Source organism: Brevibacillus antibioticus (assembly GCF_005217615.1).
GTDB lineage: Bacteria > Bacillota > Bacilli > Brevibacillales > Brevibacillaceae > Brevibacillus > Brevibacillus antibioticus.
Map to the genome: position 1 here is coordinate 5,008,015 of NZ_SZNK01000001.1, position 57,671 is coordinate 5,065,685.

Consider the following 57,671-nt stretch of genomic DNA (forward strand, 5'->3'; position numbering starts at 1 on the left):
GCACAATTGGCAAAGAGAGACGGAAGCTGACAAGAGCCGCTATTTACGAAAATATATGAATCGTGGCGGCATCATCACGATGGATACAGAGGAGAACAAGTCAGTAGTAGAAAACATCAGGCTCCTGGCAGAGGCTGCTACTCATGTCGGGTATACGTACGTTCCTTTACACGAGCTGATTGCACAAGGTGGGGAGCGAAAGCCGTTGCAGGAGATCCAAGGGTTTGATGCAGCCAAGATGAACCCGGCTTACCAGGAGTCCAAGCCCAATCTCATCTATCGAAAAGAAACAGACAAGAAGATGGTCGCCTTGTCCTTCGATGATTGGGGTACGGATCAAACAGTTACGAAGATTCTCGATATTTTGGACAAAAAAGGAGTAAAGGCTTCGTTTTTCCTTCGCGCAGATGGGGTCGAGCGAAATCCAAACTTGGCGAGAGCGATTGCGGAAGCGGGACACGACGTAGCCAATCACACCTATTCTCATCCGGTGAATACCCAAATCGCGCCGGAAGATTTGCAAAAAGAGATTGTCAAAGCCCATCAGATCATTACCGAAGCGATTCAGCAGAAGCCGACGATGTACTTCAGACCGCCAACCGGGGCCTTCGACGAACAGACACTCAAGGCGATTGCAGCAACGGGCTACGAGGATATTACGATTTATGATGTGACGCCGTCCGATTACGACAAGAAACGAAGTGCGGAAGAGATCGTCAAAGCTATTATGGAGCAGACGCGGAGCGGAAGCGTGATTCTGCTGCACATGCTCGATGACATTCACACAATAGAGGCGCTACCGATTGTAATTGACCAGCTTAGAAGCAAAGGATACACGCTTGTACCCATGACAGAGATGTTTGGACAATAAAGCCAAAATAGAACAGGGAGAGGGAGCCAGCTTATGAATTTGTACGAAGGGATTGTGGAGAGGCAGGAAAAAATTGCTGTCGTCGGTCTTGGGTACGTAGGCTTGCCGATTGCGATGGCACTGTCCAAACGTGCTTCTGTGATTGGATTCGATGTAAACAAAGAGAAAATAGCAGCCTATCAAAAGGGAAACTTTCATGATGCGGACGTGGATCAGGAGCTGACGGGTGACGCTGCTATTGCATTCACTTCAGATGAAAATAGATTGCAGGAAGCGCGATTTTTTATCGTGGCAGTGCCTACTCCGGTCAAAAGTGGCAATGTTCCCGACCTGAAATATGTAGAAAGCGCGTCCCGCATGGTGGGCAGACAGTTGAGAAAAGGGGCAATCGTCGTATTTGAATCGACTGTTTATCCTGGGGCAACCGAAGATGTTTGCTTGCCGATTCTGGAGGCGGAATCAGGCTTGCGTTGTGGGGAAGACTTCAAGATTGGCTATTCTCCTGAACGCATCAACCCGGGAGACAAGGTAAATCGTTTGGAAAACATCGTCAAGATCGTATCGGGGATGGATGAAGAAACACTGGGAATCGTAGCAAGCGTCTACGAGCTCGTGATCAAGGCAGGCGTTTATCGAGCAGAAAGCATCAAGGTAGCAGAAGCGGCAAAAGTCATTGAAAATGCACAGCGGGATGTCAATATTGCGTTTATGAATGAGCTGGCGATGCTGTTCAATCAGATGGATATTCCGACAAAGGCCGTATTGCAAGCAGCAGGAACCAAGTGGAACTTCCTCCCTTTTTCACCTGGCTTGGTCGGTGGGCATTGCATCGGGATCGACCCGTACTATTTAACGTACAAAGCAGAAGACAGTGGCTATCGCTCCCGCATTATTTTGGCGGCCAGACACATTAACGATGGCATGGGGAAGTATGTCGCCCAACAAATCATTAAAATGGCAGTTCGCGCGAAGCTCGATCTTCAAAATGTACGGATCGGCATATTAGGTCTGTCATACAAAGAGGACTGCACAGATATCAGAAATACCAAGGTGACGGATATTATTGAGGAATTGAAAGAATACGGCATGAATCCGTTGGTCGTAGACCCGATGGTGAATCCTCGGGAGGCATACGAGGAATACGGCATTGAGCTGTCAGAGATGAAGGCTCTCCACGACTTGGACATAGTGGTTGTAGCGGTACCACATGCTGCCTTTGCCCAGATGGAAGTCTCTGATTTTGCCGCGATGTACAGCAAGAATGAAGCAAAAATCATGATCGATATAAAAGAGATTTATTCCAAAGCTGCCTTTGAAAACAGTGGATTTCATTACTGGAGCTTGTAGGCAGTGGAGGGGAGAGAGCGACAGTGATGAAACAGTTGATAGAGAAAATCAAGCCCAAAAAGAAAGAGAAAATCGAAGAAGTACTGACGGTTTCCAAAACGGAGAGGCGCGTGCTATCGAATGTGCCAGACCCGGAGAAAATTCGTGTCCAAGTGGACCGCCGTGGAGCTAGAGATACGAATGAGTCAGGAATGCTAGAGGACCCGGAATACCTGGATCGCATTCGGATGCTGAGTCTGCGCTACATGGCGGATTTTCCAGTGACGCTGTTGACCAAGAAACAGCGGGTCAAGGATGGAATCAAGGCCAGAGCCGTGGACATTTCTTCGACTGGACTATTAGTTGAACTAGATTCAGAGATGGAAGACATCCAGATGGGACAAGTGTTTATGATCCATTGCACAATCCCGCCCGGCACAATGCCAGAAGGCTATGAGTCAACGGTGAAGCTGGATGCAACCGTCGTTCGCCGGTTTGCGCAGGAAGAGGATGGGCGTCAGAAGTGCATGCTCGCCTTCGAGTTTTCCAAACCGCTGACTGAGTATTTTCGCAAAAAACGCTGGGGATACGCCATTTATATTGCAAGTGCTTCCCTGTTTTTCGCTGCGACGTTTATCGTGCTCATGCGCGCGGAGAGCGTGATTTATTTCAAATACAACGTGTACTTATATTTGTACAGCTTGATTGCTGCTGCCTTTTTGCTGACACGGTATTTATTCGGTGCTCTTTATCGGGAGGTTCCCGTCAATCCGGACTATACACCAGGCGTTAGCATCATTATTCCTTGCTTCAACGAAGAGCAGTGGATTCACCGGACGATTTTGAGTTGTGTGAATCAGAACTACCCGATTGATAAGCTGGAGGTCATCGTGGTAGACGACCGCTCGACGGACCGATCAGTAGAAGAGATTCAAAAGGTCATCGATATGGTTCATAACGAAGCGGAGCGCTATATGACCCGTGAGCGTGTGAAGATGCACATTCTTCCGGAAAACGGCGGGAAACGGGTCGCTTTGGTAAAAGGTGTGGAAATGGCCAAGCACGATTTGGTTGTCTTCGTTGATTCAGACAGCTTTTTGGAACCGACTGCGATTCGCAACCTCGTACAGCCTTTCCAAGACCCCAAAATGGGTGGTGTCGCAGGGCGTACGGATGTGGAAAACAAGTTCACCAACGCGATCACCAAGCTGCAAACCGTTCGTTACTACATTGCTTTTCGCATCATGAAAGCGGCTGAGTCGTGGTTTGACAGTGTCACTTGCTTGTCTGGACCGTTGTCTTGCTATCGCAAGGAATTGATTCTGCAGCATTCCGAAGCATGGCTGAATCAGAAGTTTCTCGGGCAGCCCGCCACTTTTGGCGATGACCGAAGCATGACCAACTTTATTTTGCGAACACATCGGACAGGCTATCAGGATTCTGCGATTTGCTCGACGATTGTGCCGTCAGACATGAACGTATTTTTGAAGCAGCAGATGCGCTGGAAGCGTTCGTGGTTGAGGGAATCTTTGCGTGCCAGTGGCTTTATTTGGCGCAAGGAGCCTTTTATGGCGATCTTCTTTTACATTGGTCTGATTGTTCCTATCGCTGCTCCCATCATCGTATTGTACAACCTCGGATACGTCCCACTCGTTCATCACATTTTCCCGGGTACGTTTTTAATGGGCTTGCTGTTGATGGCGCTCTTAATGAGCTTGGCCCATCTGTTTTTCCGCAGAAGCAAGCTGTGGGTTTTCGGGATTGTCTTTTGTGTGTTTTATGAGCTGGTGCTGTTGTGGCAGATGCCTGTGGCTTGGGTGACATTCTGGAAATCTACTTGGGGTACGCGAGAAACACCGCAGGACGTCGAAGCGAGATTGAAAAAAGAAGCCCGAAAGAAGAACAAAAAAGGCTTTGGACTGCCGTTTTAAGAGGGAAAGACAAAGGGAGTGAGGGTGTCAGGAGTTATGGGGAAAACGACGAGCGATGTCTTGGACTATCGGAAAAAAGATCGCAATAAATTCATCAAGACGCTGATCCAGTTTGCTATCCTAGTCGTCTTGGGCGTCATGTTATTCAATGCCGTATTTGATTGGAAGAAGTACGAGGAACCGAATAAAGCGAGCTGGACGAATGAAAAAGGCTTTATCACTATCTCCTATTTTGGCGTGGGTCGTTCGGGTACACCGAAGCTGGTAGCCAAGAAGCAATTGGACGAGCAGCTTCAGGCGCTTTACGATCAAGGCTATCAAACGATTTCGCAACAAGATATCTTGGACTTTTACAAAAAAAAGAAGCCACTTCCTGACAAGGCCCTGTTCCTAGCCTTTGAAGATGGCCGCAACGATTCGAGCTTGTTTGCCCAGCCGCTTTTGGAGAAGTACAACTTCAAAGCAACAGCATTGTCTTACGGCAACAAGATGGGGAACAGCGAGAACAAATTTCTGCAACCGGAAGACATGAAAAAAATGATGGAAACTGGCTTCTGGGAGCTAGGTTCCAACGGCTATCGGTTGACGTATATCAATGTGTTTGATGATCAGGGCAATTTCATCGGGGTAAAGGATGAGAGTGAATTAACGAACAAAACAAAGGTAGGCTACTACAACCACTACTTGATGGACTTTGTCCGGGACAGTAATATGATCCCGATGGAAGACAGAAGCAAGATGGAAGCGAGAATCAACGAAGACTACAAGCTGATGAATGATACGTATATGGATCAATTGGGCTTTGTCCCGGGTGCCTATATGATCATGCATGCGAACACCTTGTATAGCGGCATGAATCGCCTGGTAGCGGATGCGAACGACGTGAATATCAAAAAGTATTTTACGATGCACTTTAACCGGGAAGGAACCGCCTACAACGACAGCGAGGGCGATCTGTACAACCTGACCCGCGTGCAGCCAGAGCCGTACTGGTACACCAATCATTTGTTGATGCGCATCCAAAAAGACACCGACGAGAAGATTCGCTTCGTTCGCGGCGATGAAGAGCAAGCCAAAGAGTGGGACCGTCTCGGTGGCACCGCGCAATTTATGGAGGATCAGATCGTCTTGACCTCTCCAGCTGCTGGCTCTGGCATGTTATATTTAAAAAACAGCGACAGTCAGAAGGATATCAAGCTTTCTGCCAAGCTGGAAGGGAATGTAATCGGCAAACAGTCCATTTATTTGCGCGATGATCGGGAAAAAGGCAGCTTTGTTCGGGTTGTCCTGCATGATAATGAGCTGCGCGTCGAGCAGAAGAAGGAAAAAGGAGAAGTTCAGGAGCTATACAAGTCGGAATTGAGCCAAGTGATTTGGAATCCTGAGGATTTGACCTTCGACCGTGCCTCTGTTTATACGAGAGAGCAGGGCGAGTCAGGTGCTCCCGAGCTGGAAAAATACCCGATCAACATTAAAAATACGCGCCCAATGGAAATTACTGTTCAAGGCGACCGTCTCAGTGTTTCCGTGGACGAGACACTGCTCTTGGACAAGCAACAGATCGACCCAAGCATTAGCAGCGGTGGTGTTGCATTGGGAGCGGCCTACAGTGAAGTGAACAAAAAGGACGACATTTATGACGGGGTGTTTGCGGACGTAAAGATAGAGTCCTTGGCGCAACCGAATGGTGAGCAGCAGATGCTGTTCAGCAATGTGCAGACAGGGCTTGCAGGAGTCGTCAGTTCGATCAAGAAAGCTATTTCTGCCGCAATGGATTGGGTCATCGACACCTTTTAAATCCGAAACAAGGGGGATCAGTGTAAGGTGTCAAACATCAAGAAACGATCGATCATTTTGACAGCGCTTCTGATAGTAGTGTGTGTCATTCTCGTATGGTACATGATGAAATGGAATGATACCGATAGCTTGGAGAGTGTAGATGCGGCTAACAACACGACGGAATTGTCTGCCTGGGTGGTAGACTGGCAGTGGGAATCCGGTTTGGAGGATTTCCGCAGGATGACGGATGGCTTGTCCAGTGTGCAGGTCTTCGCGGCGTATTTTGATGAAAATGACAAGCTGCACTTTACTGATCGCATGACCAAGGCGATGCCTGCGATCAAGGAGGCATCGAAGCAGGGCAGCTATGTCGACCTCGATTTAACTATTGTGAATGATCGTCTTAACAGTGATGGTACGCAGGTTCAAAAGGACCCGTCGATTGTCAGCCGGCTTATGGCGACAGATGCAAGCCGTACCAAGCACATTATGGAGATCAAGAATGCCGTGATCCAGAATGGCTTTCATGGTTTAGAGATCGATTATGAGAGAATTGACGAGAAAGACTGGGACAACTTCCTTACCTTTATCCATACCTTGTATCAGCATATGGAGCAGGAGGGAAAGTCGCTTCGCATCGTATTGGAGCCGCGCGCGCCGATTGAAGACTTGGCATTGCCAAAGGGCCCTACTTACGTCATGATGGCTTATAATTTGTACGGTACGAGTACAGAGCCGGGCCCTAAAGCCGATCATCCATTTATTGAAGAGCTTGCCCATCGAATGAAAAAGGTGCCGGGTGACAAGGTCATGGCCCTGTCTGTAGGCGGATTTGACTGGGCTAGTGATGGAAAAGTGACGGCCTTAACGGAAAAGCAGGCAGCAGACCTTGCTGTGTCCAGTATCGAGCCGCCAAAAAGGGATAATGCGAGCGGCAGTCTGTACTTTGACTATATGGGTGAAGACGGCAAAAAGCATACAGTCTGGTATGCGGATGAAGAAACGCTGTCTCAATGGGTTGCGGTTGCAAAGAAAGCGGGTATTGAGAAAATCGCGCTTTGGCGACTTGGTGACATGGGGGAAGGGACATTGCAATATGTGAATCGGTAGGGGGTGTAGTGGAAGGAAGAAGCGAATTTCCAGTCTACGCTTCGGCCTACGCCCCGCAAGGGGGGATTGACTGTCCGCTTCGGAATAAATGGCGGGAGCGCTTCAAACGTAGAAGTTTCGAGGATGTCATTCATAAGTGAAGCTGAAATTCCCCGCCATTTATTCCGAAGCTAGGCTGGGCTCCAGAGGCGCTTGGACTGAAAATTCGCTTCTTCCTACGCAGCTCTTGATTCACATCTTTCAATGATAGAATGAATATGGAAAAGCAAGATGGCTACCACTATGGGGACAATCTAACCGGAATTTACTAGAATGTTTTTCTATCATGATGTACTTTGTACCGGAGATGCACGTTATAATGCTAGAAGCGGTAGTCTGCTCTTTTATAGAGAGGCTGCTACATATGATTTTGGACATCATTCATAGGAGCGTGGAGTTTTTGGGTCTCTGGGAAGCTTTTGTTGCGATTGTGCTGGGGCTAGTGGAAGGTTTAACTGAGTTTGCCCCTGTTTCCTCTACGGGTCACATGATTATCGTGGATGATTTTTTGTTCCAAACGAAGGATTTGTTTTCACCTGAAGTGGCCAACACCTTCAAAATTGTCATTCAGCTCGGCTCGATTTTGGCTGTTGTGGTTGTGATGTGGGCTCGGTTCATGAGCTTGCTCGGCCTCAACAGACTGGCTGGTAAGCGTGAGATTCCGGCAGGACCTCGGCTGAATTTGGTTACGGTTATTGTCGGTTTGATTCCTGCGGGGATTCTGGGTGTTCTGTTTGACGACTACATCGATGAGTATTTGTTCTCGACGAAGACTGTGGTAATCGGTCTGGTGCTGGGCGCTTTGCTCATGTTGGCTGCTGATTGGTTCCGACCAAGACGTGCCAAGATCGAGTCGGTTGACCAAATTACGTACAAGCAAGCGTTTCTGGTCGGACTTATTCAATGCTTCTCTCTGTGGCCTGGCTTTTCCCGTTCGGGTTCCACGATCTCGGGGGGCGTACTGTTGGGCATGAGCCATCGGGCGGCGGCAGACTTCACGTTTATTATGGCCGTGCCGATCATGGCGGGCGCGAGCTTTTTGTCGCTGTTGAAGCGTTGGGATGCGATTACGATGGACAGCATTCCGTTTTTCGTCGTCGGTTTTATTAGCGCGTTTGTGTTTGCGCTTCTGTCGATCCGTTTCTTCTTGAAGCTGATTAACCGAATTAAGCTGACACCGTTTGCGATTTACCGCTTGGTGCTGGCAGCAGTTATTTACTTTGTGTTTATGTAAAAATCAAAAGTACGACAAAGGCTCCCAGTTGGGAGCCTTATTTTAATCATTCGCCTTTATCTCGCTCGGTTTTTCAATAACAATACCGTTTAATTTAAGAGTGACAGGATTCCCAATCGTATCTCCAACCGGGCATGTCTGTTCCAAGAACTCCACAAAAGACTCCACTTGCTCTCTAGGGGCATCCGTTTTGATATGAAAGGTGTATCGGATTTCAGAATACCCGCGTCGGACATCAGATTTGTTCATGAAGCCATCCGTATCGAGATCGCCTTCGACTTCCACCCAAAAATCGTCCAGTTGAATCTGAAACTTCTTGGCATAGACTCTAGCAACGATAGATTGGCAGGCGCCTAATGCGGAGAGTACCAGTTCAACCGGGTTCATCCCAGTATCCGTTCCCCCCAAGCTTTTCGGTTCATCGATCGTTATCTCGAAATTTCTGGAACTGGCCTTCACAACCATTCCCTTCTGTAGATGTGCAGTTGCTTTGAATGTTTCAACAGGCATGATGCACACTCCCTTCTAGATAATCAATACAAGTAAACTCTACCATAGTTTCCCAATGATCGTTATGAAAATTTTTACATTCGCGCAAGCTGGTGTCTCGTCCGCTACACACCCTAGAAATAAAAAGGGGCTGTCCCAAAAGTCGATTTTCCGACTTAGAGACGCCCCCTATATGTTTTATTTCAAAAGGTAAACCGTACGCGTCCAGCACATTTTTCATTCGTTCGGAATGAAACCGATTGATCGTACGAAAACAGGTTGTTGCCGAGCAGCAAGCCAGATGTTGTCGGATAGGGCCTTAGCGATTTGACAAGACGGATATATTTTTTGCGAGTAGGCGTAGATGGGTACTTTTGTCATCATCTTCGGATGATAGCTGTCCCTGTCTCCTGGATAAGCATACGCAACATTGAATAAGATGGCATCGTCCAAACGTTCTACGACATCATTGATAATCCTTAGGGTATGATGAGGTGGAATCCACGCTTCAAGGTTCATCGGCAACCAAAGCTGATCCATGTTATATTGAATATACAGAGCAATCGACCTTTTCGAAAATGGTGGGTGGTATTCCATTTTATTAAAAAGAGGCTATTACTTTATTGTTTTTCTTGAAAAAAGAGGACTATCCCACAGTCATTTTAATGACGTTTGGGACAGCCCCGTTTCCCTAGGGGACGGAAGCGCGAATAATACTTTAAAGGCGTTAGCTCTTCGCGGCAAGACGACCGTCAATGCCCCAGTAATATAGTGAAACGGGAAATTAGCACGTCAACGTTATTCTTGAGCTAAATAATTGAAAAGTTACCCACCTAACTGGTGAATTCATTTTGTCCTGGTGGTCAATTTTTTGATGAGCACGCAGTCAACATTTCGATTGACATTTACATATCTTCTCAAAGAGACATCTGATTATCTATAAAAACAACGTCGATATGAGATAAGTCACCAATGAAATAAAAAAGCAAATCAGGCTAAAAAAGAAAAACACGATAGACATATTTTTTACTTTATCATTTTCATTTCTCAATGCTTCTTTATTAATATGATTTTCTCCAAAAACTTTTGGAGAATCAGCATTAGACATGCGCTTACGGTCGAGCCCTAAATACGAACTAAAAATAACCCCGGACAACACGAATCCTATCACACCAACAAGAAACTCATAAAATACGAACGTTTTTAATATGCTATTTTGATAGAATGCATACAATAGGATCAAAGCCGACGTAACCAGACTTGAAATTAAGCCGGTTTTCATTATAGAAATCCCCCTCTGAAAGAAAAGAAGGCGATTTTTCGCCTTCTTTTCTTTGTTAAAATTTATCTATACTATTTTCTTGTAACGGCCACTCTTGATTAAGGTTAAGATGGAATTTTCCAGAAATATTTTTTGCCCCCATATATTCCTGCACACTCGTGTTATGCTTTAATATTAATTCTGATCCCTTATCTTTTAGTTCACTTTCTAATTCTTCGGGTATTTTTAATACTACATTACCGGCATCATCTTTAATATCAATTATCTTCGTTGATTCTTGAAGACCACCGAACTTATTTATTTCTTCCAGAATCTCATAAACTTCATCAGATAGTGGAACAGTAAGTCCTGTCAAACCAACATAAACCCCTTGTCTGTTTTTATCGACTACCGTTACAGGAATACCTACAATAATTTCTGGTTCTTGAATAGCCAAAGTTTGTGATTCATTTTCGGCTTTTGTATTACTGCCCCCAGAAATTAGTCCCCCTATTAAGACAACAACTGCTAATCCTAAAAAAACATTTTTCTTCACTGCGTACTCCTCCTTAAAAGTTTATATATGCAAAACGAGAAAATTACATTCTAGCTAGATTGGAAATGGAGTAAAAAATAGGCTCGATATCAAGAGTGAGAAAAATCGCTTCGAAACGTTGGGGAGGTTCCAACTCAAATAAATTTTGTATATCAACTTGTTATATAATGGGCATTGTAGTCAGCCAATCTTTTAAGTTTTAGATTTGGGGAAGTACTCCTTTTCTCGTATCTTGAAACTTTGGTGTTTGGAACTGATGAAAATTAACTCATGCATTATCTATTAGGAAAAATCAGCACTCAAGGATTAAGCGTTACTGTGCCCCTTGACCAAAAAATACTTCTTAGCGATCTTTCTTCATTACCACCAGCAATAACTTTTGTATGAGTTTTACCTGGGAACTCATTCCAATTATAACTGGATCTTGGTTTTAAGTATTCATAATGCATACCGCCTCCGTAATCATTGTACCTAATTGACTCTGAGGAATTGAATGCCCCAAACCAATGTTCAACTACATCATATTGATTCCCCGGTGATATAACAACATTTGTTGGTTGTATATAATCAGGTTGACATGAATTACTATTACCATAATAGCAAGTAAAGCCATGGTATCGAAGGTAATTTCTATCGAACATATGTAAAACCCTAGCATGTACATCGGCTCCACCGTTTCCTCTGTACAACACATTTACTAACTCACGAGAGTTGAGATTGCTGGTGTTTCTAACTTCATATTCATATATCTCGTGGTCCACACTAAGATCGGAGATAAAAGGAGTATTGTTAGCATAGTATTTTTTCATTGAGCCCTCTGAACCACTGGTTAAGTTAAAGTCAGTTTCCGCATATGCAACATTAGAGAGCATAGATAACATAAATAGCGTAGCCAATAAACTGAATAATTTTTTATTCATTTTGTATTGTCCCCTTATTTTAAAATTTTTCAAAGCAAACCCGAAATCTGCTTCCATGCTTCTTTATCCTGATAGTAATGTCATGATACCCCTTTATCACTAATGATGATTTCAAACTGTTATTGGTAAGGTTCCTGCGTGAAAACCTCATGGAGTTGTTACGGGAATTTTGGGAAATTATAAAAAGAATTTATTGCTAACTTCTACCCATTCATCGACTCTCCCTATCCTGAATAGTATCATCCTCTCTGTTTTTAATATATCAAACAATTAGGAAAAATTTAACTTTATATATCTTGCAAATTTCTACATAACTTTACAAACAAGATCGAAACTTGTTTGTTATTGTTGAACAGTGTTGAATCATTTGTTATATTCCTACTCGATTAAATTCAAAATTTGGGTTTTATGTAATCGGAAGGATAAACGTACAGAAAAAATCAATTGGAGATATGCTGTGTGTGAATGCCGAAGAAATAGCAACCTCTCTTTCGCTAAGTTGGAGGCCAGAACTGGTGTCAGTAGGGGTGTACTCCAAAAATTAGAGAGTGGGAACACAGAACACGCTGCATTTAAAACAGTGAAAGCATTAGAATCGGTTTTGGGGTATACGTTTGAAGTAATTATCCAAATATATAGACCGTGAACATAGAAGCCACACTTTATTTGAGATTCTTCAAGAGATCATTCAGCGTAAGTATTATTCATTACTGTACAAAGTATCCTTGAAAATTCTTCAATTTCGAAATTGCTGAATTGATAGAGTGTTGTAATAACTCTATCAATTCAGTAATTACACTGCTATGACTGTAACAAAAAACGAAATATTGCTACCACTCTACAAGGTCATCGCAAAAAACTACGCTCGACAGGGTGGAGAGCCCAAATACATTGCCAAAGCTTTATTAGAATCGAACGAAATGATCTCAAAAGGCTAGAAGAAACATTTCGAACGGGCGAAGAGATTTTTCACTATACTGACTTTTTGGACCTCAGGAAAAAAACTACCTATTTTTTCAGAATACGCTCCATGCTTATAACACCCAGAAGTATAATCAGTGCATTGAATTATGTGAGTCTGGACTTGCACTCGAAACAGTTGACACAGAGTTAAAGGTTAGTGCTTATCTTGCCATGATCAACTCTTTTTTCTTCTTAAATAAATTCGTTGCTGTTGAACAACACTTGGAGGAATTCGGGGAATTTTACTACGAATTTGTTCTTGAATCTATAAAAATTACTCGCCTAGTTACTAAATCACGTGATGAATTGTCAACCCAAGTACGATAATTTTTCAGCCCAAACCATTTTCTTGGTTGGGTGTTAATTAGATGCAAAGCATGAACCAATTTTTCCGAACTGCTTCAAAACACTGTCGCTTAGCAATTCGACTTCTGTGAGCAACAGTTGGCGCGATTCACACAAATGCTGCAAAACCCCGATCCATCTGCAGCGATGCAACTCCAAATGCTCCAGCAACAAATAAATAACACCCAAACTCAAGTCATTCAGGCTCTGCAACAAGTAAATCAGCCGTTGTCCCACATCGACGACCTGACTGACAAGATCCAAAACTAATCCACCTATAAAAAACGAGCGCAACTCACAGGAGTTCGCTCGTTTTTTATGATTACTTCATCAGGTAAACAGCTCTTGCACCAACAAAGCCTTTGACCTTTTCGCCTTTATCCAGCTTTTGCTCGACGAAAGGAATGCCCGCTTCTTGCAGACGTACTTTCACCGCATTGAAATGGTGGAAGTCTACGACCAGCGTTTTGTTGCTTGCCTTAATCTCTTCAAGCTGCTTTTCCACTAATGCATTGGCGCCAGACTGTCCAATGATATGAGAAGCATTTACCATCACCATATTGGCGAGTAAAATGACGATCAGAACCTTGCCCGCATGGCGGAAAAAGCCCTTCTGGATATCCCAGACTACTAGCGCAATCAGGAGCGGAATCAACCAGAGCTGCGGAACATAGCGCGCCCACCAGCTTTCCGGATTAATAAGCACGGTCACGAAGAGCGCCAGACTGATCCACAAGAAAGGTGCCGCTTTTTTTCGATGAGTCCCCAAAAGCAAGGCGACGAGAATCAGGCATGTGACAATCACAGCTCCTCCAAAAAGCGGTCCGAATCCGGCTACACGCACGTCGGGAGAGAAGAACACAGCGAGCTCTTTCCATGTGACCGTAAATGGCACCTTCCATGTAGGGCTATGGGGTGTTGCGATGTTCTCCGTTTTGGAAAATAAGGAGATAGCCAGGTTTTCTATGCTGGAATTGTCTTTGAAGCCATGCGGGCTGTTTGAGGTCATGATATCAACGGCACCTTTGCCCGCCAACGGATAAAACGGATGTCCCTTCGTTAGCGTGTTAGTGACATACGGATTGTACCCAACAACCCCTACGGTGATAACCAGACTAATCGAAAGCCACACGAGCAAGCTTTTGATGTGCTGGCGGCGATCATAGAAAAAGAAGAGCACAAGAATAGTCAAGCCGAGCAATCCGGCATACCCCAATGCCGTGAATTTGATCTGGGCCAGCAGCATGAGCGTCGCGCATAGCGCTAGTAGCGTCCAGGCATGGTAGCGCTTGTACAGCAGATAACCGAGAGCGCAGATGATGAGCACGAGTGAGCCGAGCTGTCCGTCAATATAGAAGGAAGTCGATTGCGTAATCACCGTGGGATTGAACGCCGCAAGCAACGCGAAGGCAATTGCCGCCCCGTTTCTCTCTGGGAAAGCGGTTCGGATGGCTGCGAGTGTCAGGAAAAAGGACGAGGCAATCAACAACAGGTTGAATATTTTGCTAACCTCAATCTGACCAGTCAGTTTATACATGACCGAATCGAGCATCCAAGGACCTTTGGCGTAATGATTGATCCACAGGTGAAAGGCCGAGAGAACCTCTCTATTGTCCATCTCCTCCACTTCTTTTGAATCAGAAGGCTTGAGGATGGGCTGGTCATGAACCGGGTTCCAGCCGTTCGTTATTTTCACGATTGCTTCTTGATGATACGTTTGTCCGTCAAAAGAGAGATCAAACGTATTGGCGCTGATGGAGTAGCAAATGCCTGAAACAATCGCCAATCCAGCCAGCAGGGAGAAAAACCAGGCCCGACGACGTGAACGTACGAAGGTCGACACCATACCGCCCATCGTAGCCAAAGTCGCAACGAGGCCAATCCAAAAGCTGGCGGCCGTCACGGGTACCCCGCACAAAAATAAAACCGATGTGCTAATCACAATCGTAGCCATAAACAATAGCAAAGCCGTCCCGAGCAGGAACGAGTACGTAGCTGTACGGTTATTCATGAACATAATCTCCTGTCTACGAATCTACTAGCCAATGAGGTTAGGGAGGTTCGCTGCCAGCAGATGCAATACGGTCGCAAGCAGTACCCCGAGCACTAGACCCCCGGCAATTTCCCATCTGGTATGTCCCATGCTTTCGCGCAAAGGCTTGGTAGGAAACACGTCCGGATGTTCCTTTGCGAGCTTGTTGAGTGCCTCTGCATGTTTTCCTACCGCTCTGCGCAATCCGGTCGCGTCGATGATCACTATAAATGTCACAGCCACACCCAGCCCGAATGCAGGATGAGTAAAGCCCTCCTGCAAGCCAATCAAAAACACAGTCGTGACCATAACGGTTGTGTGCGTGCTGGGAAACCCACCGTTTCCGACCATTTCTTTGGCCCGGGACCCAAAACGAAGGTAATTAATCAAAAATTTGGTTATTCCGGACACAAGCCAGCCGATAAACGGCGCTACCGCATAAAACATGATAAAACTCCTCTACGTGATGATTATGACTGAGAAATGACGACGACGCCCACGACGATAATCGCCAGACCGACAATACGTGTAAGGGACAACGGTTCGTTGAAGATCAAGAAGGACATTACAGCTACCAACACGTATCCGAGTGCTGCCATGGGATAAGCATAGGAGAGCTGCACCTTTTCCAGCGCAGCAATCCAGATAAACGCAGAAAGCCCGTAAAGCGCAAGTCCCACCATAATCGGCAGGTTCGTGAAATAGTGCAGGAACTTCAGTAGCAGCATGTCATTGTTGCTGGTGAGCGAGGATGCGCCCATCTTCATCGCGACTTGTCCACACGCACTGAGGATCACGGAAATGATGATTAGAACAATGGATGGCATAGCTTAATCCACAACCTATCTATGCAAGTAACTTCATGTACAAAACAGGTTCAAAAAGTTGGCTTTCTAGACTGCTTCGTGATCAAAAGACAACTTTTTGAACTTCCTTATAACCTTATTTTAATTCAAATACGTAAATAATCCCGGCTACCATGACAACATACAGGAACACCGTAATGAGAATCGGCTTGTCCTGCAACAAAACTTTTTCCGGACTGCCACCCTGGCCTGCAACGGTGATCAAATACAGGTAACGGAAAATACCAAAGATCACGAGCGGAATGGTCCACATCAAGTGAATCGTGCGTCCTGAAGTAAAAGTGAACAAGGAATAGCTGATGATTGTCATGGTCGTCACGATCGTATTCAACTGATTCAACAGTTCGGATGAATAACTGTCGAGCACTTTGCGATGCGTTCCTTTATCCTGCTGCAACAAAATCAGCTCGTGGCGACGTTTGCTGATGGCCAAAAACAGCGCGAGCAGCATCGTACAGAGCAAAAACCACGGCGTGAACGGCGTTTGGATCATCAGACTTCCACCGATGGCACGCAAAACAAAACCGGCTGAGATAATCATGACATCCAGAATGACCACATGCTTCAGCTTCAGCGAGTAAGTGACGTTGAGCACAAAGTAAACGAACAGGACGAGCGCGAATAATCGGTCAAAGTAATAAGCACTAAAAAGGGAACCCAGAAGCAAAAACGCACCGAATGCTAATGCTAACGCTGGCGGTAATGCACCAGACGCCATGGGCCGGAACTGTTTTTCCGGGTGATTTCGGTCATTTTTGATATCGACAAAATCATTGAGGATGTAGACACAACCGGATACAAAACAAAACAGCAGGAAAGCCAGTACTGATTTTCCAATGACATCCGGACTTACTTTGTGCAAGGAAAATAGCAAGGCAGCAAAGACAAGCAAGTTTTTCGTCCATTGATGTGGACGAAGCTGCTTCACTAATAGGTAGACCATATTTTGTCGAACGCGTGGCGTTGTTTTGACGTCAACTTTAACAGAATTTGATGTTGCCCCCATATCTAACTCCTATCCTAATATCGAATCTTACCTTCTAATGACGGAAAATGTAAAAAGAAGGTTACACCTGTAATATGGTAACACAACTTCCTCCATAAAAATTTAAGGATAACAGAAAAAATGTGAACTTGCGATAAAGAATGATTGCCAAAAATAATAGCGGGGTTTATAAGAAAACGCAGCCCTCATGAAGGAGCTGCGTTTCTTCAGGTGTTCTCTCTTTAGTTCACACGAGGAATCGGAGTAACGGCTTTTTTTCGCGAATACAGGAACAAATTGAAAAGAACGATCACGAGAATGATCAATTGCGGGATCGTCGTTTCCCAGCTCGCGTAAATGCCGAGAGTCGGTGCGTACAACAAGTAATCGCTGCTGTGTGCAGATAAGCTTCCCGTCACCTGCAAAGCGTGGATGCTGACGCCGACGAATTTAAATGCCATGTAGTAGAGCAATAGGCTGGCAACAAAAAAGAACGGACGCACCGGAATGCGTGCACTGAGCTTGATGATGACAAAGCCAATCACGGCCAAGACGACAAGCGCGCTCAAAATGCCAATCACTAGGTCTGTCATGGAGATCGTAGCAGCCATTCCCATATAAAAGATAATCGTTTCTGCCCCTTCGCGGGCGACAGCGAGAAAGGCGGTGAATGAAAGTGACCACAGGGCTCCTTTTGCCAAAGAAGAGCCGATAGATTTCTCAACAAACTGATTCCATGCCTGCAAATTGGACTTCTTATGCAACCAGGCACCGATCGTCACCATAAAGAAGACGGCAATCAGTCCAGTTACTCCCTCAATCGTTTCTCGTGAGTTGCCTGTGGACAGGTTGGAGAAAACTACACTGAGGATGACGGCAAGAATGGCGGAAACTACGATCCCGGCAATTGACCCAGACCAGATCCATTTGCGCTTGTCGGCATTGCCTGACTTGTTCAGGACAGTAAGGAGAGAGACGATGATCAAGATAGCCTCCAGTCCTTCCCGGAACAAGATGAGTCCCGCATCCCAAGCGGTGTATGAGGACGCTGACGCAAATGGCGCAAGCTCTGTCTTCATTTCCGCAAGATTAGCGGACGCCTTTTCCCATTGCGGGGGATTGGACAGGATGAGTGTCGGGACGGCGACCATCTTGGCTTCGATACTGCTGTAGGTAGCAGGCGATTTGGTCATGACTACGCCTTCTACAGAGGGCCAAGAGGTAATAAAGGTCTCCATTTTGTCCGAAGCAGCAGTTGCGTCCTGATTGGCGATATCTGTTTCTACCGATGCAAGGAGTGCCAGTAGAGACGAGATGGTGGGCTGCTCGGAAGAAGGACTCGCAGCGCCCTGTTTGACTGCCTTTCCTGACAAATAATTGTCCACGGTAGTAATGAGTGCCTGTACTTTCTCTGTGCTCTTTTTAGGATCGGGTGGTTCAGTGTTCAGGGCAATGCGCGCACCGCTAATTTTGATTTCCATATCCCCGTAGACGGCGGCATTTTCCGTTCGAACAAGACCCTCTGCCTTGTACCAGCCGGCGACGAAGCTGTTGTATGATTGCTTGGCTTTTGTCAGATCGCCTTCCGTGATGGCTGTCATGCTGTTTTGCAAGAGCGGTAGCAATGCCGCAATTTGCTTGTGTGCGCGTTCTTTTGGCTGACCGCCTTCTTCTTTGGACGAAACGTAACGATCTGTTGCTTTTGCCAAAGTGGAGATGGCTGCTTTTGCAGTGTCGGGATTCGCCTTTGCTTGAGCAAGGGCTTTTTCTGCTTCCGCGATTGCTTGCGTCAAAGCTTGTGCATCTGCCGAGGTTTCTTCCGAATTGCCCTCCCAGACGCTCTTCATACCGCTGATCGCTTTCGCTGCTTCTTCCCAGTTGTTATCTCCACTGCTAATCAAGGCATCACTGGAGAGGGCGATCATTTGCTTGAGCTGCTCTGGCACCAGCGGCGCAGCTACAGCGGCAGACAGGGCAGATGTCCATAGCAGCATGCATGTACAAAGGATAAACAGATAGCGTTTCAAGGTGTTCACTCCATCCCAGGTAGTTGGTTAAAATAGCGTGTCCCCGATGTATCCGCCCTCACTTGCACCAGGTAGACAGGCGTATAAACCACTGCCGACATGGGTGATATATTCATTGAGCCGGTCGACAGATGCGAGCTTTTGTTGCATCGGAATGAATTGCTTGCGCGGATCACGATTGTAGCAAATGAACAACAGCCCAGCATCGAGCTGACCAGTCTTGAGATCCATTCCGCTCGAATAAGAGTATCCACGCCGCAAAATTTTCACTTTGCCCTCCATATGGGCCAGGGCGGCATGGGAATTCACAGGAACAACGGGCTTGCCCTTGGCATCCTTGCGATCCAGCTCCAGCTCATCGAACTCATTTGCTTTGCCAAGAGGAGCTCCGGTTAAACGGTGACGACCGAATGTATTCTCCTGATCGGTGAGGGTAGAGCGATCCCACACCTCGATCCGCATGCGGATTCGACGCATGACCATGTAGCTTCCGCCTGCCATCCACGCAGGACTTTCTGCAGTGTTAGCCCAGACGACTTCATTTGCGGTAGCGGGATCGCTCACCTGCGGATTGTTCGTGCCATCTTTGAAGCCCAGCAGATTTCGTGGTGTGGAGCCAGTCGGGTCGGATGCACTGGTACGCTGGAAGCCTTCCTGCAGCCAGTGGAGGACAGCTTTGCCTCGAGCGATCCGGGCCAAATTCCGCAGAGCATGGAAGGCGACCTGTGGATCGTTGGCACAGACCTGCACGACAATGTCGCCACCCGACCATTCTTTTCGCATTTCATCGCTGTTGAAGCGAGGTAAATCAACCAAAGGAGCTGGGCGTTTGGATGCCAGACCAAAGCGTTCGTCAAAGAAAGAAGCGCCAAGCCCAAATGTGATCGTCAATTTCATTGGGCGCAGGCCCATGGCTTCTCCCGTGTCGACAGGAGGAAGAAGGGCGTGATCGCTCTCTTCATCGACGTTTTTGCCGGCAGTCATGCGTGCTGCTGCCTGCGTCCAGCTTTGAAACAAGCTGCGGACATCCCCTAGCGAGGTCGTCGTCAAATCAAAAGCACCCATGCAGATAAAATCCTGCATAGGTGTAATGATTCCGGACTGATGCTTGCCATAAAAGGGAATGACCTCATCTGCACCGGTCGGAGTGGCACTTGTCTGCTCATTTTTAGGAGAGGAGGGCAAAAGGGTATTGACCCCAGTCGCTCCTAACAGCAGTCCAATCCCCCCGACACCAGCCAACTTCAGAGCTTCTCGACGTGTGAATTTGTTCGCTGTGGTGTTTTCGAGATGCTTGTCATTCATCTTGTTAGCCTCCTACGATCTTACCCATTTTGGATAAAGGCTCAGCCAATGCATCGAGGGACTGACTCAGCTTTTTCACTTGGTCTTGCTTCAATTCCGTGTATAGCACATAGCCGTCGCCTTTGCGGTATGGTGCGAGTGCTTTGTCCAAATCAGCAAAGCGAGCTTCAATTTCAGTTGCAAGAGCAGCGTCTTTTTCCGTAACAGCAGGCTTCAATACTTTGTAAATTTCGTGAGCGCCTTCCACGTTCGCAGCGAAATCGTACAAATCTGTGTGGGAATAGCGTTCTTCCTCACCAGTTACCTTGCTCGATGATACCTCGTTTAAGAGCTCAACCGCACCCGTTACCAGCATAGGCACATCGATTTCGACGCTCTCTACCTTCACGCGGAGCTGCTTCACATCTTGCAGCAGTTGATCCGCCACTTTTCCTTGGTCAGCGACCGATTTAGATTCCCAAAGTGCTTTCTCTAATTTGTGATAGCCGCGCCATTCGTTATCAGGCACATCGCCTTCACGGGCATCGATCCACGGGTCAAAATCGCCGAGAGATTCAGCGATAGGCTCGATTTTCTCAAAGTAAGCACGGGCTGGAGCATACTCCTTTTTCGCTTTCTCCATATCGCCTGCTTTGACGGCGTTGGTGAAGCTCTCTGTTGCTTTTACGAATTGGTCGGTTTGGTCAACGACCCATTTTCGGTATTGATCAATAGAGGCTTGCAGCTCAGGAGAAGGAGTAGTGCTCGCTGTCGCAGACTGATCAGTAGCGGCAGGCTTGTCAGGCTGCGCAGCTTCTGGTTTTTTCTCTTCGGTTTGTGTTTGTGCGTTTCCGCAAGCAGCGAGCAAGGAAGAGCCGAGAACAACTGCCGCGAGTGGATAACTCCATTTTTGTATCATGAAAAGACATCCCTTCATATGATATAAGTGTATAATTATAAGATTATATTCCGATAATGAATATCATTATCATCCACAAAGAATTTTACTCTTTCTTAGACAGTTTGCAATCTTTTTTTGGCTAACTACCAATGGTTAGTTTTGGTGTTGTTCACATAAAACCAAAAATAGCTCAACAATCCCTTAACAATGCCCTGCTATGATCGAGCTATCAACCAAATGAATAACGTCTGTAAGTGGGTCGAGACGTGGAGAAAGCCCTCATACAGCAATAGATTCGAAAAAGACCGTTCGTTCGGTTTGTTTCTTTGTGCTATTGCCGTGTATGAGGGCTTTTTGTGTTTTCGAATGAAAGGAGCGAGTAAGGGATTTGTTAGATACAGATAGGTACGATGCGTATTTTTTTGATTTGGATGGAACGATTTTTCTCGGGAATGAACTGCTTCCTGGGGTGGAAAAGACACTTGCAGCACTGCGGGAGAAGCAGAAGAAAATCATGTTTTTGACCAATACGACGGTACAGACAAGAACAGCTTGTCAGACTCGCCTCCAGAAGCTCGGATTGGCTGCCCGGCGGGAAGAAATCATGACAGCTGCCTATGCAGCGGGATTGTATCTTCAAGAAAATGCGGAGCAAGCGCGTGTCCTGATCGTTGGGGAGCCTGCCCTGGAGGAAGAGATTGCGAGCTTTCATATAAAACAGGTGCAAGATGCGGAGGAAGCTACGCATGTATTGGTTGGAATGGACCGTGGATTTACGTATGAAAAGCTGCAACAGGCTGCTGACGCTGTGCGAAAGGGAGCCCACCTGATCGTAGCGAACCCCGATCCGGTATGTCCGGTACCAGGGGGTGCCATTCCTGATACATGGGCGTTGGCGAGAGCGATTGAAACGGCCGGTGGAGCCTCTGTCTGGGCGATGACTGGCAAGCCGTCCCGGTACTACGCTGAGCAGGTTTTTCAACAGTTTCACGTGCAGCCAGAAAGATGTGTAATGGTTGGTGACCGTTTGGAAACAGACATTTTACTCGGGAAAAACAGCGGCATGAAAACGGCGTTGGTCATGACAGGTGTGACGACCAGCCGCGAACTAGAAGCCACAGAGATCCAGCCAGATTACATCCTTCCGACGATGGAAGCCATGGTGCAAGTCGAGTAGGAAAACGAGGAGGCAAGGGAGATGGAGTTGGGAAAGAGCAGCAAAAAGTGGTTGTGGTCACTAATGGCAGCAAGTCTGGTGACAGGCAGTATGCCGCCCGTGATGGCGCAAAGCGCGGTGAGCAAAACCTTGCTCATCACAGAGGTTGTCAATGATCCTCTTTTTGATGAAAGCACAGGCGAGTTTATCGAAATCACCAATATCTCCAACGATTCGATTGATTTGAGTGGATACATGATCGGCGACGAGGAAACGCGTGGAGGAAATGAAGGGATGCATGCGTTTCCGGAAGGCACCATGATTGAGCCTTACCAGACGATTGTCATTTCACGCTATGCAGACGGAATCGTGGAACGCCATGGCGTCACGCCTGATTTTGAATTGTTCGATTCCATGGAGGACGTCCCTGAGCTGTTGCCGACAGATTGGGCGACAGGCAGCATTTATTTGGCCAATGGCGGCGACCACGTCATTCTGATGGACCCTGCGTACAATGTGGTGGATTCGATGGCTTATATGGATGCGAAGGTTCCGGGAGTCATCTCTCATCCGGGAGTGGCTGGCGGACACTCGATGGAACGCCTGACGGAAAAGGATACGAATGATGCGTCCAAAGATTTTGTCGATCAGCCCAAGCCGACCCCTGGTGAGTTGTTGTTCGGACCAAATGCCCAAAAAGACAAGATTCCAGTCTCTGATCTGAAAGACGACGTGCTGATTGTCCCTGAACCTAAGACGGGAATTGTCCTTCCGCCGACGGTGATTGCCATGTACGACGAGAAGTCCGAGCTCGATGCGATTCTGGATGCAGAAGCGTCTTCCATTTTTATTCCAGTGAAAAAATCCGGGAAGAGCGGAGTCGTTACTCAGGACGGCACATCGCTGGACGAGGTACTGGAGCAGATCAAGGGCAAGGCGATCCCGGTGATTCATATCGAGGACAAGAAGCTGGTAGCGGAGGTCGATCACCTGCTCCAGAAAGAGAATCTCACTGATGTGCACATTGTGTCTTCCCGACCGGAAATCGTCCAAGAGATGCGGGAGAAAAATAATGAATACCGTGGTGCCCTCGTGTATATCGACGGCAAACTGAACGAAAAGAAGCAAAAGGAGCTCGTACGCTCAGCCAGGAGCAGTCGTTCCAATGTGATCGTTCTCTCGCAAACGGCGATGACGGAGGATGTCATTCGCTACTTCCGCAATCGCGGGTTGTCCTTGTGGGGAATTGATCGGGCGAACAAGAGCCAAGCGAGTGAAATGATCGAGATGGGTGTGGCGGGGGTTGTCTCGCACGAACCAAAAGAGGTACATGAGCTGCTTGCTGCGTACCCAGAGAAAAGTATCACGCAACCTCCGATGGTCATGGCGCATCGAGGTATCCCTTCCTTAAAGCCGGAAAACACGATGTATGCCTTTGAAGAAGCAATGGAGCTGGGTGTAGAAATCATCGAGACAGACGTCCACAAAACAAAGGATGGCCACCTTGTTCTGATCCACGATTTTGATTTGGAGCGAACCACCAACGGGACAGGGAAGGTAAAGGATTTCACGCTGAAGGAACTGCGCGAATTGAACGCGAACAAGCTCGATCCAGCAAATCCTTCCTGGTACCAGCCTGAGATTACCGATGCTGTCATTCCTACTGTGGATGAATTGCTGGAAGCGGCCAAGGGCAAAGCGGTGGTCATTCTAGAAGCAAAGGGGATTGGGTACGAAAAGGAAATGGCAAAGGCCATCAAGGAGCACGACATGGTTGAGGATGTGATTGTCAGCAGCTTCAGCTCAGAAGTATTGGAGCGTTTCGCCAAGCTCAATCCGGAATTGGGACTAGGCTTCACCTTGAGCGGAACCAAGCCAAAGAAACAGCTGGAACAGTACGCCGAAAAGCAGGTAACAGACGTGGTACAACTGAACGCCCAATATTTTATCAACCATGAGATTGTCACGCCAGAGCTAATCCGATTCGCCAAGCATCGGGGAATCATTTTGACCGTGCATACCGTTAACGAGGAAGCAGCTATGAAGCGGGCAACCGAGGCGGGAGTCGGGGGAATTATTACCGACTATGCACAAAAACTTTACAATACCCAAATATTACCTTAGTAAGCAATTGCTATAGTCGAGTGATACGTAAAAAACAGCAAGAGGTTCAGGGGGGAAAGTCGTGGCTGAAGTGGAATTGCGGCGCATTTCCAAGATGTATGGGGGCCAGAAGGTCGTCAATGAAGTGAGCGCTCGTATTCTGCCAGGGGAGTTTTTCGTGCTGGTAGGGCCTTCTGGTTGTGGGAAATCAACCACATTGCGCATGATTGCCGGGCTGGAGGAGATCAGCACGGGAGAGCTGTTGATTGGCGGCAAGCCGATGAATCAAGTCCCTCCGAGCGGGCGTAACATCTCCATGGTCTTTCAAAATTACGCACTTTATCCGCATTTGACGGTAAAAGATAATATTTTGTTTGGTTTGCAGGTGCGAAAGGTAGACAAAGTAGAGCAGGGCAAGCGGTTGGAGCGTGTAGCGGAGATGCTGGGTATCGCGCATCTTTTGCAACGCAAGCCGAAGGAATTATCCGGGGGACAACGACAGCGTGTTGCACTCGGACGGGCCATCGTCAGTCAGCACCCTATCTGTCTCATGGACGAGCCCTTGTCCAATCTGGATGCCAAGCTGCGCGGGCACATGCGCACGGAAATCCGTCGCTTGCAGCAAGAGCTGGGCATCACGATGATTTACGTTACGCACGATCAGGTGGAAGCGATGACGATGGCAGACCGCATGATGGTCCTGCGCGACGGCGAGGTCCAGCAAATTGGAAAACCGCTTGATGTCTACAACCATCCAGCGAATTTGTTCGTGGCGGAGTTTACGGGGGCACCCCCGATGAATACGGTCCCTGCCATTTGGCGTGTAGGCGATCAGGCAGGAATTGAGCTGGCAGGTCAGCAGTTTTTGCCGCTTCCTATGTTTCACGGTATCAAGGACCAGACCCCGGTCGTTCTCGGTCTGCGTCCAGAGTCACTTCAGCCAGCCGTTGAAGGGCAATCTGTCGATGCTTCCTGCCAGTTCCCTGTCACCGTACAAGGAGTAGAGATTCTCGGTTCTGAGACCATTGTGGAATTCACGGTGGGAGACAAGCTGTGGAAGGCCAAATGGAACGGGCAATGGCACTGCAAAAGAGGCGAAACCATGCATGTTCGTTTTGATCCAGCTCAGGTGAACGTATTTGATGGAGAAACCGGAAAAAATCTAGCGGTTACGACCAATTGAGATAAGAAAAGGGAGAGGTACTGCGATGCGTAAAGTTGTCAAAAGCTTGTTTGCGGTCGTCATGAGTATGAGTCTGATCACGGGTTGCTCCAGTGGGACTTCTTCGTCCACGAACAACGCGGGCCAAGGAGCCAATTCGTCAGGCAAAACAGAGCTGTCCTTCTATTATCCGGTTGCGGTTGGTGGTCCGTTGACCAAGATCGTGGACGGAATGGCAGAGGAATTTAACAAAGAAAACCCAGATATCAAGGTCAAGCCAGTCTATACGGGCAGCTATCAGGATACGACGACAAAAGTACAGGCAGCTGTACAGGGCAAGACTCCTCCCGACGTAGCGGTGATGCTCTCAACTGAGCTGCATACGATGATGGACATGGATGCAATCCTGCCGTTGGACGACTTCATTGCCAAGGATGGCGGCAGCGAATACGTAAATGATTTCTTCCCGGGCTTCCTGGCAAATTCCCAAGTAGACGGCAAGACATACAGCATCCCGTTCCAACGCAGCACCATTGTGCTCTATTACAACAAGGACGCTTTCAAGGAAGTCGGGCTAGATCCGGAAAAACCGCCGACATCCTGGGACGAGCTGGTTCAGTACTCTGCCAAATTGAAAAAGGACGGACGCTACGGTGTCGAGATTCCTTCATCGAGCTTTACGTATTGGATGTTCCAAGCGCTTGCTCTACAAAACGGCAAGAACTTGATGTCCGAAGATGGGAAAAAAGTGTTTTTGGATACGCCAGAAAATGTAGAAGCCCTGCAATTTTGGGTAGATTTGTCCAAAAAGCATCAAGTGATGCCTGAAGGCGTTAACGAGTGGGCGACTGTACCGTCTGATTTCTTGGAAGGCAAAACGGCGATGATGTTCCATACGACAGGGAACCTGACGAACGTGAAGAAAAGCGGGAAGTTTGATTTTGGCGTAGCGTTTTTGCCAGCGAAAAAGAACTACGGCAGCCCGACAGGTGGCGGTAACTTCTACATGTTCAAGGGAACGGATGCAAAGAAACAGGAAGCGGCATGGAAGTTCATTCGCTTTATGACCGAGCCTAAGCGCGCTGCTCAGTGGAGCGTCGATACTGGCTATGTTGCGACACGCAAGTCTGCATACGAAGAAGAGACGATGAAGCAATACGTCAAGGACTTCCCGGCAGCATCAGTAGCTCGTGACCAGCTGGAATACGGTCATGCGGAGATGTCTACACACAATAACGGCAAAGTGACAAAGCTCTTGAACGACACGCTGCAATCCGTGATCACTGGTCAATCCGAGCCTGCGGAAGCGTTGAAAAAAGCGCAGGAAGAAGCGGACAAGATGCTAGCACCGTTCAATAAATAAATCAAGCAGCAATGGGGGAGCGACAATGGGGGAACTACGCGCAAAATGGAAAGTGAACATGTACGCCTGGCTCTTGCTCCTTCCCTCCCTCATCTTCCTGCTGTTGTTTACCTTCTATCCGGTTATACAAACGTTCATACTCAGTTTTCATCAAGCGGATCTGGGTTCTCCAGAGCCGTTTTTTAACGGGATAGATAATTATAAACAAATGGTGGAAGATGAAGTGTTTTGGAAGGTGCTGACCAATAATATCTGGTTTGCCATCGGAACGGTGCCGACGAGTGTGGCTCTCGCGCTAGCTATGGCTATGTTCGCCAACAAGGCATTACGAGGGAAGAGCTTTATCCGCACGGCTTATTTTTACCCGACAGTTGTTCCGATGATTGCAGTGGCGAACATCTGGCTGTTTATTTACACACCAGAGTACGGAGCACTTAGTCATGTGATGGAGTGGTTTGGAAAAGGCGACATGAACTGGCTCGGCGATCAGAATAATGTGATGTGGGCGATGATCTTCATGGTCATTTGGAAGGAAGCGGGCTATTTCATGATCTTTTATTTGGCGGGGCTGCAAAACATTTCACAGGAGCTATACGAATCCGCCTCTATGGAAGGGGCATCGTCGTGGACGGTTTTTCGCCGCATCACCTTTCCACTGCTTATGCCAACGACGATGTTCGTCAGTATTATCGCCTTCACCAACTCTTTCAAGCTGGTAGACCATTTGGTGATCATGACCAAAGGCGGGCCGGATAATGCCAGCAATCTCTTGCTGTACTACATATACGAGACGGCGTTTTCTTTCTGGGATCAAGGAATGGCCTCGGCACTGACGATTGTCATGGTCGTGCTGCTCTTGCTAGTCGCTGCTTTTCAGTTTTTTGGTATGGATAAAAAGATTCATTACAACTAGGGGGGATGGCAGATGCTTCGCAAAATCACAACGGTTGGAATGTACGGCTTGGCCGTTCTCTGGTTGTTTCCTTTGCTCTGGGCGGTCTGGACTTCCTTTCGCCCGAGGGAGCTGGCGACTTCGTGGTCGTTCAGTACAGATTTTACACTCGATAACTTTGCGAAGGTGTGGGATGCAGCGCCCTTTGACCAGTACTACATCAATACCTTTTTGATCGTGACCGGTATTTTGGTGGCGCAAATGATCACGGCTACACTGGCAGCCTATGCCTTTGCGAAGCTGCAATTTTGGGGAAAGGACGTGCTGTTTGTCCTGTTCCTGGTCCAGCTCATGGTTCCAGCGGATATCTTAATTTTCCCCAACTATAACGTCCTGCGTGACTTGTCTTTGCTGGATACCAAAATCGGCATTATGCTACCGTATTTCGCTTCTGCCTTCGGGGTCTTTTTGTTGCGACAAACCTTCAAGACAATCCCGCACGAGCTGGAGGAGGCGGCACGGATGGAAGGCTGCTCCTGGTTCCAGATTCTGTGGCGGGTGTACGTTCCGTTAGCGAAGCCGACCTACATTGCGTTTGGCTTGGTCTCGGTCAGCTATCATTGGAACAACTTCATGTGGCCGCTGATTATTACGAATTCCGTAGAAAATCGCCCGTTGACGGTCGGTCTGGCGATTTTTGCCCAATCGTTTGAGACAGGGGCGCAGTGGGCCGAGGTAAGTGCAGCGACGGTCATGGTGATTTTTCCGTTATTGCTGGCATTTTTGTTGTTCCAGCGGCAGTTTATCAACAGCTTCATCCACTCCGGCGTGAAATAAGAGGGAGGGTCATGAATGATGAGAGACAAAAGCTCGTTTTCCGTATCCACCTATGCATTATTTGATCTGTCCTTGCGTGATGCTATTGTTCAGCTTTTGCACCATGATTGGAAGGCCATCGAGATTATGTGTGAAGAGAATCATGCCGACCTCTTGGACTGGTCCTGGGAGCAGCTGAGAGAGTTGAAGCAGCAGGGAAACGAGAGAGGGATTACCTGGTCGATTCACGCGCCGATTAGTGGCTGCAATCTGGCGGCGGACTCAGGACCAACCCGGGGGCAAACGTTGGACACGATGAAGCGCTGCCTGGAGATTGCCAGCTTTCTTGACTGCACACACGTCGTGATGCATGCGGGGGAAGTAGAAGACCGCCTCGTGGAAGGCGAGCGTGCCAGAGGTGTGGAAAATGTGAGTCAGGCACTCCACTTGTTGACCACCGAGCTGTCCGCAGAGGGCAGAACCATACTGACGGTCGAGAATGTTCCCCCTTATCCAAAAGTGCTCGGGTGGAACGTCGAGGATCTCGTGCGTATATGCCAGAATGTCGATTCGTCTCGCGTGCGGATCGTGTACGACGTAGGCCATGCCCATTTGATTCGTCCGGGATATGCAATCGATGCATTGCAGGAGGTGCTTCCTTATTTGTCCGCTCTTCACCTGAGTGATAACTTTGGCAAGCTCGACGATCATTTGGCAGTGGGTGACGGAACGATTCCGTTCGCATCGATCCTGTCACTTTTAAAAGACAACGGATTCGCAGGTCATTGGGTCGTGGAGACTAAGCAGCTTGGCTGCGCTGAGGTAAGTGTGGAACGGCTACTGAGGGCAGGAGGCGAATAACATGGACATGCAAACGATTTTGAAAACGAACCCGATTATTGCGGCAACCGAACAGGATCGCTTGGGAGAGGCGATGGCGTCCCGAGCCTGCGCGATCCTTTTGATGTACGGAAAGCTGACCAAGCTGATGGAGGAAGCCGAAACCATTCGTCAGTCGAGCAAGCCGATTTTTTTGCACACAGACCTCATGAATGGCTTGTCCAATGACAAGGAGGCTTTCCGCTTCTTGTCCACCTATCTCCAACCAACGGGCATTGTCACTACCAAAGGACCGATGATTCGCGCGGCCAAAAAGGAAGGGATGCTGACGATCCAGCGAGTCTTTTTGATCGATTCTACCTCTCTCACGACGACCATTAAAAACGTCTTGGAAAACCAGCCGGATGCGATTGAAATCATGCCGGGGATAGCGCCGTCTATTATTTCGTATATGAAGGAGCATTTGTCGCAGCCGATTATTTTAGGCGGGTTGATTTGGAATATGGAACAGGTTAACGAAGCGTTGAAGGGTGGAGCAGATGCTGTTTCGTTGAGTAAGTCGGAGATGTGGAACCATATGACTGTTTAGGAGAAAGGGCAGGTGTGTAAGCACCTGTCTTTTCTTTCGTCCATGTTTCTTACAGATATGTGTCCAAATGCCTACATGATTGGTAATCAAGCACGAGTAATTTTATAATGGAGGTAACAAAATTCTACGATGAAGAAAGTAACAGCGAAGCGACACCCTTCAGCGTGAAAAGAGGGAATATGGAACCAATTCAACTGATGGAAGCGGCAGAGCAATTTATCCGGACATGCTATCGTGAACTGGACAAGACATCGGACGAAACCGAGCGACGAATCCAGGAAGTCCGACAGACGATCGAACAGCAGGGATACTATGAGCATACAGCAGAGGAGCTTCGTCACGGAGCAAAAATGGCCTGGCGCAACAGCAATCGATGTATTGGGCGGTTCTTTTGGGAATCGTTAGTTGTGATAGATGAGCGGCATGTCGAAACAGAAGAGGAAATGGCGCAGGCCATGCTCCGACACATCGACTTTGCCACCAATGACGGGAAGATTCGCCCGACCATCACGGTATTTGCACCTGCTGTAGCAGGCAGAGCTCCCATGCGCATCTGGAATGACCAACTGATTCGCTACGCGGGATACGAGACAGAGCACGGCATACTGGGTGACCCGATATCGCTTTCGTTGACGAAGCTATGTGAGAGCCTTGGATGGCAAGGTAAAGGCACAAACTACGACGTTTTGCCGCTTGTCGTGCAAATTGGAGATCGGACACCGCAGTTTTTTGAGATTCCTCAGGAGCTGGTCTTGGAGGTGCCGATCGTGCATCCAGATTTGCCGGGCTTTGCTGATATGGAATTGCAATGGTACGGGGTTCCTATTGTTTCGAATATGCGCATGGAGATTGGCGGTATCGACTATTTGGCCGCTCCATTTAACGGTTGGTACATGGGAACGGAGATCGGTGCGCGCAATTTCGCTGACCAAGAACGATATAACCTGCTGCCAAAGGTCGCAGAGGTCATGGGGCTCGATACGAGCAGGGAAGTGACACTTTGGAGAGACAAAGCGCTCATCGAGCTGAATGTAGCCGTCCTGCATTCCTTCAAGGAAAAAGGAGTATCGATTGTCGATCACCACACGGCGAGCCAGCAATTCAAGCGATTTGAGGAAAGAGAAGAGAAATGTGGTCGAGCCGTTACGGGTGACTGGACATGGCTGGTTCCGCCGATCTCTGGAGCAGCTACGCATATTTTCCACAGTCTGTACGACAACACCATCCATACGCCGAATTTCTTTTACCAGGAAAAGCCTGTGCTCGGTAAAAAATAAGGTCTTCAAATGTCGCGAATGTGCTTCGCGGCATTTTTTTGTACGTGATGTCACATAGAGGGTGACATGGTACGTTATACCAGTTGGAAGGAGGGAGAGAGTGGACACGAAACAGATAGAAGAACTCGTGGATGAGATCATTCAGGGAGCGGATGACCGCTACGCTACCATCATGAAAAGCTACCAAACCCCGATATTTCACTACTGCTACCACATCTTGGGGAATCGGTTCGAAGCAGAGGATGCCACACAGGAGGTCTTCTTCAAGGCTTATCGTAGCTTGAAAAAATACAGTCCAACCATGCCCTTTGCAGCTTGGCTTTATAAAATAGCCTATCACCATTGCATCGATCTCATCAGAAAAAGGAAATGGACACAGCTGTTGCCATTTTTGATGCAGGACAAAGAGTCTCAATCAGACATCGAGCGGCATATTGAAAATGTTTATTTCAGTGAGGATGTATTTCTTGCTATGCAGACACTCTCGGTAGAGGAAAGAACGCTTCTCTTGCTGCGAGGCGTGGAAGAAAAGACCTACGAGGAAATTTCCTTGATCATGAACAAAAACGCTGCCAGTCTGCGCAAAAAATTCGAGCGTACGGCATCGAAGTTCCGATCCGCTTATTCTCCTTTCGGGAAAGGAGGGTCAACTCACGATGAGTCCAAACAAATCGCACGAGAATATTAAGGACCTGTTCAATGACCCGCGTATCCCGCAGGAGATTGACATTAGCAAGCAAGTGATGACCAAAATCAAACGAGACAAGGAGAGATTTTTTGTGAAATACAAGGTAAGCATATTAATCGCTATTGGTTTGATCGCCAGCATTTCATCGGGCTATGCTGCTGTCCAATACTATCAGTTGAAGAATGAGAAGGGCGAGGTTTTGTATGAGGAAAAGAACAGTTCACAGTATCAGGGCAAATCGAAAATCGTTAAAGAGTTAGAGCCCGAAAAGGAGAAATATTACGATAAACGTTGGGAAATTGAGGATACCTTGGAGCCGGGAACTGCGGCTGCTCTCTATATCGCCGTTTACAACCCAAAGAAAACGGTGGAGAGAGTCTCAAGACCGTTTGAATTTGCCACATTAACAGACCTTCGTAAGAAAATGGGGGAAGGGGTATATGTGCCTGAAACGCTGCCAGGAGGGTATCATTTTTTAGATGCTCGCTTCGCAAATGGCATCCAATTCGATTATGAGAAGTATGACAAGGAAGCTCTGTACAAACAAGCAGAAAAAGAGAAAAAAGAATTCGTCATGCAACCCTTGGAATGGACGAATGAGCTAGATTATATGTATGCGACATACAAGGATTCAGAGGGAAGCTATTTAAATTTCAACATCACCAATTACGAAGACGTTGAGGGCAGCACAACGTATGTAGTTGACCTGGATAAACAGAAAAAAGAGGTAATAAAAATAGGAAAAACGGAAGTGCTGTATACAGAAGAAGCTAGTGAAGACCGGGTTAGCAAAAGAATTGTCTGGGTAACAGAGGATTCCGGCAAGAAATTGCAGTATGAAGTATCGACAGACGGAGACAAATTGAACAAGGATACTATCAGCCAGTTCGTCAATGTTGTTGTCCCGAAAAACAAATAGCTCTTACTTCACAAATAGGAACCCCCGAACTCAGCTACTGATTCGGGGGTTTTGCCTGAACAAGTAGATTCCTCAATCAGGTGAGTATACTCAAAAGAACCGAGGATGTGCGATGAGTTAAGGAAAATTTTAGTTTTATCATACGATTTTATTTAACATTTCTTCTTACCCTAAATGTAGCAAGTAAGAGATTTACTTGCACATAAAAAAGGATATCAAAAGGAGCGAGTCTAAGAATTTCATTCGTTTTTTCTGAGGATGGCCAGAGAGTAACCATTAAAGACAGTAAATTAGGTGATTTCGAGGCTACGGTTAAAGATCTTTCCGCGAAGTTAGGTATCAAGGCAGATGATCTTAATCTATCTTCACATATCATTGAAATGAAACCCAATGCGACAGGCAGCAAGATTATTGTCAAAGAAACTTCCTTTAAAGGTGAAGTGAAAGAGTATGAGAGCAGCGATAATGATGTCCTCATGCTGTTCGGTCTTCACAAAGTAACGAAATAAGCCGGTAAGGTAATGCCGAAAAAATAAAACTACCAATGTCGCGAACATGCTTCGCGGCATTTTTTGTGACCAATTGTAAATGGTATCTCGGATAACGCGAAAAAGATGGGCAGAGCAATCTCTTTATGCTAAAATTCACGAGAATGATTATCAGTTTCAAGAGTTGATTCGTTGAAGGAGAGGTTCTTTTGAGAATGAGAAAATCAGGCTTAGATAAGATCATAATGGTAGCTCTTATTATGGTCATGATCAGCATGTTATCAGCTTGCGGACAGACACCAGCCAATCCAACTTCTCAACCTGCGCAGGAGGGTTCAGATAACGAGAGTAACAATGAATATATCACCTACGAGGCGTTTAATGGCACAGTGAGAATTCCTAAGGACCCAAAAAGGGCTGTGATACTTGCGGACAGCTATGTTGGACACTTTCTAACACTGGGGGTCAAGCCTATCGGTATCACGGACCATGCTATGGAAAACCCGTATTTTAAAGGAAAGCTGGATGGTATCGAGAGCGTGGGCGACGGAACATCGGTAGAAAAAGTACTGTCGATGAATCCTGATTTACTTATTGTATTTGAAGGGGATCAGAATATTGAGCAGTTTACCAAAATAGCGCCAACGGTAGTGATTCCATACGGAAAGAAGCCAATCCGCGAAGAACTGCGTGAGTTTGGGAAAATGACAGGAAGAGAAGACAAAGCGAATGAGTGGATTGCCGAATGGGACAAGAAAATTGCTGAGGCAAAACCTAAGGTGCAAGGAGCGGTAGGAGATAAAACCGTTTCGATTCTACAGCCGTACGCCAAGGGGATCTATGCGTTTGGGCACAACTTCGGAAGGGGTGGAGACATCCTTTACGGCGAATTTCAGTTGAAGGCTCCGAATGCCGTACAAAAAGAAGCTATTGATAGCAATACAGGCTGGGCGGAGGTCTCACTCGAAACACTGCCGGACTTTGCGGGAGACTACCTTTTTACCAGTGCATGGTCCGGAGATGATGCCAATCCAGAGAGTGTATACAGTACAAACGTTTGGAAAGGCTTGTCGGCAGTAAAAAATAACAAGGTTTTTCAGATCGATCAGAAAGGTTCCTATTTTAATGACCCGATCTCCTTGGAAGCGCAACTCACGTTCATTGTAGAAAAATTAACGTAGAAGTAAAACCCCCGAAACAAATGTAGCAAGTATGCTTTGCTACTATGATTCGGGGGTTTTTGTTATTTATCTAGCGGTTGTAATAACTGCTAAGAGCAGGGAGCAGACCCAACGGATTTTTCCGCAAATCCTTGGCACTAAAGAAAATACTGCCCTGAACCTGAGGAACCATCGCGTTGTAATTCAACTGGTTGATAATCTCCTGGGCACTCTGCCAGCCAGCCTCAGCCGTTCCCAGCTTGTATGGCGAATGACCGATGTAGAGCTTGACGTTCGTCCCTTGTACTTCGTTTGCCCACCAAGTAACGAGCTTGTCATATTGGGCAGGCGCGAAGGAAAGGCTCCAATAAATTTGCGGAGTCACATAATCGATCCATCCTTGTTGAATCCATGTGCGCACATCGGCAAACATGTGGTCATAAGCAGTAACGCCAGCTTTTGTATCGGAGCCGGTCGGGTCGACGTTGCTGTTGCGCCATACACCGAATGGACTGATCCCGAACTGAACGTGAGGCTTGACGCTCTTGATGGACTGATTCAATTGTTGAACAAACTGATTGATATTATCGCGGCGCCAGTCTGCTTTGGATACGATTTTTTTGCTGTTGTAAGCCTTGAATGCTGCATCGTCTGCAAAGGCGACATTGGAAGGATAGAAATAATCATCCAGATGGACACCATCGATTTCATAGCGCTGCACGACTTCCATGACTTCGTTGATAATTTGCTGACGTGCTGCCGGAACACCCGGATTGATGTACAACTTTTTGTTGGCATTCACAATCCAGTCAGGGTGCTGCTTGATCACGTGATTCGCTGGCAATTGGTCTGTTTTTGCATCGGTAGTGGCACGGAACGGGTTGAACCAAGCATGGAATTGCATCCCGCGCCTATGCGTTTCTTCTACCATAAAGGCAAGTGGGTCGTAGCCAGGATTTTTCCCTGGAGTTCCCGTCAAAAATCTCGACCATGGAGTGAGTGTAGAAGGGTACAGTGCATCTCCAGATGGACGCACTTGCACGAAAACAGCGTTCATTCCCATGGCTTGCAGTTCATCTAGTAGCTGTATGTATTCTTGTTGCTGTTTCGCTTGGTTTCCGTAAGAACCGGAAGAAGGCCAGTCCAAGTTGTAGACCGTAGATATCCATACCCCGCGCAAGCCTCCGTTTGTCACGATCGGCGTGCCTGGTGCCATACCGCCAGTTTCACTCGATACATCCGGTGGTTGTGGTGTCATGGTAGCGACGTTTCCGCTTTGCAGGCGAATGGTTCTTGTTTTGTCTTCCCATTTTACCTCAAGTCCCATTTGCTCGGAGACAAAGCGCAGCGGAACCATAATTCTTCCTTGTTTGTTCTGAACAGAAGCATCGAGTAGGACGCTATTGTTGTTCACGAGAGCGTTCTTTTGATTAACCGTCAGGGACAACAAGGTATCTTGCTTGCTGATCATTGCGGTTTGAGACTTTGGCTCCCAATTTACTTTGGCTCCCAGATTTTCACCGATCACCCGCATTGGGACCATCGTTACGTTTGCTTTTGGAACAATGTACGGAGCGACGTCACTTTTGATTTGTTGCCCGTCTAAATAGATGCTGATGCCAGAGGATGTCTGCGCGGCCTGCACGGAAATCCCCATCGTTGGAATACATAGTACGAACATTAGCAAAAGCATAAACCACTTGCGTACTTTCATCTTTGCCAATCCTCCGACAAGATAGATTTGCTTGAAACATTAGCCAATACGTTTGACGCTTTATTATATCGCTTTGTTACGCTCAAGTGGGAAGTTTCAGCAAAAAATGACGAAACTCATCGAAGAAAGGGAACCACCCAAGCTTCTCTGGCATAGGCAAAAGCATATGTTGTTTTCCTTCTGGTCATGGGACAAAAGTGAGGGAGAGGAGTGCAAGCATGAGTTCTATTCTTGCGCAAAAGGCACCGATTGTTTTTGTTCCGGGGCTATTTGGGTCGATGAGTGATCGAATTATTCCGGGTACTGGTGATTGGGGCTTCGGGTTTGCCCGAACGGCTTACGAGCCATTTATCCGTTTGCTTGGAAAAATGGGTTACCCCCTCAATGAACAATTGTTTGTAGCTTTTTATGATTGGCGAAGGCAGATCGATATCTCAGCCGAGCGCTTTTTGCTACCTACCATCGAGCGGGCGAAGCAAACAACCGGTTCCCCTTATGTCAATCTCGTTTGTCATAGCATGGGGGGGCTTGTTGCCAGAGCCTATGTCCAAAGCGGATATTATCAAAACGATGTGGATCAGCTGCTCATTTTTGCGACTCCCAACGCAGGATCGCCTGTCGCCTACAGCTATTGGGCAGGAGGGAAGCTGCCGCGCTCCGTTTCTGCCAAAAGAAATGTCATAGAGCTATACATGAATGTATATCTGGCCTATTTGGAGCAAAGCATTCCTTTTCATCGTATACAAGCTATTCACAGACACTTTCCCAGTCTCCTTGACCTTACTCCGTCAGCAGCGTATGGCGATTATTTGCTGGAGAAAAATCAGGGGGTAGAAGCTTTCGTCCCTTATGAAAAGATGGTCGTGAAAAATCAATACATGGATTACTTGAACGCAACGATGGGGATTATTGCAGCCCGCAATATTCGCGTCACGTTGGTAGCTGGCATCGGACACGAAACGATTCATTACCTGCGAACAGTCCCTTCGCTGTCTCCCGATAAATGGATCGATGGAAGAGTTGTGGGTTCGATCAATAGTGACGCTGGGGATGGGAGTGTCATGGCAAACAGTGTATTCGCGCTCGAAGGTGAGCGTTATTACGTAGAGGCGACACATCTGGAGATTTTATATAAAAGTGAACCGCTTCTCCGGCAATTGCTAGAGTAGGGAGAAAGAAAGGACCAAGCCGGGATGATCCCTGGACTTGGTCCTTTAGATGAACTATGCTTTCTTGTTTCTGCGATACATGATCGAAATACCGATCAAGATCGAAACGATACCTGCAACGATAGGGAGTGGGTTAGCCTGTTCTCCAGTCTGGGGCAATACTTTTCCTGTAGACGGATCGTTGCCGGTTTCCAAGACGTTGGGGTTATTAGGAGCTGCTGAATCGTTCGGTTTGCTCGTATTTCCTGTTTGATTCATTTCGCCGGAAGTGTTGGGGTTTGAAGTGTCATCAGGATTACTCGGTTGGTCTGGGGTGCTAGGTTGGTCTGGGTTGTTCGGTTGGTCTGGGTTGCTAGGTTGGTCTGGATTACCAGGTTGGTCTGGATTACCAGGTTGATCTGGGTTACCAGGTTGGTCTGGTTTGCCTGGTTGATCCGGTTTGCCAGGTTTGTCTGGTTTATCCGGTTTGTCTGGCTTTTCCGGCTTAGGATCTGGCTTAGGATCTGGCTTAGGATCTGGCTTAGGGTCTGGCTTAGGGTCTGGCTTAGGGTCTGGTTTAGGGTCTGGTTTAGGATCTGGTTTTGGCTCAGGATTTCCGCCTCCACCACCACCGCCTCCACCGGAGGTCACGTCATTTTCGACAGTCACCAACACATGGTCGCCAGCTACTTGGTTTCTTTTAATTTCGAACCCGATTGGCTTGCTGCTTTTAACATAACCAGCAGGTGCCTTTGTCTCGATAAACTCATACTTGCCCGGATTCAGGCCTTCGACAATCAGCTCTCCGTTGCCATCCGTAGTCAGCTTTGTAAGCTCCTGACCGTTCATATCTTTGGCTACCTGACCATTTTCATCGTGGAGCGTAAATTCAGCTCCTTTGAGCTTATGATTTGGGTAACCCGTCCTTACTTTGGTCAGTTTCACAGATCCTGGGTTCAATCTGTTGGTCAATGTGAGAGAGGCTGTGTCTTCCTCTGTCACTTCGAATTTCAGTGGTTCAGCGAGCTCATAATCAGCAAGAGCTTTTGTTTCCACGAGCTGGTAGAATCCTGCTTTCAGGTTTTCGAGGAGAAGGATACCGTCCTTATCCGTTGTGAGTCCACTTTGCAGTACTTTCCCGTCAGCATCTTGAAGCTCAAAGGTGACGCCAGGAAGTGGCACTTTGGTGTAATGGTCCACTTTCAGCAATTGAACGGACCCGATATTTTTGGCGTTCTTTTTCGTAAGGGTCACAATTTCTGTCTGGTTGGAGGCGATTTTGAATGAAATGGGGGTCGCATCCAGCTTGTATCCCTTAGGAGCTTTCGTTTCGACTAGCTGATAGTTTCCTTCTGCCAGATCGCCTTTGGAGACTTTTCCGTCAGAGCCGGTTGTCAGCTCAGCGATCGTTTCGTATGCTCTGCCCTTTTCAACCTGTAGATTGAAGACAGCGCCTTCCAACGTTTTCCCAGCATTCTCCGCGTCAACTTTGGTTAACTCAAATCCTTGACGGAGCAGCTTGTTGCCGATGGGCATTTCGATTGTAACTGGAGCAGCTGGGTCAGCACCTGCAGGAGCTTTTAACGTAATGTCTTTTCCGTTTCTGTACTCGTCTGCGATGACGTAGCCAACAGGAGCGGATAGTTCTTTTAGCTTGTACGCTTTAAATTTGTAGCCTTTGAAGGGGGCGATGCCATTTTCATCGGTCACGACTGTTTCCAGCAAGGTTTTCCCTGCCTTGTCGTACAGACCAAACGTGGCGCCTGCCAAAGCTTTTTTCGTATCTGCGTCTGTTTTGACGATTTTTAAGTCGCCTTTACCAGGTGTGCTGGCTCCGCCACCAGCACCGGACAAGCTGACTTTGACACCCTCTTGTCCGTCTTTCCCTTTACCTACAACTGTTTTCCCTGCAAAAGAGGCTTCGTTTTTGATGATCTCGCCATGATCAGCATTGATAAAGGAACGGTACTCCAGGATGTAGGCAGTTTTCAGGTCGTTTTTGAAAGTCAGTTTAAAGGAGTTGCCAACCACTTCTAATGTGTAGTCCTCGGAGGCCATTTCTTTTCCGACAGTCAAAGCACCGGATTCAGAGACGATTGTCGTAAAGAGTTTGAAGGAGTCTTTCATCAGAATTTGATTGCTGGACAGCGTATCGGTCAATACAGCACCTGCTGAAATATGAGACTGGCTCGGATTGATTTTTACTGTCCATGTTGCATACTCTGAATCTGCTCCTGTACCTTGTACGCCTGTTTTGAGGACGTACTGCCCACCGTATGCAGGTCTGACGGTCGTCTTGCCTTTATAGAGTGGAGTGCCTGTTATGTCACTATCGTGCATAGTGGCATTGTTTTCGTACACTTCTCCGACTGGCAGATCAGCCAAACTGGTTGTGTACGTGATGCGATAGGCCGAGTCGATCTGTCCAAGATGCAGCTCAAAACCGTTGGTTAATGGGTCGAATTTAATAGGAACAACTGGTCCTTGGACCACCTTCACGCCGTCTGCTCCACCTGTTAGCAGCAACTTATGCACTCGTAACGAGTCCTTCACAAAAGTTTGTTCTCCGGTATAAAAATCCCGGATGATCGCGTTATTAATCTTGTGAAGGTTATAGTTCACATCGATTGTCCACGTGATTTCTTTTGTGCGGGCGTCGTATGTACCCGTTTTGTTGCCGTTATTGTTCGTGTAGTTGTCTGGTTTAACAGTAGCCGATTTCGTGATAGGGTCTTGTGCTTTCACGTTTTCCTTCCAGTTCAGCTCCGCCTCGTTTTTGTACACGGATGGACGGTCCTTGGAAGTAGGATCGAACTTTGTCAGGTACGTAATGACTAGACTCTTTGTGACTGGTTTGTGGAAGGTGATCTTGAATCCATCTTCGTACTTTGGGTTCGGAGAGATGCTGTAGTCTTTGTCAGGACCTTTTTCCAAATCCTTTGTCCAATCGCTGATTTTTACCTCGTCAGGAAGAAGAGTCAGCCCTTGACCCGCGTAACTGTCGGTAATAACGACTTCATCCATCACCTGATTGTCGTCATTTAGACTAAGCGTCCATTCGATCGTTTTATCCAGATAGTTCACTTTTTCTTTTTTGGCGGTTTTCCAGAAGATTGCTTGATTGATCTCTCTGGATGCATCTTTTTTGGTTCCATCATAGATCTCTACTTCATTTTTCACGAGGTAGCTGTCTTGGTGGACACGATTTTTGGCTTTGGTTTGGTAGGTGATTTCGTAAGCAGCCGACACGTCATGGTCAAACTTCAAGCGGAAGCCGGTATCCGATGGGGTTACACTGTACTCTTTGATGGCAGCCCCGTCTTTTGTTCCGTTTCCGTTGTCACCGATGGTCATTTTGTGAACGGTAAAGGAACCATTCACGAGCTCTTGATGACTCGTATCGAATCGATCCTCGAGCCATGCATCGCTTTGCTTGATCAGTTTTTCATTGTAGTTGTACTGAATAGCCCAGGTGATCGTTTGTTTGGTGTAATCGTAGTGAATCGCCTTTTTGTTCAGAGGCTGGCTGAATCGGACAGAGACATTCGCGGAATCGATTAAATCCTTTGGAAGGTTCGTTCCTGTGACAGTGGCTTTATTCGTGTAGGTTGTATCTGTCGTACCGGTGACGTTGGTCTTGTACGCGACGCGATAAGCACCGTCGATGTCGCCAAAGTTAATTTTGAACCCGTTTCCTTCTGTTAATTTCTCAGGAGTGAAGGTGGTTATCTCAGCCTTTGGATGAACAAAGCCATTCAACTGAACTTCTAATGGGAAGACCTTAATCGAGCTCATGTCGATATCCAGACCGCTTGGAAGCTCATCCGTAAAGACAGCGCCTTTAATCGGATTTTCACTCAGGTTAAAATCGATAGTCCAGTCGAGATAGCTAGGATTCATGCCCTTGTTTGCTTTTCCGTTCTTGTCGATTTCATTGTTGTTTTTTCCTTTGAAATGGACAGAGATCGGAGCGATGCCATCGAATTTGAAATCGATCTCCTGTCTCGTGCCACCCTCAAACTTTTTCTCATCGAATTCCCGCCACACATAGAACGTTCCGTCATTGATCTCTGCGCCGTCATTGATGGCATCACTGAAAGTGAAGGTGACGGTGCCGTCTGTTTTCACTTCATAGGTGCCGTAGCCTCCGTTCAGATCTCCGGTCAAATCGCGGTCCGTCCGAAACTTATCTGGAAGAGGGAAAGTAAAGGTGGCACCTTCTGAGTAAGGATGTCCAGCAGGGACTTTCCATGTGAAATCAACTTGAACACGTGAGCCCTGATCGGGGCGGATGTCTTCAATGTTGTTTCCGTCTTTGTCCTTCATGGCTACGCTGGTGATGATGTTGTCTTTGATGATGTTGTCTTCAGGGTCAGGTTTTGGGGTGGTAGGAGTCCCTGTTCCTGGATTGGTAGGAGTCCCTGTTCCTGGATTGGTAGGAGTCCCTGTTCCTGGATTGGTAGGAGTCCCTGTTCCTGGATCGGTAGGAGTCCCTGTTCCTGGATCGGTAGGAGTCCCTGTTCCTGGATTGGTAGGAGTCCCTGTTCCTGGATCGGTAGGAGTCCCTGTTCCTGGATCGGTAGGAGTCCCTGTTCCTGGATCGGTAGGAGTCCCTGTTCCTGGATCGGTAGGAGTCCCTGTTCCTGGATCGGTAGGAGTCCCTGTTCCTGGATCGGTAGGAGTCCCCGTACCTGGATCGGTAGGAGTTCCCGTGCCCGGATCGGTAGGAGTCCCTGTTCCTGGATCGGTAGGAGTTCCCGTGCCTGGATCGGTAGGAGTTCCCGTGCCTGGATCGGTAGGAGTTCCCGTGCCTGGATCGGTAGGAGTTCCCGTGCCCGGATCAGTAGGATCGCCTTTACCCGGTTCCCCGCTATTGTTAATGACAACCTCACCTTGTGTTTGGGCATACGAGGTTGTCGTGAAACCGAAAATGTTTTGGATGATGAGCAAAAGTGCCACCACAACGATCCAAGATTTCCTTTGCATATGCTCCTCCTGTACTAAATAAAAACTAGTTCATTTTGTCTTTCAGTAGGAAGTGTTAAGGCTGAGATGAAGTTGTCTGTTTCTGTTTCCATTCAGCTTGAACGATCAGTCTGTCCTTCGGATCTTTCGCTCCAACAGGGGTGCATGTGACCAAGGTGATCAATGGCTTCTTTTGATCCTCTAGAACTTCTACTTGTGTACGATCTACGACAAAGGCTTTCACGACAACGAACTGGTAGGTTGCCGTTTTCGTCTTGATCTCAATCTCATCGTTAGGTGCTAGTTCGTCCATGCGATTGAATTGCTTACCATGAGTAATCCCGCGATGGCCAGCCAGTCCAACATTGTTCACGCCGAATTCCTTGTCTGGCTCGATCAGGCCAACACCTTTACTCAAGGAATGCTTGTCCGCGCCTTCAAAAATCATCATTTCCAGATCAATTTTGGGAATCCGAATCACGCCTCTGGCACCTTCCAACATAGCGAGCGGCTCTTGTATCTGAGGAGATGGTGTATCTTCTGAAGCAGTTGTTTCTATTTGCTCGCTGACGTTGCTCAGTTGTTCGAACGCTTCGATGAGCTGTTCCTGCTTTTGTGCAGATACCGCCGTTTCCCATTGAGGATAGAAAAGGAGGAACAAGCCTGCCAGGATAAACCCAGCACTTAACAGCACTCGCACATTCTTCAACTCCCTTTTCGCACCGTTAACTCAATTCATCTTTCCCCCCTTGTCCCAATTTTTCGTTAACTATGTTCGGCAAGGGCATCCTTCGTTGTACAAGTCTTGCTAGTCGAGAACAACAGATTCACCTGCTGTTCCAATTATGAAAAAATGCCTAGAGGTATCATAATCTTTCGACCTATACAATTTCTGAACATGAAAAAAGCCAGGGGAGGAAGAATCTCCTTTCTGGCTTTTTCGGTCTTCATTCTATGGTTAATAGGCGATGCTTTTTGAAACAAATCCAACTAAAACCTTCCCATTTGCATCAACGGTGGAGCCGTAATACCAATCTCCATGTTCACCGACAACTTGAACAAGTGCATCTCTGACAGCGTAGCCCCTGCCTGGACTTTCTGCGGAAGAGGTCGAGAAGAAGTAGCCTTTCTCTCCTTGAATTTTGACAGTCTTAGGAGTAATCGGTGTATACGAGGTGACCACTGTTTTAGAAATGTAACCTTGATCGATGGAGATAAACTCCAGCTGTGTACCGGATGCTTTGATTTCAAAACCATACCAAAGGGTTGCAGCAACGACAGAGTCAAGGGATGGAGCAGAATAAACGGTAGCATTGTCTACGGCTACAATTGTTTTCGAAGGGAGTATTTTCCGTTGTGCGGGGGCCGCTGGTTTTGAAGGGGCCGATTTTTTTACTTGGCTGTTGGAAGAACCACCGCCACCGTTGTGATAGTGATATTCTCCATACTGTAATCCCCATTTTTCACAGTTTGTTCTACAGGTGTGTCCACCATTTGCATCTGTTCTGCCTGGATGCGCCTCAATCATTTGAACAGGGAAAAAAGCAAAGCAAAGAATGAGTGCAAGTACAGAAATAATCTTTTTCATAGACAACCTCCTAAGGATTCGCTTTCGCCCGCAACAGATTCAACCCCATCCCGATAAAAACAATCCCTGTCAGCTTGTTGAGAATGAGGGAGAACTTCTGATTATTGCGCAATTTTTGCGTAGCGAAGGAAGCAAACAGGGCGAGGAGACTGCACCAGATGCCACCCGTAACGGTAAAAGTAAGGCCAAGAATAAGGAAAGGGAGTGGTCCGGCTTCCGTTGCGCTAACAAATTGCGGGAGGAAGGCGATGAAAAACAGGGCGACCTTTGGATTCGTGACACTTGTCAGGATCGCTTGCAGATAAATTTTTTCACCCTTGAGCTTCTTGGAATCGGCTGCGTCAAAAGCTGGTGATTCCTTCGTCATGAGCATGCGAATGCCCAAATAGACGAGATAGGCGACCCCCAATATTTTGACGATGTTAAAAAGCACGATGGATTGCGCCAAAAGGAGCGACAAGCCGAAGGCAGCCAAGAGCGTGTGAATGAGTGAGCCTGTCAAAATGCCGAGAACCGAAAGAATACCTGCCTGTTTTCCTTGCGAAATGCTGCGGGTGATGATGTACATCGTGTCAGAGCCGGGTATCAGGTTCAACATGATCGCGGTCATCAGAAATGCTTCATAATGGACGATTCCAAACATCTCTTCTCACTCCTCATCTGTCTATAAAATAAAAATAAATTATAGAATAATCTGATACCTGGCGCAATGCGGAAAATGAGGAAAAGCTCCTGACGCAGATCAAGGAACGTATGCCATGATCGCGAGGGGAGCTCATTATTCAAGCGGACTGATTACGGCGTTGATTCAGTAGCGCGTATCCAGCCTTCTTTTCCATCAAATACAATCTGGTACCAGCCATTTATATCTGCGATGACTTGGAAGGAACCATCTGCTACTACCTGACCGATCTTCTCATATTCTTCACCAGGACCCGCAAAAACATCGATTTTTTGAGTGGTAGGGGGAGTTTGATCCGTCGCTTCTGTTGATCCGTCAGCTGGGGAAGTCGCTTCTCCTGACCCAGTTCCCCCAGTCGTTTCCTCGGAACCCTCCTCCAAGTCAGCCAGCTTTTCCATGTAAGCTAAGCCATTGTCCTCGAGCTTGAACAAAGCGATTTCTTTTTCCCCTTTGCCTACCGCATTTTTCATGATCACATGCTCGGAGTCCTCTACGCTGAGTTCATCCGCCTGGACCGAAAAGCGCTTATCGAGTGACTCTTTTGTCAAATTTGGAGAGAGCGCCGTGTAGGAGTGAGTACGCTCCTTGCCGGATGCACTCACGATAATCACAGGCTTGTCTTTACTTCCGAGTGTATCGTCGATCTTAGCCTTTGCCGATTTCATGTCCACATCGAGCGACTGATCCAGATAGAGAAGCGAATCATTTGGCATTTTTGCTGCGAAGTAAAGATGTTGATCTGCCGCAGAGAGTCCAAATGCGTAAAGCTTTGCTCCCCAGCGATCTGTGCCGGAGAACATGTCGGTGAACGTTCTGTCTGGATATCTCAATTGCAATAAGCGTGCTGGATCGTATTCCAACCAGAGCTTTTCCAGATCAGACAGGAGAGTAGCCGTATCCTGGAGCGGATTCAACTGTTCGTACAATTCACGCGCTTTGGTGAACTCAAACGACTTGATGTATTGTTCTGCCTGCTTGAGCTTGCCTTCCAGATAGCGGGTGATCGAATCGAGAACAGGTGAATCACTGGACAGCACATCCTCGATTTTGCGATAGGCGGCTGCCATGTCAACGAAGGCACTCAAATCCTTCGAACGAATGACTTCCTTTATTTCAGTTAGCGCATACTTTTCCAACTGCCCCACTAACCAATCTGTCTCGATACCCAGTTGTTTGTAATGGCGTATGCTGGTAGCCGTTTTGGTGATGACTTCTTTAAAAGGAGCCGAAGCGATCAATTTCCGTAGCTTCGTTTTTTCATAGTCCTGAAACAAGGTCGAGAGCTCAGCCCGCTTTTTCTCTTTGCCTCCGTAATATTCTTCTGGAATGGCAAGGAGTGTTTCGATGAAAGATTCGTCCTGGTCGTTTCCCTTTTCGAGATTCGATTGTGCCTGAGCCTTCGCTGTTTGCAAGGCATTCAGGTAATAATCGGAAAAGCTCTTATCCATCCCAAAGTGAGCGGACAATTGCTGGAAAAAGACCGCGGGTACGTCCTTTTGAATCTGGTATTTTTGTTTAACAGCTTGATACTGTTCATAGACCGCACCGATTTCTGCGATCTTCTTTTCCGAAATGGCCGAGCGTGATTGCAGGTGCAGCCCTTCCAGCTCAGTGCGGATAGATGTCAGTTGGAACATGATGCTATTCCATTCGTCATCCCCGTAGGACAGGACAGCCATATCATTCGCACGAGAAAAGGTTTCCTCGGCTTGCAGCAGGTTCTTTTGTTCATAATACGCCTTTGCCTGTTTATACAAGGAAATCTGCTCGTACCCGAATCCGAGCTTGAACAGAACGGCGATCAAACCTAAGGCAAAGAGTCCGAGAACAATATTACGGACCCAGAGGGACCTATAATAGGGAGAGATAGGCAACATAAAAGGCCCCTCCTTCACAGTAAGCCTTTAAAATCCGGGTCAAACGCGTAATGCGTATCCACCCTGTTTTTGGTAGAATGATATAGTTGTTCCCAAGCTTCATTCTTATGGGTTTGTACCATTTTTGCCAATCGCAGAAGGCGCTCGCGAGGCAAAAAATCGATAAATTCAATAATCAGATCTTGATACTCGTCCACATAAGACTTCATGCGGAGCGCTGCACCTGCCACTTGACCGATGAGCTGATCCCCGTTTTCCAGCAACAATATTTGATTTTTATAACGTCTGACATAAGTAAGCACGGATTTTTTGACGAGCGAAGGCTGGACCTTGATGACTTCGCGCACATATTCCATGAAATCCTTGTCGTACATAGATGGGATGAGCGTTTCGAGCTCCAGCTCCATGTCTTTGCGCAGGACGTAATGATTGAGGAACATGATCTTGCGTATCTTGATCGTATCAGAATCGATGAAATGCCCGATCTCTCTCGTTTTTTCATAAGCTTCCTTGAGATGTCCTTCTTTGACGTCGTTGCCCACTTCCTCCAAATGACGGAGGAGTGAACTCTTGAGGGTCTCTATTTCCCTCGTTAAAAAGTGTTGAAATTGTAAGTCCCTTTCATAGGCGCCGTATTTTTTCTGCATCACGAAAAACAGGACGCACAACACACAGCCAATACCTCCTGCGAGAGCTAATTGCAAAAGGGTCTCCGCAGAAAGGGCAGCAAGACAGACGAACAAGCCCAAGAGCAAAAAGCGGGTCTGCACATAGCGGCGTGTTACCGCATGGGAAACCTGGCGGATCGGTGTGTAGGCTCTCCCGCAAGTCTCGCAATGTGTCTCCCACAGGACATGGTACGTATGGCATCGCGTGCACGCTTGAATTCTTTCATACGTATGAGTGGTTTTGCGGGTTTTGCGAAATTGGACGCCGATTCGTTTTCTCATGGTGAATCCCTCTTCTCATTCAGTAAGGCATGAAGATGCTGATCGATTTCGGCGTTGGAGAGATTGCGCCGTTTTAGTCGCAGCAGCTTGAGGAATCGGACCGCTAGCAGCAAAAAAGCCGCAAACAACAGAAAGTAAGTTAACATAAAAATTCTCCTAACGAAGTTGTCGAAATCTGTAACAAAGAATCATGTCGTATCGTATTACGAGTAAGGGGCAATCATTCTAGTACTTTTTTATCATTTGTCTTCTACTTCTTGAATCTAGTGGTAATAGTGTCATAGTCTTACTTTCTTTGCAACACTTCACAAATTCTTTGTAACGAATAAGAAAAGGAGCTCTTATGAAAATAATACGATTCAGAATGTTATGTCGATACGTGGCATGTCTTGTCCTGCTCTTGGTCAGTGTCCTCTCCGTCACTCACCCAGGTTTTGCGCAAACGAGCGGAAACAATATGGATGCTGTCCTGGTCGTGGATGTCAGCAACTCTATGACCCAAAGCGATAAGAACAAAGTCAGCAACGAAGCAATGAAAATGTTCGTCGACATGACGTCGATCCAAGCGAACAAAATCGGTGTAGTCGCCTATACCGACAAGATCGAGCGAGAAAAGGCACTGCTTGAGATTAATTCCGAAGAAGACAAAAACGATATCAAAGCCTTCATCGACAGCCTGCAAAAAGGTGCCTACACCGATATTGCTGTCGGGGTAACAGAAGCAGTAAAAATCATTGATGCGGGACGCAATCCAAACAATGCACCGATCATCGTACTGCTGGCAGACGGAAACAACTACATGAACAAAGCATCAAGCCGTACCCAAACACAGTCTGACCAAGAGCTGCAGCAAGCAGTAAAAGAGGCCAAAGACAAAGGCTATCCGATCTACACGATTGGCTTGAACGCAGATGGTCAGCTTAACCGCACGACATTACAGCAGATTGCTGCGGAGACAAATGGTAAATTTTTTGAAACGAGCACAGCGGACAAGCTCCCGCAAATCTTGAGCGAAATCTTTGCGAATCACCTGAAGCTGAAGGTTGTCCCAGTGAAAAGCTTCGTCGCAAACGGTCAGGCTCAGGAGATTCCGATCCCCATCCCGAATGGCAGCGTCATGGAAGCCAACATCTCAATCATGTCGCAAAAAGCAGTGGAAGTGAAGCTGTATGACCCAGCGGGCAAGGAAGTACAAATCCCTTCCAACCAGATCAGACTGTCGAAGTCCAATGCGTACACGATGATCAAGCTGGTTAAGCCACAGCAGGGCGATTGGAAGCTACAGGTAAAAGGTGTCCCGAAGGAAAAAATCGATATTAACCTCATCTTCAACTACGATCTGCAATTGGAGATGGAGCCAGTCACAGCCAAGAGCTTCAAGGCTGGCGATGTCGTACCGATCAAGGCTACGCTTGTTTCAAACGGGCAAAAGATAGCGAGTCCTGATCTGTACAAGCAGATGAAGGCGACACTGATCGTCAATGACAAGACGGACAATAAGACAAATGAGGTCATCCTGAACAATACGGGCAGCGGGTTCGAAGGCAGTTTCACAATCCCGGCTGACCATACGTACGAGATAAAAATCAAGGCAGAAGACACCAGCTTTTACCGGGAGACAAAGTCGCTCCTTGTCGATGCTTCTAAAACGGCAGGCTCTGGAGCGGGCAAGCCGAACACAACCACTGCTCCTGCTGCAGAATCGAAACCATTTCCATGGCTGACCGTACTAGGAGGTACCGTGGTTCTCCTCCTGTTGATCGGTGCAGGCTTGTACGCACTGTCGATCTATCGCAAGGCGAACAAGGGCTTCGCGGGCCAAATCGCCATCGAGATCGTGGATGAGGATACAGGCGAAAAGTCCAATCCGCAGTACAAGAAACTGAACGCGTTCAAAGGAAAAGTGAAGCTGCACCAGCTCTTGCAGCTCGCCCCTGAGTTTGCGGAGACAGAGAAGGTCCTCTTTTTACCAGGGAAAAACGATACGCTGATCCTCGAAAATCGTTCGAGCTGCCGAATCGAAAAGGCCGGACGTGTCCTCGATGCAAGCAAAGGCAAAGAGCTGAAGAAAAACGATCGGATCAAAATTTCGTTAACGAATGTGAACAAGTCCTTATATGTAGATTACATCGTCTAGGAGTGAGTCGATTATGAAAGCAGTTGTGAGAGAACACATTCAACAATTGGACGTATCCCTCGGCGGGGGAATCGTCAGTGACAAGATTCGTGTAGATACCATTGATAACCCGATGCTCGTCATCGGTCTAGGCGGTACAGGAATTGATGCGCTTTTGCGCCTGAAATACCAAGTGAACAGACGCTTCAAGCTGCCGGTAGACCAGCTTTCCAAGAAGCGCAAGGAAAAGCCGGACAATATTGAATTCATCGCGTTTGAAACGAATGAGCATGACCGCAACAAAAAGTACAAAGGCATCGGACTCGACCCAGTGACGGAGTTCGTACTCCTGTCCAATCCTGAGATTGGCGGTGTGTTGCAGAATCGCAGCATTCTGGAGCCGTACATCACCGACTGGCTCTCACCAGAGCTGACGATTACGGACGGAATCAGCGGAGCATCGGGTGTTCGTCAGGCAGGGAGACTTCTTCTCTTTACGAAAATTACGCAAGTCGTTCAAACGATTGAGAAAAAGGTCAAGATGCTGTGCGAGGGCACGAACAAAAAGCTGACTGTATTCCTCTTGAGCGGTTTGTCCGGGGGAACGGGGAGCGGTTGTTTCCTCGACATCGCTTATATCGTACGAGGCATTTTGGAGCGCGACTTCGGCAGTGCGGGGGTAGACAAGGTGAATACGCTGGGCTACCTGTTCACGCCTGACGTCAACCTGTCGAACAAGAGTCTCAGCTCGCACACTCGCGACTACATCATGAAAAACGGTTATGCGGCATTAAAAGAGCTGGACTACTGGATGAATGCGGACGAGCGAAATGAGCGTTTCCGCCAGCAATACGGCAGCGTGCTCACTGTGCAATCGCCAATGCCGCCATTCAACCTGTGCCATTTGATTTCTGCGACCAATCTCGAAGGCAAAGCATTGGAAAACGCCTACGATTACTGCATGAACGTAACGGCGGAGAACATTACCAACTTCATGGCGAGCGAAGAAAAGCGATCGGGTGAAGAGTTTGCGATCCACGACTATATCAGCAACATCCGTACGAACATCAACCAGATGCCAAAAGCGTACGCAGCCAACTACCAATACAACGTCATCGGTGCTTCCTCTGCTGTCTTGCCGATCGAAGAGATGACAACCTACTTGGCTTATCGCTTGTTTAAAAAGATGGAAAAAATGTTCACGGTAGCACCAACACAAGAAGATGCGGAGAAATTCGCCCGCAAGCTCGGAATCGATATCGACTCGATTTCCCGCAAGTTCGAGGAGCGCGTTCCTGAACCATTGCCAGGCTATGAAAACAGCGAACGTCTGAACTACAGCAACGTCATTACCCAGCAAGTCGTGAGCATCGACCACGAGCTGGAGCAAGGCTATCTCGCCAAAGCGCGCGAAGCGTACATCAAGTCCAAAAAGCAGATGCCAGGCGACATGATCTCTGTTTTTGGCGAAATGATCACACGCGTATTCCTGCACCCGGAGCAAGGGCCGTTCTATGCGTCCCGTCTGATTCATTCGGACAAAGGCTATTGCCTGATGAAAATGATCCTCTCCTACATCGAGAGCCTCAAGGCAAATTTGGAGAGCTACCCGCCTGAGATCGAGGGTGCGCGCGAAAATGCGAACGAAAAGCTGGGTGATGCCCGCAGTGCTTTCATCTCCAAGGAGAAGAAGAAAAACAGCTATATCGAAGCGAAGATCAACGAATACCAGCTCCTGGCTGATCAGGAAAAACTGGAACAAATGATCGAATTCTATGAAGAGCTGCACCGTTTGTTGAATGCAGAAAACAATCGCGTTTATAACGTATTTACTGAGATTTTGAACGCACTCAACCAAATTTTCGAGCAAAACGGCGACATCCTGATCAACGGCGGCGAAGAGAGCGACCGCACTGGCAACAAGACATACTACTGGAACATCGTCAGTGTGCCGGATATCTCCAAAGTCGTCAGCAACATTCTGGAGCAAAAAGATGCGGATGACCTGATCCGCGACTTCACCAGCGAGCTGCTGCGACACTCCGATCAGTGGGTCAAAGAGCAGGAGCTGGATATCGTCAGCTCGATTTCCGAATTCCTCTCGGAGAAGTTCGGTGAGGTAATCACCAAGTCGATGGAAGAATTCCTCGTAATCAAATACGGTCAGGACGAGACACTCGATCGCATCGTAGAGCGCAAGATAGCGAGCAAGCTGGACGAAGAGGCGATTCCGGTCTTCCATCTGAGCAACAATCTCGGCAATATGCACTTCCCGTCCTGGGGCTTTGTATCCGTGCCGCTGAAAGCACCATCGATCTTGAAGGGAATTAAAAACTATCAAAATACAGCGATTAGCGGGTCGCGCTTTACCGTCAAAGAAAGCGAAGTCAAAAACCGCATCTTCTGGCTGAATACGAAAAACGGTGTTCCACTGTTCGCTTACACACCGCTGAAGGTCTACGAGGAAAGCTACGAACGTACCATTCTGGATAGAGAGGGTATCGGACGCCACCTCGTTCAAACCGAAAAGAACAACTGGGCGTACCTCCCATCGCCGATTCCAGAAAAATCGTGGGGAGATACGTACCAAAACGGACGGATCAAAGCGTACAACGCCAACGTACGCGAACTGTTTGACCGCGCGGTGCGCTACGGAGCCATCCGCGAAAAAGGCAGCGACAGCAAGACCAGCAACCGCTATGAATCCATCGTGACGAAGCCGTTCTCGCTGGCTACTTTCTTGGCTAAGCACCAAGCGCAAGGAGACGCGACCCAGCTGAGCCCTGGCGAGATCAAGCGTGCATTGGTTGAGCTCAAAGGCTTCATGAGAGAGGGTCTGGAGCAAGAATTTACGCGTGATGTGTTCGGCAGTATCAGTGAAGAGATGGCAAAAGAAAACCTGATTCGCTATCCAGAGCAGATTCGTCTGATCGAACAAGAGGTGCGCAAATACGAAGAAATCGAGGCCAAAATTCAGGAGCTGGAGCAGATCGTAGGCGCTATCAAGGACGAAGAAGAGCTGGTGACCCGATTTATTGAAGCCCTTTACACAGGGACGATTTGCAAGCGCGGTGCGCTGTACGTCTACGACAAGGATGAGGAAGAAGATGCGTGGGAGCCATTCATCAACCTGATGAAGGTCAACAAGCACGTCGAATTCGCGATCTATGAAAAATTCCGCGCATTGGATCACAAGAGCATGGCAACCATCCAGCGCAAGGCTGCAAAACGCAGTGACGCGATGACTTCAGCAGAGGATACGCAGCAATTGCTGGCAAAACTTGAAGAAATCGCAACGGCTTTCCAAGAAACGAAAAACGATCTGGAATACGACCGCGACGAATACGTAAACGGTGAAGAGCTGTTCCAGTTCTACAAAAAGATTTGGTCAAAAGTAAACGATATGCGCAAGACGCTGCAATAAACAATCAGGATCGTTTGATAACCGAGGAGGACGCATGAGGGATTTGATCGGAGAGTTCGCGACCCAATACGTTACGGAATTGGAAAGACAACTGGATAGCGGAAACGGACAGCGAAGCATTCAAAACCCCGTGCTCTTCCTTTTTCTCGGGGATAAGAGCGTAGAGGCACTGCAAGCTGTTCGTGCCCACAACGAACGCAGTTGGCAAAATGGTCACGGTGTTCTTTATGTCCATGCGTACCAGGACAAAACGTGGGAGCATCCGCAAGTAATTGGTTGCCGCTTGCCAGAGGCAGATGACGACAAGAAAAAAATGCGTACCTCGATCCACGAGCGTTTTTTACTCGATGAGGCTGTCACCATGGAACTGAACAAGGTAATGAAGCTGGCAAGCGTGCGGGTAGCGGAAATGGGCAAGTTGTTCACTGCTTTTCAGCAAGTCAATATTGCTGTCGTGGCAAGGGCAGATGACCCTGCTACGATCCTTTTACCAGAGCTGACGCTGCTTCTCAAGGGCTACCTCAACGAGCTGTTTAAAAACGTATCAGTCGACCTGTACGTCCTGCTTCAGGAAAAGAACAACGGCGAAGCATTCGGATTCTCGACAGCGCTCTCGGTCAGCTTTTTGGAAGAGGTCAATCGTTATCAGCGAAGTGATTACAGCTATCGAGCGAATCTCTTGGTAACAGAGGATCTCGTGAAACTGCCTGTGGAGCATGTGAACGCGCCGTTGTTTTCGTTGGCGTACCTATTGAGTGACAAGACAGAACATGGCTTGTTTATCGAAGGCGGCATGCAGGAAAATTACGAGCTGATCAGCAAGCTGGTGCTTTTGAACAACAAAAAAGTAGAGTCGGAGTTTTATGAGAGCAATGATGGCTATAACAAGCTGCAATTTATGCGCAACATCTCGGTTGATCACGGGCAGACCAAGCTCGCGTCTGCTGGTCTATCCAAAGTGAAGCGACCGACTCATGCGATTGCGCTGACGGTGCTGTCCGCAGTATTTGACCGCTATTGGGAGCGACTTCAGGACGGCGATGTGTTGCCGAAAACTAAAGCGAGAGAAAAGCTCGGATTGACTGCGCATGATTTGCAGCGAAAACTGGCTGGCATTCTCCCTGAGGATCATATCCTGGAGGAAATGACGGGGCTCATGACCTCTGGCATCAGCTACAGTGAGCTTTGCAGTATGAATATGCGTGAAGCGGAGCTGGCTTTGTTTGACGGCAGCAGCCAAGCCTTTTTTGAGGCGAATGTCGTTTCCGGTGCGCGTAAACGTCTGGAGCACATGCTGTCTCAGGAGTCCTTGGCTGATTTGATTCAGAAAGCCGTCATCGAGGATGAACGGCTTGGGTTGTATGCGGCTTACTATCTCACAGCCGAACACGCCAATGGAGCAAACCTGCTGGATGAGCTACGCACCGGAATTCGCGAGACATCTCGACAGGTCGAACAGATGAAAGCCGAGCTGGTCGATCTCTATCAAGAGCGGGTGGAGCGGCAGGACATTCGCGTAGGAGGGTTTTTCACACGGGATAAGGAGCGTGTGCGGACCTTCATTCGCCATTTGCTGGACGCTGTTTATGGCAAAAAGCTGGAGCTGCTGGATTGGGAGATGATGCTCTCGATCCTTGTGAGCTTTGAGAAACAAGCAGAGCAGATTCACCGGCAGTTAGGTGAGCAAGTCGAGCAGCTGGAAGCCTTGCATAAGCAACTGCGGGAAATCGCCCAGACGAGCGTTCGAGAAGCGACTGATTACTTGGGTAAAAACGTGGACGAATATTACGAATCGGTCGTCCATGAAACGATCCGGTCATTGGAAGCTTCACGCGGCAGTGATTTTTACATGGAACAACGGTATATTGGCAGCGGCGCTCTGCTCAGCGGGAATCGACTCGCCGGACTCGTGGAGCGGCTGTGTCAGTTTTGCCGGAACGAGATTCTCACCCGTGCACCATTTGCTTTATCTTTTGAGGCGGAGCTGCTTGCGCGTGCTAACGTCGGGGCTGCTTACGATAACCGAACCGTGCTTGCGAAGGAGGATTTGTTCCTCGATCTGGCATTGGTGCTGGAAGAGCGCGCGGCGGTTCACATTGAAGTGTTCCAGTTCTTGCAAAAGCATCGCTATGAGGAGAAGTACTTGTTTGCTGATATTCACAACGACTTCGTCCAGTATGCGCTGCACAAGGATGAGAGCACACGAACCTACAAGCTGGGTTGTATCCACGAGGAACAAAAAAGCGGGATAGAAAAAATGAACCTGATGGGTGGATTCGGCATGGAAGAGTTGATGTTTTACCGCAATAACAAGAAATACCATGCTTCCTATGAGGACAGCGGGTTTGTCTTTCGCCGCGTGGGAGGAGATGAGGCGTCATGAGTCAGAGAAGGGTAAGCTTACTCATGCTAATTTGTAGTCTGGTAGGTGGCGTGATCGGATTTTTGGTCGGGGAAGTTATGCTCGGCAAGCTGTCCGGAGAAATACCGCAATGGTTGTTAATGGGACTTTATTTTGGTCAATATGCCTTTTTCATAGGACTGATGTGCCTCATTGCGGAAATGATCTCGCCACGACTGAATGGAGTCGGCTGGAAGCAGCGCTACCTGGGCTTTTCCTGGAAAATGCTTGTGCCCAGCACGTTTTTGATGGTGGGTGTAGTGGCAATGCTGCTTCAGTTGCTGTACGGGTCATCGTTTCAGCAGGCCAGCGGGACCAACAATATTATCATGGTTCTGGATACGTCAGGCAGCATGCAGTCGTCTGACCCGGATAATCAATTGTTCAAAGCAGCAGCCGACATGGTGCAGCGCATGGACAGTGACATGAACATAGCGGTGGTTACGTTTCACGATCAAACGAATGTGCTGCAACCCCTTACCGAGCTGAGTAGCCAGTCCGTGAAGGATGAGGTTGTGAAGAAGCTGCTCCGATATCCACGAACGGATGGAGGCACCCGGATCGACCTGGCGCTGCAAGCGGGGCTGGACCAGATGCAGGCCAATCAAATGGCGAACAGTACGGTCGTGCTGATGTCAGACGGCTATAGTGGTCTGGATGTCCCTGCCGCACTTGCGCCCTACAAACAAAATCATGTAATTGTCCATACGGTAGGCATGAGCAAAATTGATGCAGACGGAACGGCGCTGCTTCAAGAGATCGCTGCTGAGACTGGCGGTAGCTACTTCAATGTCGAACACGCGGACCAAATGACAGGAATCTTTGGTCAGATTTACGATATGAGCCGAACAGACCGCAATATCGTTTCCGAGCGGACAGGAGCAACAGAAGCAAACATGTTTTACGCGATTACCCGTGTGGTCAGTGTTCTGATCCTCGGTGCTTTGCTCGGATTGGCGCTGGGTCTGATTTTTGACAATCGCCATCTGGCCAAAAGCTTCACGATTGGCGGGGCGGTATCAGGACTGTTAGCTGGACTCGTTTTGGAAATGGGTCTGTCGTCGATCGATTTGCTCGATATGGTGGTACGTTTGCTGGCGTGTTCCTTGCTCGCCGTCATCCTGACATTGTTCACTCTCTTTGTGCCAGCTTCCATGAGTGGCGGATCGTCTTTTGCAAAGCGCAGACTGAACAACAGACAAAACCCTCGCGCGTTGGACGCCGGGAACCAAAGCAGCAAGCGGTTTGAGTAAAGGGAGCATGATGAATCATGATTAATCGGGAGGAAACAACAGAAACCTTCATCAAGGACGTCACCTGCCAGCATCAAGGGAGCGAGTATGTGCTCAATTGGCATTGGGCGCAGGATATTTCGTGCGTGTACGTGCACAAGTCGCAGTTTGGCGCCCCTTTTGACGTAAACGAGCTGGATGATCGTCAGTTCAAGCTGTATACCCGAGAGGAATACAAGGTCCACAAAGGGCTGCGGGAAAAAACAGACGGCATCGGCAGGTACACATACCGCATCTTTCCATGCCGATTGGACAATGGCAAGCCGCTACTGCTCATGCCAGACGGGGATGCCCATGTGATCCACGTCAGCACAGGAAAGGCCAAAATCTACTACTCGTTCAAACGGGGCGGAAGCTGGTTCAGCAAGCATCAATCGTTGCAGATTCGCATTTTTTCAGAGATTCCAATCGCGCGGGACGTACTTTGCTACGTAAAAAAAGAAGGCTCTCCTCCCGCCCACAAGGATGATGGTACCCGATACAATTTCATACGTGATCTCGAGCCCGGTGTCAATCTGATGCCGGAGATCGAGGTCAGGAAAAAAGACGTCGTCCGCCTGTTTTTTACGGACGGGAAAAAATACGGAGAAATGTACGAACTGATTCCTGAATAGGAGGGGATGCGCCATGCTATCGTTTTTGAAAAACATGTTTGAGAAGAAGCCGCAGGTCAAGGAACGGCTTCCTTTTTACGATATTGTCTGCCCGTACTGCTTCGCCAAATACGGACCGGACCAAGTTGTCTTCCGTGCCACACATCATCGCGAGGACGACGAAGACTACGCGTTGCAGGAGGATGAGCTTCTCAATGCGTATCGGGATAAATTCGGACTGGATGCTATCGACGAGCTGGAAGCGGTGATCGATCCGGAATCCATCCCGGAGGAAAACCATTTGTACGTCGATAACGTCCTCGCAGGTGTGACCGACCGTTATGGCATGGTTTCCAAGCGCAGATTATGCCCGAAATGCCACAACGAGCTGCCGATTACAGCGGGGAAAGCACCGAGCAATATTATTTCGATTGTCGGGGCGTCCCAAGTCGGGAAGTCCGTTTACATGACCTCATTGATCCATACTTTGCAAAACACGACTGCGAATCACTTTGATGCTGCGTGTATGCCGCTCAATGCGCAGATTAG

General features: G+C 47.7%; 46 protein-coding genes and 1 pseudogene (2 of these 47 only partly in view). 26 read left to right on the forward strand and 21 right to left on the reverse strand.

The features are described from left to right. The 6 genes from E8L90_RS24310 to E8L90_RS24335 form a co-directional block, all read left to right on the forward strand. A protein-coding gene (locus E8L90_RS24310; protein WP_137031689.1) for a polysaccharide deacetylase family protein crosses the window boundary here: on the forward strand, positions 1-871 show its 3' portion. It extends 584 nt beyond the left edge of the window; only the last 871 of its 1,455 coding nucleotides appear in the window; the start codon falls outside the window, past its left edge; its stop codon occupies positions 869-871. A 33-nt stretch (positions 872-904) separates the two neighbouring features. Further along, positions 905-2,218 carry a nucleotide sugar dehydrogenase gene (locus tag E8L90_RS24315; protein ID WP_137031690.1) on the forward strand — a complete coding sequence of 438 codons (1,314 nt, stop codon included), beginning with the start codon at positions 905-907 and terminating at the stop codon, positions 2,216-2,218. Between the two features lie 26 nt (positions 2,219-2,244). Further along, positions 2,245-4,128, forward strand: coding sequence for a glycosyltransferase family 2 protein (locus tag E8L90_RS24320; RefSeq protein ID WP_137031691.1), 1,884 nt, complete (start codon positions 2,245-2,247; stop codon positions 4,126-4,128). A 36-nt stretch (positions 4,129-4,164) separates the two neighbouring features. Further along, the gene (locus E8L90_RS24325) at positions 4,165-5,925 is read left to right on the forward strand and encodes a polysaccharide deacetylase family protein (RefSeq protein WP_137031692.1); all 1,761 of its coding nucleotides are present in this window, start codon (positions 4,165-4,167) and stop codon (positions 5,923-5,925) included. 27 nt (positions 5,926-5,952) lie between these two features. Continuing rightward, positions 5,953-7,017: a glycosyl hydrolase family 18 protein gene (locus E8L90_RS24330; protein ID WP_137031693.1), complete on the forward strand. Its 1,065-nt coding sequence runs from the start codon at positions 5,953-5,955 to the stop codon at positions 7,015-7,017. A gap of 439 nt (positions 7,018-7,456) precedes the next feature. Beyond that, complete coding sequence (locus E8L90_RS24335) at positions 7,457-8,290, forward strand: undecaprenyl-diphosphate phosphatase (RefSeq protein WP_167497621.1); 834 nt, start codon at positions 7,457-7,459, stop codon at positions 8,288-8,290. Positions 8,291-8,332: 42 nt separating this feature from the next. Here E8L90_RS24335 and E8L90_RS24340 read toward each other — a convergent pair whose 3' ends face one another. The 5 genes and pseudogenes from E8L90_RS24340 to E8L90_RS24360 all read right to left on the reverse strand — a co-directional run bounded on the left by E8L90_RS24340 (position 8,333) and on the right by E8L90_RS24360 (position 11,573). Then, positions 8,333-8,800 carry an OsmC family protein gene (locus tag E8L90_RS24340; RefSeq protein ID WP_137031695.1) on the reverse strand — a complete coding sequence of 156 codons (468 nt, stop codon included), beginning with the start codon at positions 8,798-8,800 and terminating at the stop codon, positions 8,333-8,335. Between the two features lie 202 nt (positions 8,801-9,002). Next, a pseudogene (locus E8L90_RS31445) lies at positions 9,003-9,337 on the reverse strand (transposase); the annotation flags it as partial. Positions 9,338-9,716: 379 nt separating this feature from the next. Further along, complete coding sequence (locus tag E8L90_RS24350) at positions 9,717-10,061, reverse strand: hypothetical protein (protein WP_137031697.1); 345 nt, start codon at positions 10,059-10,061, stop codon at positions 9,717-9,719. Positions 10,062-10,116: 55 nt separating this feature from the next. Beyond that, complete coding sequence (locus E8L90_RS24355) at positions 10,117-10,596, reverse strand: hypothetical protein (RefSeq protein WP_137031698.1); 480 nt, start codon at positions 10,594-10,596, stop codon at positions 10,117-10,119. Between the two features lie 299 nt (positions 10,597-10,895). Beyond that, complete coding sequence (locus E8L90_RS24360; protein ID WP_137031699.1) at positions 10,896-11,573, reverse strand: hypothetical protein; 678 nt, start codon at positions 11,571-11,573, stop codon at positions 10,896-10,898. A gap of 400 nt (positions 11,574-11,973) precedes the next feature. Between E8L90_RS24360 and E8L90_RS30965 the strand changes: the two genes are divergently transcribed. Further along, the gene (locus tag E8L90_RS30965) at positions 11,974-12,162 is read left to right on the forward strand and encodes a helix-turn-helix domain-containing protein (protein ID WP_229087845.1); all 189 of its coding nucleotides are present in this window, start codon (positions 11,974-11,976) and stop codon (positions 12,160-12,162) included. 677 nt (positions 12,163-12,839) lie between these two features. Here E8L90_RS30965 and E8L90_RS24370 read toward each other — a convergent pair. The 8 genes from E8L90_RS24370 to efeO form a co-directional block, all read right to left on the reverse strand. Next, a complete protein-coding gene (locus E8L90_RS24370; RefSeq protein ID WP_137031700.1) occupies positions 12,840-13,088 on the reverse strand; it encodes a hypothetical protein in 249 nt (82 codons plus the stop codon). A gap of 58 nt (positions 13,089-13,146) precedes the next feature. Next, positions 13,147-14,835, reverse strand: a complete 1,689-nt coding sequence (locus E8L90_RS24375) for a hypothetical protein (RefSeq protein WP_137031701.1) — start codon at positions 14,833-14,835, stop codon at positions 13,147-13,149. A 27-nt stretch (positions 14,836-14,862) separates the two neighbouring features. Then, positions 14,863-15,303, reverse strand: a complete 441-nt coding sequence (locus tag E8L90_RS24380) for a divergent PAP2 family protein (RefSeq protein WP_137031702.1) — start codon at positions 15,301-15,303, stop codon at positions 14,863-14,865. Between the two features lie 23 nt (positions 15,304-15,326). Further along, the gene (locus E8L90_RS24385; RefSeq protein ID WP_088909983.1) at positions 15,327-15,683 is read right to left on the reverse strand and encodes an SMR family transporter; all 357 of its coding nucleotides are present in this window, start codon (positions 15,681-15,683) and stop codon (positions 15,327-15,329) included. A 115-nt stretch (positions 15,684-15,798) separates the two neighbouring features. After that, positions 15,799-16,728: a decaprenyl-phosphate phosphoribosyltransferase gene (locus tag E8L90_RS24390; protein WP_137031703.1), complete on the reverse strand. Its 930-nt coding sequence runs from the start codon at positions 16,726-16,728 to the stop codon at positions 15,799-15,801. 221 nt (positions 16,729-16,949) lie between these two features. Continuing rightward, complete coding sequence (locus tag E8L90_RS24395) at positions 16,950-18,734, reverse strand: FTR1 family iron permease (RefSeq protein WP_137031704.1); 1,785 nt, start codon at positions 18,732-18,734, stop codon at positions 16,950-16,952. Between the two features lie 27 nt (positions 18,735-18,761). Then, positions 18,762-20,039 (reverse strand): iron uptake transporter deferrochelatase/peroxidase subunit, encoded by a 1,278-nt coding sequence (gene efeB / locus E8L90_RS24400; RefSeq protein WP_137031705.1) that lies wholly within the window; start codon positions 20,037-20,039, stop codon positions 18,762-18,764. A 4-nt stretch (positions 20,040-20,043) separates the two neighbouring features. After that, positions 20,044-20,937 carry an iron uptake system protein EfeO gene (gene efeO, locus E8L90_RS24405; RefSeq protein WP_137031706.1) on the reverse strand — a complete coding sequence of 298 codons (894 nt, stop codon included), beginning with the start codon at positions 20,935-20,937 and terminating at the stop codon, positions 20,044-20,046. 370 nt (positions 20,938-21,307) lie between these two features. Between efeO and E8L90_RS24410 the strand changes: the two genes are divergently transcribed. The 12 genes from E8L90_RS24410 (at position 21,308) to E8L90_RS24470 (ending at position 34,393) form a co-directional block, all read left to right on the forward strand. After that, entirely contained in the window at positions 21,308-22,096 is a 789-nt protein-coding gene (locus E8L90_RS24410) for an HAD-IIA family hydrolase (RefSeq protein ID WP_137031707.1), read from the forward strand. A 21-nt stretch (positions 22,097-22,117) separates the two neighbouring features. Further along, positions 22,118-24,199 (forward strand): glycerophosphodiester phosphodiesterase family protein, encoded by a 2,082-nt coding sequence (locus E8L90_RS24415; protein ID WP_137031708.1) that lies wholly within the window; start codon positions 22,118-22,120, stop codon positions 24,197-24,199. Between the two features lie 61 nt (positions 24,200-24,260). After that, the gene (locus E8L90_RS24420) at positions 24,261-25,361 is read left to right on the forward strand and encodes an ABC transporter ATP-binding protein (protein ID WP_137031709.1); all 1,101 of its coding nucleotides are present in this window, start codon (positions 24,261-24,263) and stop codon (positions 25,359-25,361) included. Between the two features lie 25 nt (positions 25,362-25,386). Further along, a complete protein-coding gene (locus E8L90_RS24425) occupies positions 25,387-26,703 on the forward strand; it encodes an ABC transporter substrate-binding protein (protein WP_137031710.1) in 1,317 nt (438 codons plus the stop codon). A 25-nt stretch (positions 26,704-26,728) separates the two neighbouring features. Continuing rightward, entirely contained in the window at positions 26,729-27,616 is an 888-nt protein-coding gene (locus tag E8L90_RS24430) for a carbohydrate ABC transporter permease (RefSeq protein ID WP_137031711.1), read from the forward strand. Between the two features lie 12 nt (positions 27,617-27,628). Then, positions 27,629-28,432, forward strand: coding sequence for a carbohydrate ABC transporter permease (locus tag E8L90_RS24435; RefSeq protein ID WP_137031712.1), 804 nt, complete (start codon positions 27,629-27,631; stop codon positions 28,430-28,432). 18 nt (positions 28,433-28,450) lie between these two features. After that, positions 28,451-29,272 (forward strand): sugar phosphate isomerase/epimerase family protein, encoded by an 822-nt coding sequence (locus tag E8L90_RS24440; protein WP_137033588.1) that lies wholly within the window; start codon positions 28,451-28,453, stop codon positions 29,270-29,272. A gap of 1 nt (position 29,273) precedes the next feature. Continuing rightward, positions 29,274-29,840, forward strand: a complete 567-nt coding sequence (locus E8L90_RS24445) for a glycerol-3-phosphate responsive antiterminator (protein WP_137031713.1) — start codon at positions 29,274-29,276, stop codon at positions 29,838-29,840. 179 nt (positions 29,841-30,019) lie between these two features. Further along, complete coding sequence (locus E8L90_RS24450) at positions 30,020-31,117, forward strand: nitric oxide synthase oxygenase (protein ID WP_137033590.1); 1,098 nt, start codon at positions 30,020-30,022, stop codon at positions 31,115-31,117. 100 nt (positions 31,118-31,217) lie between these two features. Next, on the forward strand, positions 31,218-31,805 hold the full coding sequence (locus E8L90_RS24455; protein ID WP_137031714.1) for an RNA polymerase sigma factor: 588 nt from the start codon (positions 31,218-31,220) through the stop codon (positions 31,803-31,805). After that, positions 31,774-32,724: a hypothetical protein gene (locus E8L90_RS24460; protein ID WP_137031715.1), complete on the forward strand. Its 951-nt coding sequence runs from the start codon at positions 31,774-31,776 to the stop codon at positions 32,722-32,724. The genes E8L90_RS24455 and E8L90_RS24460 overlap by 32 nt, the downstream gene beginning before the upstream one ends. Positions 32,725-33,427: 703 nt before the next feature. Next, positions 33,428-34,393: an iron-hydroxamate ABC transporter substrate-binding protein gene (locus E8L90_RS24470; RefSeq protein WP_137033592.1), complete on the forward strand. Its 966-nt coding sequence runs from the start codon at positions 33,428-33,430 to the stop codon at positions 34,391-34,393. Between the two features lie 70 nt (positions 34,394-34,463). Here the strand turns inward: E8L90_RS24470 and E8L90_RS24475 are convergent, their stop codons facing one another. Beyond that, a complete protein-coding gene (locus E8L90_RS24475) occupies positions 34,464-36,086 on the reverse strand; it encodes a family 10 glycosylhydrolase (RefSeq protein ID WP_137031716.1) in 1,623 nt (540 codons plus the stop codon). A 218-nt stretch (positions 36,087-36,304) separates the two neighbouring features. Between E8L90_RS24475 and E8L90_RS24480 the strand changes: the two genes are divergently transcribed. Continuing rightward, a complete protein-coding gene (locus tag E8L90_RS24480; RefSeq protein WP_137031717.1) occupies positions 36,305-37,255 on the forward strand; it encodes a lipase/acyltransferase domain-containing protein in 951 nt (316 codons plus the stop codon). Positions 37,256-37,309: 54 nt separating this feature from the next. Here the strand turns inward: E8L90_RS24480 and E8L90_RS24485 are convergent, their stop codons facing one another. From E8L90_RS24485 to E8L90_RS30380, 7 genes are all read right to left on the reverse strand, one after another. Then, complete coding sequence (locus E8L90_RS24485) at positions 37,310-42,220, reverse strand: collagen binding domain-containing protein (protein ID WP_137031718.1); 4,911 nt, start codon at positions 42,218-42,220, stop codon at positions 37,310-37,312. A 55-nt stretch (positions 42,221-42,275) separates the two neighbouring features. After that, positions 42,276-42,899 carry a class D sortase gene (locus E8L90_RS24490; RefSeq protein WP_137031719.1) on the reverse strand — a complete coding sequence of 208 codons (624 nt, stop codon included), beginning with the start codon at positions 42,897-42,899 and terminating at the stop codon, positions 42,276-42,278. 258 nt (positions 42,900-43,157) lie between these two features. Further along, the gene (locus E8L90_RS24495; RefSeq protein ID WP_137031720.1) at positions 43,158-43,787 is read right to left on the reverse strand and encodes a YHYH domain-containing protein; all 630 of its coding nucleotides are present in this window, start codon (positions 43,785-43,787) and stop codon (positions 43,158-43,160) included. Between the two features lie 10 nt (positions 43,788-43,797). After that, positions 43,798-44,430 carry a LysE family translocator gene (locus E8L90_RS24500; protein WP_137031721.1) on the reverse strand — a complete coding sequence of 211 codons (633 nt, stop codon included), beginning with the start codon at positions 44,428-44,430 and terminating at the stop codon, positions 43,798-43,800. Positions 44,431-44,582: 152 nt separating this feature from the next. Then, positions 44,583-46,346: an SH3 domain-containing protein gene (locus E8L90_RS24505; RefSeq protein WP_137031722.1), complete on the reverse strand. Its 1,764-nt coding sequence runs from the start codon at positions 46,344-46,346 to the stop codon at positions 44,583-44,585. Positions 46,347-46,360: 14 nt separating this feature from the next. Further along, entirely contained in the window at positions 46,361-47,296 is a 936-nt protein-coding gene (locus E8L90_RS24510; protein ID WP_137031723.1) for a hypothetical protein, read from the reverse strand. Then, a complete protein-coding gene (locus E8L90_RS30380) occupies positions 47,293-47,442 on the reverse strand; it encodes a hypothetical protein (protein ID WP_007724683.1) in 150 nt (49 codons plus the stop codon). The genes E8L90_RS24510 and E8L90_RS30380 overlap by 4 nt, the downstream gene beginning before the upstream one ends. A gap of 197 nt (positions 47,443-47,639) precedes the next feature. Between E8L90_RS30380 and E8L90_RS24515 the strand changes: the two genes are divergently transcribed. The 6 genes in view from E8L90_RS24515 to E8L90_RS24540 are tightly spaced (at most 34 nt apart) and all read left to right on the forward strand, a layout consistent with a single transcriptional unit that may run on beyond the window. Then, positions 47,640-49,433 (forward strand): vWA domain-containing protein, encoded by a 1,794-nt coding sequence (locus tag E8L90_RS24515; RefSeq protein WP_137031724.1) that lies wholly within the window; start codon positions 47,640-47,642, stop codon positions 49,431-49,433. A gap of 13 nt (positions 49,434-49,446) precedes the next feature. Then, on the forward strand, positions 49,447-52,836 hold the full coding sequence (locus E8L90_RS24520) for a tubulin-like doman-containing protein (RefSeq protein ID WP_137031725.1): 3,390 nt from the start codon (positions 49,447-49,449) through the stop codon (positions 52,834-52,836). A gap of 34 nt (positions 52,837-52,870) precedes the next feature. Further along, positions 52,871-55,219, forward strand: a complete 2,349-nt coding sequence (locus E8L90_RS24525) for a hypothetical protein (protein WP_137031726.1) — start codon at positions 52,871-52,873, stop codon at positions 55,217-55,219. Continuing rightward, entirely contained in the window at positions 55,216-56,490 is a 1,275-nt protein-coding gene (locus tag E8L90_RS24530; protein WP_137031727.1) for a vWA domain-containing protein, read from the forward strand. Before E8L90_RS24525 ends, E8L90_RS24530 begins: the two co-directional genes overlap by 4 nt. A 17-nt stretch (positions 56,491-56,507) precedes the next feature. Continuing rightward, complete coding sequence (locus tag E8L90_RS24535) at positions 56,508-57,143, forward strand: beta-mannanase (RefSeq protein WP_137031728.1); 636 nt, start codon at positions 56,508-56,510, stop codon at positions 57,141-57,143. Between the two features lie 13 nt (positions 57,144-57,156). Then, a protein-coding gene (locus E8L90_RS24540) for a TRAFAC clade GTPase domain-containing protein (protein ID WP_137031729.1) crosses the window boundary here: on the forward strand, positions 57,157-57,671 show its 5' end (the start). The gene runs 751 nt beyond the window's last position; 515 of the gene's 1,266 nt are visible here — the first part of the coding sequence; its start codon is at positions 57,157-57,159; its stop codon lies off the right edge, out of view.

Bases quoted from the DNA above. Each gene is read 5' to 3' on its own strand.
- E8L90_RS24315 (WP_137031690.1), top strand. From the start codon at position 905: ATGAATTTGTACGAAGGGATTGTGGAGAGGCAGGAAAAAATTGCTGTC.
- E8L90_RS24445 (WP_137031713.1), top strand. From the start codon at position 29,274: ATGGACATGCAAACGATTTTGAAAACGAACCCGATTATTGCGGCAACC.
- E8L90_RS24360 (WP_137031699.1), bottom strand. From the start codon at position 11,573: ATGGAAGCAGATTTCGGGTTTGCTTTGAAAAATTTTAAAATAAGGGGA.
- E8L90_RS24450 (WP_137033590.1), top strand. From the start codon at position 30,020: ATGGAACCAATTCAACTGATGGAAGCGGCAGAGCAATTTATCCGGACA.
- E8L90_RS24325 (WP_137031692.1), top strand. From the start codon at position 4,165: ATGGGGAAAACGACGAGCGATGTCTTGGACTATCGGAAAAAAGATCGC.
- E8L90_RS24495 (WP_137031720.1), bottom strand. From the start codon at position 43,787: ATGAAAAAGATTATTTCTGTACTTGCACTCATTCTTTGCTTTGCTTTT.
- efeO (WP_137031706.1), bottom strand. From the start codon at position 20,937: ATGATACAAAAATGGAGTTATCCACTCGCGGCAGTTGTTCTCGGCTCT.
- E8L90_RS24460 (WP_137031715.1), top strand. From the start codon at position 31,774: ATGAGTCCAAACAAATCGCACGAGAATATTAAGGACCTGTTCAATGAC.
- E8L90_RS24515 (WP_137031724.1), top strand. From the start codon at position 47,640: ATGAAAATAATACGATTCAGAATGTTATGTCGATACGTGGCATGTCTT.
- E8L90_RS24320 (WP_137031691.1), top strand. From the start codon at position 2,245: ATGAAACAGTTGATAGAGAAAATCAAGCCCAAAAAGAAAGAGAAAATC.
- E8L90_RS24380 (WP_137031702.1), bottom strand. From the start codon at position 15,303: ATGTTTTATGCGGTAGCGCCGTTTATCGGCTGGCTTGTGTCCGGAATA.
- E8L90_RS24505 (WP_137031722.1), bottom strand. From the start codon at position 46,346: ATGTTGCCTATCTCTCCCTATTATAGGTCCCTCTGGGTCCGTAATATT.
- E8L90_RS24375 (WP_137031701.1), bottom strand. From the start codon at position 14,835: ATGAATAACCGTACAGCTACGTACTCGTTCCTGCTCGGGACGGCTTTG.
- E8L90_RS24340 (WP_137031695.1), bottom strand. From the start codon at position 8,800: ATGCCTGTTGAAACATTCAAAGCAACTGCACATCTACAGAAGGGAATG.
- E8L90_RS24520 (WP_137031725.1), top strand. From the start codon at position 49,447: ATGAAAGCAGTTGTGAGAGAACACATTCAACAATTGGACGTATCCCTC.
- E8L90_RS24385 (WP_088909983.1), bottom strand. From the start codon at position 15,683: ATGCCATCCATTGTTCTAATCATCATTTCCGTGATCCTCAGTGCGTGT.
- E8L90_RS24500 (WP_137031721.1), bottom strand. From the start codon at position 44,430: ATGTTTGGAATCGTCCATTATGAAGCATTTCTGATGACCGCGATCATG.
- E8L90_RS24470 (WP_137033592.1), top strand. From the start codon at position 33,428: ATGAGAAAATCAGGCTTAGATAAGATCATAATGGTAGCTCTTATTATG.
- E8L90_RS24480 (WP_137031717.1), top strand. From the start codon at position 36,305: ATGAGTTCTATTCTTGCGCAAAAGGCACCGATTGTTTTTGTTCCGGGG.
- E8L90_RS24535 (WP_137031728.1), top strand. From the start codon at position 56,508: ATGATTAATCGGGAGGAAACAACAGAAACCTTCATCAAGGACGTCACC.
- E8L90_RS24475 (WP_137031716.1), bottom strand. From the start codon at position 36,086: ATGAAAGTACGCAAGTGGTTTATGCTTTTGCTAATGTTCGTACTATGT.
- efeB (WP_137031705.1), bottom strand. From the start codon at position 20,039: ATGAATGACAAGCATCTCGAAAACACCACAGCGAACAAATTCACACGT.
- E8L90_RS24435 (WP_137031712.1), top strand. From the start codon at position 27,629: ATGCTTCGCAAAATCACAACGGTTGGAATGTACGGCTTGGCCGTTCTC.
- E8L90_RS24390 (WP_137031703.1), bottom strand. From the start codon at position 16,728: ATGGGGGCAACATCAAATTCTGTTAAAGTTGACGTCAAAACAACGCCA.
- E8L90_RS24425 (WP_137031710.1), top strand. From the start codon at position 25,387: ATGCGTAAAGTTGTCAAAAGCTTGTTTGCGGTCGTCATGAGTATGAGT.
- E8L90_RS24510 (WP_137031723.1), bottom strand. From the start codon at position 47,296: ATGAGAAAACGAATCGGCGTCCAATTTCGCAAAACCCGCAAAACCACT.
- E8L90_RS24430 (WP_137031711.1), top strand. From the start codon at position 26,729: ATGGGGGAACTACGCGCAAAATGGAAAGTGAACATGTACGCCTGGCTC.
- E8L90_RS24485 (WP_137031718.1), bottom strand. From the start codon at position 42,220: ATGCAAAGGAAATCTTGGATCGTTGTGGTGGCACTTTTGCTCATCATC.
- E8L90_RS30380 (WP_007724683.1), bottom strand. From the start codon at position 47,442: ATGTTAACTTACTTTCTGTTGTTTGCGGCTTTTTTGCTGCTAGCGGTC.
- E8L90_RS24350 (WP_137031697.1), bottom strand. From the start codon at position 10,061: ATGAAAACCGGCTTAATTTCAAGTCTGGTTACGTCGGCTTTGATCCTA.
- E8L90_RS24525 (WP_137031726.1), top strand. From the start codon at position 52,871: ATGAGGGATTTGATCGGAGAGTTCGCGACCCAATACGTTACGGAATTG.
- E8L90_RS24415 (WP_137031708.1), top strand. From the start codon at position 22,118: ATGGAGTTGGGAAAGAGCAGCAAAAAGTGGTTGTGGTCACTAATGGCA.
- E8L90_RS24440 (WP_137033588.1), top strand. From the start codon at position 28,451: ATGAGAGACAAAAGCTCGTTTTCCGTATCCACCTATGCATTATTTGAT.
- E8L90_RS24530 (WP_137031727.1), top strand. From the start codon at position 55,216: ATGAGTCAGAGAAGGGTAAGCTTACTCATGCTAATTTGTAGTCTGGTA.